We start from the raw sequence: 57671 nt of genomic DNA on the forward strand, positions 1-57671 counted from the left end.
GGAGGACCGTCCGCCCCTGCTCCCGCCGCTCGCGGAGGCACGTCCGGAGGACGGCTCGGGCCGCTCCGTCCATCGCGGCACCGGCGCCGTCCAGCAGCAGCAGCTCCGGGTCGGCTGCCAGCGCCGCGATCGTGGTGGCCTTCTGCTGTTCGGCCGCGGAGTAGGTGCGCGCTTTGCGCCGGGGGTCGAGGCCGAAGCGTCCGATCAGCTCGTCGCGCCGTCCGGTGTGCGGTACCGCGCCCCGGAGCCGCAGGAGCAGGTCGATGGCCTCCCCGCCGGACAGGTTGGGCCAGAGCCGGACGATGTGCGGCGCATACGCCAGGCGCCTGTGCAGCCGGACCCGGTCCCGCCAGGGATCGGCCCCCAGGACCTCGACTGCGCCCGAGTCCTGCCGGGTCAGCCCCAGCAGGAGGCGGAACACCGAAGTCTTGCCGGCCCCCTCGGCACCCACCAGGCCGTGCACCTCTCCCGAGCGGACGTTCAGGTCCAGACCCGCCAGCCCCCGTGAGTCTCCATACGCCTTCACCGCGTCTGCGACGCGAACCGCCTCCGACACCGCCTCGCCCCTTCGTCGCGCTCTGCCGATCCGCGGGCCGGGTGGCCCCCCGCAGACATGCCGGGGCGGCCATCCGGCTCACGCCCGCACGGCACCCTCAGCGATGCTGTGCCGCGTACCCGCGCTGACGGAGGTGACTCCGGTCAGTTCGAGGCCCGCCGTACGGAACAGCTCCCCGATGTCCTCGGGGGAGCGCTCGCGGCCCCCGGTGAGCACCATCATGTTCAGGTCGCTCAGGACCGCGTTGGCGTCGTACCCCGAGTCCCCCTCGGCCGACTGCGACGGCTCGACCACGAGAATCGTGTCGCCGGGCCCCATGGCCTGGGCGCAGGTCTTCAGAATCCGGACGCTGCGCTCGTCGTCCCAGTCGTGGAGGACGCTCTTGAGCACGTACAAGTCGCCGTCCTCGGGGACCGAGGTGAAGAAGTCACCCGTCCGAACGGTGCAGCGGTCGGCGACGCCGGCGTCGGCGAGGGTCGGCGCGGCCCTCCCGGCCCCCTGCTCCGTGTCGAAGAGCGTGCCGCGCAGCGCGGGCTCGGCGGACAGGATGGCGGCGATCAGCGTCCCGCTGCCCCCTCCGACGTCGACCACGCTGCGGAACCGGGAGAAGTCGTACTCGGCGACAATCCGCTTGGTGACGTCGCCCGTGAGGGCGCCCATCGCCGCGTTGAAGATCTCGGCGGGCCGGGGGTTCCGGTCGAGGTAGCTGAAGTAGTCCGTCCCGTACTGCCGCTCGAAGGCGCCGCCGCCGGTCCGTACGCTCTCCTCGATGCCGCCCCAGCTCTGCCAGAGCGCCTCTCCCCCGATATGCATGGCGAGTGAGCGCAGCGAGTCCGGCGCATCCGAGCGGAGCGGACCGCCCATCGGACCCAGCGCAAAGGTGTCCGGCTCCGTCTCGATGAGCACTCCGAAGCAGGTGAGCGCCTGCAGCAGCCGTCGCAGGGCGGCCGGATCGGCACCCACTGCGCCGGCCAGCTCGGCGGTCGTCCGTGCACCGTCCGCCACCTGGTCCGGGAGGCCCAGCCACGCGGCCGTGTGAATGAGCCGCGACGGCATGAAGCCGAAAATCAACTGCTTGAGGGGGCCGGCGGCATCCATGCCGCCGCTGCCGCCGGATCGTGGCCCTTGCATACGAGTCTCCTCATCAGTCGTGGTGGGATTGCGACGGAACTTCCCGGTCAGGGGTCGTCCTCTGGGGGGAGTTCGGGCCGCCGCACCAGAGGGCGACCGCGGCACGGACCTCGTCCGGGCCGGGGGCGCGGTGGCGCCAGGCCAGATAGCCGTCCGGCCGGAGGAGCATGACCGCCGACCGGCGCTCGGGTGCCTGCCCCGGCGCGTGCACCGCGCTGACCCGGTCCGCCCGGTCGGCGACGGCTTCGGCCGCCGCGCCCTCCTCGGAGAAGTCCACAAGAAGGAGGCGCCCGGGCTCGATCAGGCGGTACAGGTGCACCCGCCGGCCGTCGACCATCAGCTCGCGGTCGTCCACGCGCTCTCCTCCGGGAGCGCTGCGGGCCGCACCGGGAGGCTGCGGATAGGAGATGTTCATCCCCGCGATCGTCCGCCGCAGGAACCGGGTGATGGCCGGGACCGCGAGCACGCCGCGGGCCGCGAAGGGCCGGATGAGATGGACAGCCGGCGGGGCCACGGCGGACTTCAGCAGCAGGTCGCTGATCCTCAGCGCGGTTCGCCCGACAGGGTGGCGTTCGCGCTGGTAGGAGTCGAGCAGCCACTCGGGGGCCCAGCCCCGGTGCACCGCCGTGAGCTTCCACGCCAGATTGGCCGCGTCCTGGATGCCGGTGTTCATACCGAGCGACCCCATCGGCGAGTTCACGTGGGCGGCGTCCCCGGCGAGGAAGATCCGGCCTACCCGGTAGCGCTCGGCCTGGCGGCGCTCGGTCACAAACCGCGTGGACCAGCGCATGTCCTGGATATCGATATCGGTTCCGCTGATGCGCCGGATCGATTCATAGACGTCGTCCACGCCCAGCGGCGCTTCCTGCGGCACGTTCTGGTGGGCCCGGTCCCAGATCACTGCGCGATACCAGCCGTCTCCGAAGGAGGGGAACAGGATCGCGCCGTCCCGCCCCATCAGTCCGTTGATGCCCGTCTGCATTCGGGCGCTCGTCCGGATATCGGCCAGCAGGAGCGTGGTCGCATAGGTGCGGCCGCTGAAGCCCACGTCGAGGAGGGAGCGGACCCGGCTGTGCGCGCCGTCGCAGCCGACTGCGTAATCGGCGCGGAGCTCCGGACCTCCGCTCACGTCGACGGAGACGCCCTCGCTGTCTTGGCGGATACCGCGCACCTCCGCTCCGGTCCGGATCTCGGCGCCCAGCTCCTCGGCGCGGCTGCGCAGCAGCGACTCGGTCCGCGCCTGCGGAACGATCAGAACGAACGGGAACCGGCTCTCCGGGTGGCGGAAGCTCAGGCTGAGCTGACCGCGGCCCATGTGCGGCCGGAACATCCCCACCGGATAACCCTGCGGCACCAGCGCATCGGCGCATCCGCGCATGTCCAGGATCTCGAGCGTGCGGGCGTGCACCCCGAAGGCGCGTGTCAGATTGGATTCGAGGGCGCGCTTCTCCAGCACGGTGACGGGCACTCCGCTCGCGGCGAGGTCGCCGGCAAGCATCAGCCCGGTCGGGCCCGCCCCGACAACGATCACGCTCATGGCACTCTCCCGTAGGACTTCCTCGGCGGCTTCGCGCCACCGATCCTCGCCGGAGCGGCTTGAAGCGCGCTGGAGGCGAAATGGAGGCGCCCGGCGCGGGTCAGCCTGCGCGGTCCGACGGAGGTGAAAGGATCTCCAGTACCGCCGCTGACCACGAGAACCCCTGACCGACGCCGGCGACGAGGCACCGGTGCCCCGGGCGGAGCGCACCCGAGTCGGCCATCAACCCGAGCAGGGCGACCTGGTCGCCGGCGCCGAGGTGCCCCATCTCCCGGCCGAGCGCCCACGTCGTCCGCTCGACGTCGATGCCGAAGGGGTCCAGGAAGTGCGCCTTCAGCCGGCTGCGCCCCAGGCTGGGGAGGATAAAGCGGTCGATGTCGCCCATCTTGGCACCGGCCTCGTCCAGCACCTGGTCGACCACCTCGCGCTGGCCCTGGTCGATGGCGCGCAGGACCGCGTCGATCCCCGCCCCGCCGACGAACGACCGGCGCCCTGCATCGAGGTCGACCCGGGGGCGGTGGCTGAACGGAGCGGGCCCGAACGGGTCGTCGCCACGGGACATCTGCTCCAGACTGGAGTCGCACCGCGTGGCGAGGCTGCGGATCCGGGCGAACCCGGAGCCGCGGGAGAGCACAGCCGCGGTGCCGCCGTCCCCGCAGATCGTCCCCGGATCGCTGCGCCATCGGTCGTAGCCGGGCGGACAGAAGCGGTCACCGGTGGTGACCAGGGCCTGGCGGCGCCCCGCGTCCGCCGAGAGATAGCCCGCGGCAAGCTCCAAGGCTGCCATCCCCCCGTTCGACATCTGGCTCACGTCAATGGCCGGGCACCGGTTGCCGAGGGCGGCGTGCTGCACGAAGGAGGCGGCGGGCCACAGGTCGTGCCCCTGGTAGTAGACGCTGGCATGCAGGACGAGATCGATCTCGCCAGGCCGGCAGCCGGCGCGCCGCACCGCGCGGCGCGCCGCCTCAGCGGCCATCTCCGGCGCCGACTCCCCCGCCGAGATGCAGACGGACGCCACGTCGGTACGCCAGAGGGTCCCGGCGTCGCACATGCCGTCGCGCTCGGCCTCTGCAAGGGTCACCTTCTCCGGCAAGCGGCTAGCGGCCGCAGCGATGCGGAGGTCGTCGTACCGCACTGGGTCTCCTCTACGCGTCGTCGAGGTCCATCTCCTGCAGCAGGGCAGTGGTGTGCTTGGCATGCCGGAACCGCGGATCGGCGACCACCCTGCGGAGGAGCCCCGAGGTGGTGTGCACGCCGGGGCCGTCGATCGCGAATTCGCCGAGGGCCCGGTCCATGCGGGCGATGGCCTCGTCCCGGTCCCGCCCCCAGGCGATCACTTTCGCCACCAGGGGGTCGTAATCGGACGGGATCCGGTACCCCTGGTACGCGTCGGTGTCCACGCGCACAAAAGGACCGCCGGGCGGATGGAACCGGGTCAGAGTGCCCGGTGCGGGCAGGAAGCCGCGCTCGGTGTCCTCGGCGTTGATGCGGCACTCGATCGCCGCGCCGTACCGGTCCACCTCGTGCTGCCCGAAGCCGAGCGGTTGTCCAGCGGCGACCCTGATCTGCTCGCGCACCAGGTCGCGGCCGACGACCATCTCGGTCACCGGGTGCTCCACCTGGATGCGGGTATTGATCTCCATGAAGTAGAACTCATCGCCGTCGAGCAGGAACTCGAAGGTCCCCACTCCGGTGAAACCGCAGCTCAGGGCAGCCTTGACCGCCGTCTCGCACATGCGGTCCAGAAGCGCCCGGCCGCAGCCCGCCGCCGGGCTCTCCTCCACGAGCTTCTGGTTCCTGCGCTGCACCGAGCAGTCGCGTTCGCCGAGGTGCACGCCGTTGCCGTACTGGTCGCACAGCACCTGGACCTCGATGTGCCGTGCTGATTCCACGAGGCGTTCGAGATAGACCCTGCCGTCGCCGAACAGGGAGCGGGCTGCCGCCTGCGTCTCCCGGAACACCCGGACGAACTCGCGCGGTCCGCGCACCGGCGCCATGCCCCGGCCTCCGCCGCCGGCCGCTGCTTTGACCATCAAGGGATAGCCGAGTTCGCCGGCACGGCGCTTGGCATCGGCCGCGCTGCCCTCGATGGCCTCGGTCCCGGGCGGCACGGGCAGGCCCGCCGCAGCCATGATCCGGCGGGCTTCGGCCTTGTCTCCCAGGCGTGCCATCACGTCGAGCGGCGGGCCGATGAAGGCCAGGCCCCGGGCCGCGCACACTTCCGCGAAGTCGGGGTCCTCAGAGAGGAACCCGTAGCCGGGATGGATCGCTTCGGCGCCGGACTGCAGTGCCGCCTCGACCAGCGCGGGGATACTCAGGTAGCTGCGTCTGGGCTGGGCGGGGCCGATGCGGACCACCTGGTCGGCAACCCGGGCGACGGCCGCTTCCTCGTCGGCCGCCGACAGCACCGCCACCGTGCGGATGCCCATCTCCCGGCACGTTCTGGCGATTCTGAGTGCGATCTCACCGCGGTTGGCGATGAGTACTGTGCTGAACATGGTGCTCCTCACTGGATCCGGCCGGGCCCCAGTCCCCGCCGGAGGTGAGCGCGATGAGCGGTTGCCCGAACTCGACCCCGGCCCCGTCGGGTACCAGCACCTCCACGACGCGGCCCGCCTGGTCGGCTTCGACGGCGTTCATCAGTTTCATCGCCTCGACGATCCCGACCTGCTGGCCCGGCTCAACGGTGTCGCCGGGGCGCACGAACGGGGGCTCACCCGGTCCAGCCGCGGCGTAAAAGGTTCCGACCAGCGGTGCAGATATGTGCTCGTGCGCGTCGGAGGGCGCGAGGGCGGCGTCGGAGTCCGCGTCGCCGTGGAGCCCGGCCGCACCCTTCGCCGGGGCTTCTCCGGTGTCCGCCCATTCGAGCTCCACGGTCACGTCGGGGGTCTGCACCCTGACCCGGAGCAAGGGCCGGGCCGGTTCCCCCGAGAGCGCCGCAGCGCGGCGGAAGACCTCTTCGATGGTGGTCGCTTCGTTCACCTGGCCCCACGTTCCTCTCCGCTCGCCGCAGCGGCATTGAATCGGCGGAAGCGCCGCCGGCGGCGGCGCAGCAGTTCGCCGGCCGGCAGTGGGGCGAGCTCGTCGAATGCTGCGCCGACTGCCCTCTCCAGCAGCACGGCAGCCCCGATGAGATCGCTCTGCACCCCCGCGTCGGGTTCGGGCACGATCGCGTCGACCGCTCCGACGCGGAGCTGCTCGCCGGCGTCGAGGCCCAATGCGGCAGCGGCTGCCGGCGCCTTGCCGCGGTCCCGCCACAGGATGGCCGCGCACCCCTCCGGACTGATGACGGAGTAGATCGAGGAGGGGAAGCACAGCACGCGGTCGGCGACCCCCAGGGCGAGGGCGCCGCCGCTGCCGCCCTCGCCGGTGACGACTGCGACGATGGGGACCGGAAGCCGCGACATCAGCCGGAGGTTGTCGGCGATCGCGAACGCCTGGCCCATCCTTTCCCCCTCGACCCCGGGATGGGCGCCCGGCGTATCGATGAGCGTCAGGACAGGCAGGCCCAGCTTCGCGGCCAGCCGGAGGAGGCGCGCGGCCTTCCGGTATCCGTCCGGGGTCGGCATCCCGAAGTCGCGGGCGATGAGTTCGGCGGTGCCGTGGCCCTTCTGGTGGCCGATCACCATCACCGCCCGGCCGCCGACCCGGGCCATCCCCCCGACAATCGCGGGGCTGTCCCCGGAGGCGCGGTCGCCGTGCAACTCCACGAAGTCCTCGCCGACTACCGAAATGTAGTCCAGCGTGGTCGGCCTCTCGGCGCTGCGGGCCTGCCCCACCCGCTCCCACGGATCGCTGGCGGCCAGGCTCTCGGGGTTTCGCTCGAACACGTCGGCCAATGCAGCGCCCGGACCGCCGCCAGCCGCCGGGGCGGGTGCCGAGAGCGAGAGGAGCTGGCCGAGGGTCGAGCGCAGGTCGGATCGCGGACGGATCGCGTCGATCAGTCCGTGGCGGATGAGCGCTTCGGCGGTCTGGAAGCCCTCCGGGAGGCGCTCGCCGATGGTCTGCTCGATCACCCGTGGGCCCGTGAACCCCATCCGGGCTCCGGGCTCGGCGATGATAATGTCGCTCAGCGTGGCGAACGACGCCGCCACGCCCGCGTAGGTCGGATCGGTGACCACGGAGACGGTGAGCACACCGGCCTCGTCGAGCTCGGCGAGCGCACCGCTCGTGGCCGCCATCTGCATGAGGGCGAGGATGCCCTCCTGCATCCGCGCTCCTCCGGAGGCTGTGACCAGGACCAAGGGGGTGCGGTCGGCTAGGGCCGTGTCCGCGGCGTGGGTGATCCTCCTCCCCACGGCGGTCCCGAGACTGCCGCCGAGGAAGCGGAAGTCCATGGCGGCCGCCACGACCGGGAAGCCGCGGATCACGCCGCGCGCACAGACCACCGCCTCGTCCAGCCCGGTCGCGCGCCGCGCCTCTTCGAGCCGGTCCCGGTAGGGGACGGTATCGACGAAACCGAGCGGGTCGTCGGGGGTGGGCGGCGGCGCCAGCGGCGCGGTACTCCCCTCGTCCAGCAGTTGCGCCAAGCGCCCCATCGCGCCGACCGGCGCATGGTCGCCGCACTCGGGGCATACGAGGAGCTCGCGCTGGAACCGCTTGCCGTAGACCAGTGCCCTGCACCGGCGGCAGGCGACCCACTCGGGGATCGGCGGGCTTCCGGTCATCAGCAGGCTCCCCAGGTCGCGAGAACGTCTGACCCGAGGCTGGCACCGGAATCTCAGGGATGGTTCGAGCTTCGATCCAGCGGTCGCACGCCCCCACCGCGTCCAGCCGTCCTCTATCCGTCTTTGAGATCGCGCGGCGACGATCCCATGGCGCCGTCCAGGCGAGCCGTACCGAACGACAGGGGCATGGCACCATGGCGAACCCGCACGACAACCCCGGGCGCCCCGTCGCTCTGCTGTTTCCCGGCCAGGGGGCCCAGCAGGTGCTGATGGGAGCGGGGCTCTACGGCCACGTACCGGTCTTCACCGAGGTGATGGACTCCGCCTTCGCGCTCTGGGGCGACGAGGGGGCACGGATCAGGGGGCATTGGCTCTCCGGCGGTGCACCCGAGCTCCTCGACGACGGGCGGCGCTCCCAGCCCCTGCTCTACGCCATCGACTACGCACTCGGGCGGACGGTGCTGAACTGGGGGGTGCGCCCCGCGGCGCTGCTCGGCCATAGCGTGGGCGAGCTGGCCGCCGCCGCGCTCGCCGGCGTGTTCGACTTCGAGGACGGGGCCCGCCTCATCCTCGAACGGATCCGGCACCTCGCCGACACACCGGACGGGGGGATGCTCGCGGTCGCCGCCTCGGTAGAGGACGTCGGCCCCTACCTCTCCGAGGGAGTGGCGGTCGGTGCGGTCAACGCTCCGCGCCAGCTTCTGCTTGCAGGCCTCGACCGGCCGCTCGCCGACACCGCGCGCCGGCTCCGCGCAGACGGCTTCACCTGCCGACGCGCGCGGGCGCGGCAGGCGTTCCACAGCCCCGCCATGGCGGAGGCGACGGCCCGCTCGGCCCACGTCTGGCGCGGCCTGGATCTCAGGTGCCCCGACCCGGGAACCACCGTGTTCTCCGCCTATCTCGGTGGACCGCTTCCCGACTCGGTGGCGCGGAACCCGGATTTCTGGGCCTCCCAACCGGCCGATCCCGTGTACTTCGGCCCGACCCTCCAGCGGATGCTCCGCGAGCGCGACTATCTCCTGGTGGAAGCGGGCCCCGGCAGAGGCCTCGGTGCGCTGGCACTCCGCCGGCCGGAGGCCGCCGCCGGCCGCACCGCTGTCACCGGGCTGCTGCCGGCGAAGTCGGGCGACGCCGCGGCCGATCGGGCGGCGCTCCGCGACGCGGCGGCCCGCATCGCAGCCGAAGGGCACGCCATCGACCGCGGGGCGGTGCCGCGGCCGCCGGGGGCGCCCGGCAGCACGCCGACGGAAGCGACCCTGGGAGGGCGGCACCCGTGAACGATCCGATCGCAGTCATCGGCATGGCATGTCGGCTGCCGTCCGCGGCGGACCCGGCGGAATTCTGGACCCTTCTGCGCGACGGCATCGACGCGGTCGGCCCGCCGCCGGAGGACCGGCGCGGGCTCAGCGGACTCCGCGGCGGCTATCTGGACGGGGTCGAGGCGTTCGATGCCGACTTCTTCGGCATCTCTCCCCGCGAAGCCGCGGCGATGGACCCCCGGCAGCGGCTCATGCTGGAGCTGAGCTGGGAAGCGGTCGAGGAGGCACGTCTCGATCCGGCGGCGCTGCGCGGGAGCCGCACTGCGGTGTTCGCCGGGACGGCCTGGGACGACTACGCCGCACGCACCTACGGGCTCGGAGACTGCGCCGTCACCGGCCACACCATGACCGGGGTGCACCGGTCCATGATCGCCAACCGGGTCTCCTACGCCCTGGGCCTGAACGGTCCGAGCATGGTGGTGGACACCGGGCAATCATCGTCGCTGGTCAGCGTCCACCTCGCGATCGAGAGCCTGCGGCGCGGCGAGTCCGACCTGGCGATCGCGGGCGGCGTCAGCCTGATCCTCGCCCCGGAGAGCACGGAGAGTTCGCGCGCCTTCGGTGCCTTGTCCCCGGCGGGCCGCTGCGCCGTGTTCGATGCGCAGGCCGACGGCTACGTCCGCGGGGAGGGCGGCGGAGCCGTGCTCCTCAAACCGCTGTCCCGCGCCCTCGCAGACGGGGACCGCATCCACTGCGTCATCCGCGGCGGAGCCACGAACAGCGACGGCGCCACGGAGGGATTGACGGTTCCCGGGCGCGGCGCCCAGGAGCGGCTGCTCACCGAGGCCTGGCGCGACGCAGGTGTCGACCCGGCCGATGTCCAGTACGTCGAACTGCACGGAACCGGGACCCCGGTCGGCGATCCGGTCGAAGCGGCCGCACTGGGGGACGCGCTCGGTGCGCGGCAGGGGCGGCGCCCGCTAGGGGTCGGGTCGGCGAAGACCAACGTGGGACACCTCGAAGGGGCCGCCGGGATCGTCGGCCTCCTGAAGGCCACGCTCAGCATCCGCCACAGGGAGATCCCCGCCAGTCTGCACTTCACCCGGCCGAACCCCCGCATCCCCCTGCGCAAGCTGGGCCTGGAGGTGCGATCCCGGACAGGCCCCTGGCCTGCGCCAGAGCAGGAGCTCATCGCCGGTGTCTCCTCCTTCGGGATGGGCGGCACCAACTGCCACCTGGTACTGGGTGCGCCCCCGCCCGAGGCGGACGTGCGGGCGGGGGCAGAAGGGCCGCCGCTCTGGGTCGTGTCCGGCCGGTCCGACCGGGCCGTGCGCTCCCAGGCGGACCGGCTCCAGCAGGTTGCCGAGGGCACGTGCAGGACCGGCGATACCGGCTTCTCCCTGGCGACCACCCGGTCCGGCTTCGAACACCGGGCCGCGGTCGTCGGCGCAGACCGCGCCGACCTCGCCGACGGACTGCGGGCCCTGGCGGAGGGGCGTCCCCAGCGGTCAGTGCTCCGCGGCCGCACGGTGCCGGGGGACCTTGCGTTCCTGTTCTCCGGCCAGGGGTTCCAGCAGCCGGGCATGGGATGCCTGCTGTACGACCGGTTCCCCGCGTTCTCCGACGCCGCCGACGCCGTCCGGAGCGAACTCGATCCGCTGCTCGAACGCCCGATCGGCACCGTCCTCCGGGGCGCCCCCGGCTCTCCTGAGGCGGCGCTGCTGAACCGCACGGACTTCACCCAGGCCGCCCTGTTCACGGTCGAGGTCGCGCTGTACCGGCTTTTCGAGAGTTGGGGGGCGTGCCCCGACTTCGTCGCGGGCCATTCGGTCGGTGAGATCGCCGCCGCGCATATCGCCGGCGTCTTCTCCCTGCCGGACGCCTGCGCACTGATCGCCGCGCGCGGGCGCCTTATGGCCGAACTCCCCGCGGAAGGGGCGATGTTCGCCCTGCAGGCTTCCGAGTCCGAGGTCCGCTCCTGGCTCGACGGGGCCGACGGGCAGCTCGGTCTGGCCGCGGTCAACGGTCCCCGCTCCACGGTGGTCGCCGGGGAGGAGGTGGCGGCCGCCGCCGTGGCCGACAGCTTCGCCGCGCTCGGGCGCACCACCCGGCGCCTCAAGGTCAGCCACGCCTTCCACTCCCCGCTGATGGACCCGGTCGTCGAGGACATGCGCGCGGTCGCGAGCGGGCTCTCCTTGCGGCCTCCCCGGGGGCCCCGGCTGATCTCCACGGTGACGGGGCGCCTTGCGACGGAGGACGAAGTGCGCTCCCCGGAGTACTGGGCCTCCCACGTGCGCCGACCAGTCCGCTACGGCGCGGCGGTCGCGGCCCTGCAGGAGCTCGGAGCCCGCCATTTCCTGGAGCTGGGCCCCGGCCACGGGCTTACGGTGATGGGCCAGGAGAACGTCGCCGGAACCGCGTGCGGCTTCGCCGCCGCCATGGACGCCGGCGGTTCCGGTGGCGCGGAGGGGGCGGACGAAGGGCGGTCGGTCGCCTCCGCGCTGGGGTGGCTGCACGTACGCGGCGCCGACATCGACTGGCGCGCGGTCTTCGGTCCCGACGCGCGCACGGTTGACCTGCCCACCTACGCATTCCAGCGCAGCCCGCACTGGCTGCCGGCGGACGCGGCGGAAGCTGCGGGCAGCGGCCGTGAGCAGGCCGACTCGGGGACGCCGCCGGCGGCGCAGGAGAGCGCGGCACAACCGGCATCCGCGGAGGGCACCGGGCCGCGCATGCACCGGGCCGTGCATTCCGCCCTGGCATCGGTGCTCGGCTACGCGGACCCGTCCGGCATCGACGCGCAGCGCCCGTTCACGGACCTCGGGCTGGACTCCCGCATGGCGGTCGAGCTGCGCACCCTGCTCCAGGAGGAGGTCGGCGTCCCGCTTCCTACAGCGCTGGTGTACAGCCATCCGACTCCGGTCGCCCTCATCGACTACTTGGCCAACACGGTTGACGCCCCCGAGGACCGACCGAACGGCGATGGCGCCCCCTTCGCGCCCGCCGGCGGGGACCCGGTCGCGATCGTAGGTATGGGGTGCCGGTACCCGGGCGACGTGCACACCCCTGACGACCTGTGGCGGCTGGTCAGCGAAGGGCGCGACGCGACCTCCGGCTTCCCCCGGAACCGGGGATGGGATCTCGGCAGGCTCTACGACCCCGCCGGTGAACGCCCCGGTACCTCATTGGCGCAACGGGGCGGGTTCCTCCACGACGCCGATGAATTCGACGCCGCGTTCTTCGGCATCAACCCGCGCGAGGCCACCGCCATGGACCCCCAGCAGCGCCTGCTGCTGGAGGTTGCCCACGAGGCGCTCGAACGCTCCGGGCTCGATCCCCGCAGGCTGGCGGGGCACAGCGTCGGCGTCTACGTAGGCGCCACCGCCCAGGACTACGGCCCTCGGCTGGGCGAGCACGCCGACGAACAGGGCATCAGCGGGTATCTGCTGACCGGTGGGACGTCGAGCGTCGCCTCCGGACGGCTCGCCTATGCGTACGGCTTCCGGGGGCCGGCCCTCACCGTGGACACAGCGTGCTCCTCCTCTCTCGTCGCGATCCACATGGCGGCACGTGCGGTACAGCGCGGCGAATGCGGACTCGCCCTCGCAGGCGGGGCCGCGGTCATGGCGACACCCGGAATGTTCGTGGAGTTCAGCCGGCAGCGCGGACTCGCCCCGGACGGGCGCTGCAAGCCGTTCGGCGCGGACGCCGACGGAACGGCCTGGTCGGAGGGTGTGGGCCTCGTACTGCTGGAGCGGCTGTCCGAGGCGCGGCGCCGGGGCCACCCGGTGCTCGCGGTCGTCCGCGGCAGCGCCGTCAACCAGGACGGGGCCAGCAACGGGCTCACCTCCCCCAGCGGCCCGGCGCAGGAGCAGGTCATCCGGGCCGCCCTCGCCGACGCCGGCCTGCAGGCCGGCGAAGTCGACGCGATCGAAGGGCACGGAACGGGGACGTCCCTCGGAGACCCCATTGAGGCCGAGGCGCTGCTGGCCACCTATGGGCAGGGCCGCTCCCCCGGCGCTCCGGCGCGGCTCGGATCCTTCAAGTCGAACATCGGCCACGCCCAGGCCGCGGCGGGTGTGGGCGGCCTGATCAAGATGGTCCAGGCCATGCGGCACGGGACCCTCCCGCCGACCCTGTACGCCGAGGAGCCGAGCCGCCATGTGGACTGGTCCGCGGGACACGTGTCGCTGCTGCGCGAAGCGGTGGAGTGGCGGCGCGGGGACCGGCCGCGGCGGGCGGCGGTGTCGTCCTTCGGGATCAGCGGGACCAACTCCCACCTCATCGTGGAGGAGCCCGCCGAGGAAGATGCGTGCGGGCTCCGGGCCGTCCGTCCCCCCAGCACGGACGGCCCGAGGGATGCGCCCGGACCGGCTCTCTGGCCCCTCTCCGCGCACAGCAGTGCGGCCCTCGCCGCGCAGGCGGCCCGGCTGCACGAATTCGCCGCAGACCGCCCCGAGCTGGATGACGCGGGAATCGCCCGCTCTCTGGCGGCCTCCCGAAGCGGCTACGAGCACCGTGCCGTGGTCCTGGGGTCGGACCGGGCCGCTCTGCTCGACGGCCTGGACGGACTCGCCCGCGAAGAGCCGCGGCCCAACGTACTCGCTGGCTCGGCGGCCCGCGGCGGCACGGTCTTCGTCTTTCCCGGCCAGGGTGCGCAGTGGGCGGGGATGGGCGCGGGAATGCTCGGCGCCTCCCGCGTCTTCCGCGAGGCCATCGAGCAGTGCGCCGACGCCCTCGACCCGCTCACCGGATGGCCGCTCGTCGACGTGCTGCGCGGAGCCGCCGGCACACCACCCCTGTCCAGGGCGGACGTGGTCCAGCCCGCCCTGTTCGCGATGATGGTCGGGCTGGCCGCCGAGTGGCGCTCGCACGGGGTCACTCCGGACGCCGTCGTCGGCCACTCCCAGGGGGAGATTGCGGCGGCATGCGTCGCCGGCGGGCTGACCCTCGCGGACGGCGCAGCGGTTGTCGCGGCACGCAGCCGGGCCATCATGGCGCTGGCCGGGACCGGCGGGATGGCCTCGGTGCCGCTGCCCGCCGCTGAAGTGGAGCGCCGCATCGGGCCCTGGGCGGGACGCCTGCACGTGGCGGCGCTCAACGGTCCGCGGTCAACCGCCGTGGCGGGCTCCGCCCAGGCACTGGCTGAGTTCCTCCATGCCTGCCGGAACGACGCAGTGGACGCCCGGCGCATCGACGTCGACTACGCCTCGCATACCCCGGACGTATCCGACGTGGAACAGCGGCTGCTCGGCAGCCTCGCCGGCATTGCGCCGCGCACGTCGGCCATCCCCTTCTACTCCACGCTCACCGGCGGTCCCCTCGACACGTCGGCGCTGGACCCCGCGTACTGGTATTCGAACCTGCGGAACCCGGTCCGCTTCGCGCCGGCAGTGGGCGCACTGCTCGAATCCGGCCACCGCCTCTTCCTCGAGGCCAGCCCGCACCCCGTGCTCACCACCGGTGTCCAGAGCAGCTGCGACGAGTACGGCGGGGGCGGCGCGGCCGTCGGAACGCTGCGCCGTGAGCGGGGCGGCCGGAGCGAGTTCGCGGCGGCGGCCGCCCAGGCCTACACGCACGGCGCCGCAGTGGACTGGAATGCGGTGCTCCCCGACGCCGACCACGTCGAACTCCCCACCTACGCCTTCCAGCGCCGGCGCTACTGGGCCGCTCCCGAGCGCGCCGCAGCGGCGCCCGGCGCGGCCGGCATCACCGCGCCGGAGCACCCCCTGCTCGACGCCGAAGTCGAACTGCCGCCGGACGGCGTACTCTTCACCGGGACGCTCTCCGCACACTCCGAAGCCTGGCTGGCGGACCACGGAGTAGTGGGCACAACCCTCGTCCCGGGCACCGCCCTGCTCGATATCGTCGCTGCCGCGGGCCGCCGGACGGGCGCCGAGCGCATCGAAGAGCTCCGGCTCGAACAGCCGCTGCGCCTCCCCGCAAGCGGAAGCGCGGCGATCCGGGTCCTGGTGGAGGGGCCAGACCAGAGCGGACGCCGGCGGGTCGGCGTGCACAGCCGGGCGGACAGTGCGCCGAACGGTCCGTGGACGAGGCACGCCGAGGGCGTGCTTGAACGCGGTGGGCCCTCGGCGGAGGATCCAGCGAGCGCTGCCGATGCCGGAGAGAGCGCGTGGCCGCCGCCGGGAGCCGAACCGGTCGACATCGGCGGCGTCTACGGCGAGCTCGCCGCGCGGGGGTACGAATACGGCCCGGCCTTCCGCGGACTGAACGCGGTCTGGCGGCGCGGCGGCGAGCTCTTCGCCGAGATGGCCCTGCCCGGCGCCGCCAGCCTGACCGCCGACGGGTACGGCGTCCACCCCGCTCTCCTGGACTGCGCACTGCATGCCTGGCTCCGCTTCGGCCCGTCCGCAGTTGCGGGGCAGGACGGCCGTCTGCTGCTGCCGTTCGCCTGGACCGGCGTCCAACTGCACCGGTCCGGTGCAGACGCGCTGCGGGTGAGCATGGTGCCGACCGCAGACGGAATGGCACTCGAATGCGCCGATTCCGCCGGGGCCCGCGTCTGCTCGATCGGCGGTTTGGAGCTGCGCGCCGCGGCACCTGAACGGCTGCGTCCGGGGCGGCGCCCCGCTGCCGACCTCTACCGCACGGAGTGGCGCGAGGTCGCCGGCGCCCGCCCCGGGGCGGCGCCGTCCTGGGCCCTGGTGGATGCGGAGGGCGCGGACGGGACGCTGGGCGCCCGCCACCCGGGCGTCCCCGTATTCACCGACCTGGCAGAGCTCGCCGCCTCCGTGGCGCAGGGAGCGGAGCCTCCAGGGTCCGTCATTGCCGCAATCCCGACCCTGCCCGCCGCCGACCGGCCCGTGCCCGAGCGCGCCCGCGCCGCCGCCGAGACCGCACTCCGGCTGGTGCAGGAGTGGACGGGCGACGCGCGGTTCTCCGCGTCGCGCCTGTTCCTCCTCACCCGCGGAGCGGTCGGCGTCGCCGGCGGCGGCAGCGAAGCGGTCCGGCCGGACCACGCCGCTGTATGGGGGCTGGTGCGGTCGGCCCAGTCGGAGCATCCGGACCGGCTGGTGCTCGTCGACACCGACGACAGCGATGCCTCGCGGACCGCGCTTCCCGCGGTCGCCTCGGCGGCCGCCGCCGGCGAAGCGCAACTGGCACTCCGCGGCGGGACGGTCCACACGCCGCGGTTGGCCGAAGCCGGCGCCGGCGCGGAACTCATGCCACCGGACACCGGGGACTGGCGGTTGAGCACCGAGCGCCCCGGCACCCTGGACCACCTCGCGCTGGTCCCGTGCCCGGAGGCATCCCGCCAGCTCGGTCCGGACGAGGTCCGGATCGCGGTGCGGGCGGCCGGCGTCAATTTCCGGGATGTGCTCCTCGCCCTGGACGTCGTCGCCCCGGACGACATGGGCTTCGAAGGGGCGGGGACCGTCCTCGAAGTCGGGGACGGCGTCTCCGGCCTCGCCCCCGGGGACCCGGTCCTGGGCCTCTTCCCCCGGGCCTTCGGGCCGGTCGCCATAGCGGACCGGCGGAAGGTCGCACGCAAGCCCCCGGAGTGGTCCTATCCGGAAGCGGCCTCGATGCCGGTCGTCTTCCTGACCGCCTACCTCTGCCTCGTCGAGGTCGCGGACCTGCGCCCGGGCGAGTCAGTGCTGGTCCATGCCGCCACCGGCGGGGTCGGAATGGCCGCTGTCCAGCTCGCCCGCCATCTCGGGGCCCGCGTGCTCGGCACGGCGAGCCCGGACAAGCACGAGACGCTCCGCGAGCTCGGCGTGGAGGGCCACTGCGCTGCCTCCTCCCGATCGCTGGACTTCGAGGCGCGGTTCGCCGCTGCCGGCGGGGCCGACGTGGTGCTGAATTCGCTCGCGCGGGACTACGTGGACGCTTCCCTCCGGCTTCTCTCCCCGGGCGGCCGGTTCGTCGAATTGGGCAAGACCGACATCCGCGACGCCCAGGACGTCACGGCGCGCCATCCGGGCGTGCGGTACGAGGTGTTCGACCTGATGCAGGTCGCCCCGGAGCAGATCCGCCCCGCATTGGACGCGGTCCTCTCGCTATTCGAACGGGGGGTGCTGCAGCCGCTCCCGACCCGCACCTGGGACGTCCGCAGCGCACCCGATGCGTTCCACCACCTGAGGAACGCCCGGCATGTCGGCAAGGTGGCGCTCACCCTGCCGCGCCGCCTGGATCCGAGGGGCACCGTGCTGGTCACCGGCGGAACGGGTTCGCTCGGGGCGCGCATAGCGCGACACCTCGTGCAGGAGCACGGAGTCCGGCACCTCGTCCTGACCAGCCGCAGGGGAGGCGGCGCACCCGGCGCAGACGCCCTCGTCCGCGAGCTCGGCCAGGCAGGGGCCGCAGTGGCGGTGGCCGCCTGCGACGTGTCCGACCGATCCGAGCTTGAGGCGGTGGTGGCCGCGGTGCCCGACGCGCATCCGCTCACCGCCGTCGTCCACGCCGCGGGGGTCCTGGACGACACGGTGACCTCCTCCTTGACCCCCGAGCGGCTCCGGAAGGTGCTGCGCCCCAAGGTGGACGCCGCCTGGCACCTGCACGAGCTCACCGCGGACCTGGATGTGGCCGCCTTCGTCCTGTTCTCCTCGGCGGCCGGCGTCCTCGGCGAACCGGGGCAGGCCAATTACGCGGCGGCCAACGCCTTCCTGGACGCACTGGCGCAATTCCGCGCCGGCCGCGGAGCACCGGCATGCTCCCTGGCATGGGGCCTGTGGGCGGAGCGCACCGGGATGACCAGGCACCTGGAGGAGTCCGACATCGACCGGATGCGCCGCTCCGGGATGGGCACGCTGCCGACCGCCGCCGCGCTGGCCCTCTTCGACACCGCCCTCACCCGCGACGATCCAACGCCAGTGCCGATGCGGGTCGACACGGCGGTTCTGCGCGACAGCGGCCTTGTCCCCCCGATCCTCCGGGAAGTCGCCAGCGCCGCCGTACCGGATGGCACCCGCGCGGGCGGTACTGCACCGCGGACGGAGCCGGACACGGCGCAGGCCCCGCTGGTCCGGCGGCTCAGCGGCGCGGACGCGGCCGACCGGGAGCAGGTCGTCCTGGACGCGGTGCGCGCACACGCCGCCACGGCCCTCGGACAGTCCTCTCCGGACGCCGTGGAACCCGGACGCCCCTTCAAGGAGCTCGGGTTCGACTCGCTCACCTCGGTGGAGCTCCGCAACCGGCTGGGGGCAGCGACCGGGCTGCGCCTCAGCACCGACCTGACGACCGATTTCCCGACACCGCACCTTCTGGCGCAGCACGTCCTTTCCGCCCTCGGCCCGAGCGCAGGCGGAGGCGTAGCGCAGCGCTGAGCCGCAGCGGCGGGCGGCCACTCGTCGGGCGCCCCGCGCACACCGCGGCTGTCGGCGCCGCAGAAGGACGGCACGGCGCTGCTCGTCGACGCTAGTCGACGTGGGAGAAGGGCGGCGGGTGGGGCGCGTCCTCCGGATCGCCCCTGCCCCGAGGAGAGCGGCGGCCCCCCTGCTCGCCCTCGAACACCCATCTCAGACCGATGCGCTGCACTCGGAGGGTGCGGTAGACCTTCGTGAGGTGCTGCTCGACGGTACTCACCGTGATGTGCAGCTTCTCCGATATCTCCCGATTGGTGTGCCCCGCCGCGGCGAGAGTCGCGACGCGGCGCTGGGCAGCGCTCAGCCCGTCGAGCACAGGATTGTCCTGGATCGCCCCGCCCGCACCCGCTTCCCCCGCGGCGCTGGCGTGGGAGTAGGACCGCCAGACCGCTCCACCGCTCTGGCTCGCCAGGACATCGGCGCGAAATCTGAGGGCGTCGGCCCGCTGCTCATCCCCGCTCGCACGGGAGCACACGCTGAGGTCGGCCGTCACCAGCGCAAGGCCGAAGCGGTCCCGCGCCTCCTCCATTTCCTCAGCGGCCCCGGCCAGCAGGAGGGGGTCCCCGCCGCGCGCCTTCGCGAGAATGCGCAGCGCATGGCCGCGTAGCCGGTGGTGGTGGGACGAGGCCGCGGCGAGTTCCTCCTGCAGGTAGCGCTCGGCTTCGGCAGGGTCGCCCAGCCTGAGGTGCGCGCAGGCGGCGCCGAGGCGCCACGCTTCGAAGTTCGGAAACGACAGCCCCCACTCGCGCATCCGCCGGCCGCACAGGGCGAACCCGTGGAGAGCCGACTGCGTTCCGCCGACTGCAAGGTAGTACCAGCTGCGCGCGTAGATGTAGTGCAGTCCGCACGGCGTGCTGAACATCGCGTCGGGAACGCGTATGTCGAGCAGGCGCCCGGCTTCGGCCAGGTCGCCCCGCGCCACGGCGGACAGGAGCGCCGCAGACAGGGGCAGGCCGACGGCGACGCCCCAGCTCGGTACCGGCAGGATGTCGAACGCGCGGTCGGCAAGCTCAGCGGCCATCACAAGGTCGCCCTGGCGGACGCAGATCATTGCCCGCGTCGCCGCGAACAGGGCCTGCCATGTGGCGCTGTTCTTGGCCTCGGCCTGCTCCATCAGCGCGTCGCACCAGTCGGCGGCTCCGTCCAGGCGCTCCATGTACATGAGGATGGCCAGCGCGGAGGTGAGCGGCATGAAGCTGTCGTCGGCCAGCCGGGTGCGCTCCAGGACGGCGCACGCCGACGCGCCGACTGAGGCGTCGTCCTCGACCTCTCCTCCGGGGCCCGCCATCGTCCGCCGGATCTGGACGTTCACCGCAGCCGCGAGCGAGTAGTCGCAGTCGGCCGCGTCGCCGTAGACCGGCGCGGGGATTCCGGTGAGCAGCCCGGGATGGAAGTAGGAGAACCAGCAGCCGAGCTGCCGGGTCATGGACGGCGGGACCGCGCTGGCCGAGTAGTCGCACAGGCGGGCGACCAGTTGGCTCGCCTCGTCGTCCCTTCCGTGCCAGAGCAGATACGAGATCAGCGAATGGGCGTCGCCGAAGGTGAGCCGGCCTTCGCGGGCTGCGGCGGTGAGCTCAGGCAGGAGGGGCAGGAGCCCCGCCGGGTCAAGGCGCCATTCGGCCCGCGCGAGCCCCGCGAGGATCGACGACGCCTCCTTGTGCCCGCCCCCGTTCTGCCGGCGGGCGAGCCGCAGGTAGCGGAGCGCGAGGTGCGGGTCGTCCTCGTCCAGGGCGCGCACGGCGGCCTCGCCCAGGACTGGGACGACCCACGGTTCCTCAACCGAGCCGGCGGCGATGATGTGCCGTGAGACGGCGGCAGGCGGCGCGCCGTTCTCACGCAGGAGCTCAGCCGCGCGGCGGTGCCACTCGGCTCCGACGTCCGGGGGGAGGCTGTTCCTGACGGCCTCCCGGACGGCTGCGTGCCGGAACTGCCCTCGGCAGATCAGGCCGATCTCGCTGAGCGCGCGCAACCCCTGCTCGGTGGAGGCTGGGTCGAGGCCGGCGAGTCGGCCGAGTACGGCTGATGAGATGTCGTCATCCACCACCGCGACGGCACGCGCCAGATCCATCACCGAAGGGCCGTGGCGGGAGAGCAGCCCGAGCGCGGCCCCGCCGAACGCCTCTCCGGTGCGGATCCGGCCGACTGCCCGGCACTCGGCGTCATCCGAATCGGCGAGGACGGCGCCGACGAGCCCGGGAAGTCCGGAACTCACCTGGTGGACCGCCGACGCGATGCGGCGGGCCTCGTCGCAGCTGCGGTAGTGGGAGACCAGTTGCGCGACGCGCGCGACATCGAGGCCGCGCAACTGGATGCGGCGGGTGCCGGGCTGGCCGAGCGCCTCGCTCAGCAGCGGAGCAGGAGGTTGCTGCAGCTGCCGGTTCTCACTGAACACGCTGAACAGTGGTGCGGAGTCGAGGCGCCGCATGAGGTACAGCAGGGAGCGCTGGGACTCCGCGTCGGCGAAGTGGACGTCGTCAATGCAGATGACGACGGGGAGGTCCGCAGTCAGATCGTGCAGGATCCGCCACAGCCGGCGTAGGAGCGCCGAGTTTATCCCGTCGGCCCCGCGCTCGGTGTTCCCGGCCCCGTGTCCGGCCTCGTCGCGGTGCCGCCCCCACACCGCGTCCGCCGTGGTCCCGTAGTCGCGAAACACCTGTTCCAGTAGTCCCTGCCGGACGTTCCGCTCCGACCACACCGCCGAAGCAGCGAGGACGACCGCGCCGGACTCGGAGGCCGAATTCGCGAATTCGTTGAGCAGTAAACTTTTTCCGGTTGCCGGACGGCCGCTGACGACTACCGTCCTGCGACACCCGCTCCGACTCTCAGAAAAGGATTCTCTGAGAACCTCGAGCTCGGAATCCCTGCCCACAAGTCGCACTCCGACCTCCGCGTTTCACTACTCCCGGCTGGACGACTGGATATGATCGACATGATCAGTATTATTTTTACCTCAAACTACAGCATGGTCGCAGTAGGCACCAAAAAGGTCAAATTACGGTGCGCAATGGACCCAACACAGCATGACGCCGATCACGAGGGGCCCACGAGAACAATAGCGATTTGATCTTGAATGCCTCGCAAATACAAACGCGAGAAGAACTCTCGTCTCAACTTCGGGAACCATTAACCGGCACCTCATGCCTGGCGAGGAGCCCTTCGAAAGGCCCGCGCCGGCCGAGGCAGGGGGCCAGCACTCCCACGTTCCGATCGGCGCCCACGGTCCGCCAAGACCTACCCAATGGCCAGATTCGGCCGCACTGCCCGACTGCCGGCGGCCAGGTCCGACGGGTACAGGTGGGCCCCGCAGGGCGATCGCCTCAACCCGCGGAATCAGCAGTGAGCCATTCTGACGGCGGGCTGCCGTGGGTCAGGGTGCCCGCTCGACTCGGTGCACGGCGTCACAGCGGCCCGGATCTTCCGCATCGCCGAGCGGATCGCGGCCGCGGGCCTGTTCGGCCTGGGACAAGGGCTCTGCCGGCGTGCCGCCGGCGGCGGTGTGCCCCCTTCAGGGGGAGGAACGAGCCGGAGCGGAAGAAGCAGGCCGACCGGATCCACGCCCGACTGCCTGGCCCTGGTGGGCGGGCGAGCGCCCAACTGAAGATCTGGGCCGCCCTAGAACAACTGCGCTGCTGCCCTATCGGGCCGGAAAGATCGCCCGGGCGACGCTAGTCTCACAGGCCCGCGAATCACGATGAAAATGGATCAGCAAAGAACGACATGCGCATTGAATTATCCCAATGTTCACCCGGAACCGGAGGAGCATCGAGCACAATTCCGAAGTAGCGCTCGTAGGCGGCGATGATATCCGCGCCGTCATTGATCGTCTCGGTGCGGCGCCCCTCTCTCCCGATGACCGTGAGGGTGCTCCCGGTCAGTGTAACCCGGCCGTCCTCCGTCGGCAGCGAGCAGAACAGGTTTCTCAGGAACGGTGATTCCGGGGACGTCCGGTACCACCACAGGTGCTGGCTGAAGTCGGCGAGCTTGACCGGATCGCCATAGAAGCGGTACTGGGGGACACCGCTTCGATGCACCTCCCACGCGTGCTCCGACGGGACCCTGCGCACCTCGAAACGGCCCTGGGGGTCATGCTGACTGCCCAGCTCCCCCAACGCGAGGGGGAGTCTGCTGTTCTTTCCGAACCCGACGTCGACGAGCCATTCCTCACCCGCGACTTCGGCGACCATGACAACATGGTTGTACGGTGCGCTGAGGCTCCCGCCGATCCACACGCGGCATTGGTGCAGCGTCACGCGGAACCCCAGCGACGCCAGCAGCAGATAGAACGACGTGTTGATCTCGTAGCAACCGCCGCCGCGGCCTCTCCGCACTACTTTGTCGGCGACCCGCTCGTCCATGAAGATCTCGTCGCCCGAATGGTAATCCAAGTTCTCGAAGGGCACCGAGAGGACGTGGCGCTCCTGGAGGTGGAACAGCGCGCCCCGGTCCAGGGGCGCGACCCGGTCCGGCGAGGCGCGGATGCGGTCCAGATACGCGCCGACGGTCTCCTCATCGAACATGGCGCCATCCCCTCGTGTGCTCGGGAGGCCGGCCGCGAGAGGGGCGGCCCGCCATCACGTACCGTCCTCGTACGACATCTTCATGGACGCGTCCAGGTAGCGGCTGGGCTCGGGAAGCCGGTCCAGCTCGATTCCGAAATGCTCGGAATAGGCCCGGAGGATCTCGCTCTCTTCGGTCAGCTTCTCGACCCTCCGCTCCCGTCCGTCGGTGACCACCAGAGTGGTGCCGCGCCGCGTCGTCTTCATGAACGCCCATCCCCCGGCCGTGGGGCGGGAGCACGAGAGGTTCTGGAGAAACGGCGACATCGGGTGGGTCCGGTACCACCAGAGCACCTGGCTGCCGTCCTCCGCAGCGACCGGCTCGTCGGAGAACCGGTACAGGAGGTCGCGGTCCCGGTAGACGTCGTGCGTCCCGGGCTCGCCCGGGACGGACCGAATGGTGAACTCGCCGTGCGGGTCCTGCTGCGGCTCCTCTGTTCCCAACCGCAGCGGGAACCTGTTGCACTTTCCGAACCCGACGTCAGCGAGCCAGCGCGCGTCCGCGGTCTGGACGCTGGTGATCGCGTGGTTGAAGGGCGGCGTGAAGCCGCCGGCGATGCGCACGCGCGCCTGGTGGAGAGCAACGCGGAAGCCGAGCGCCTCCAGCAGCAGGTGGAACCCGACGGCGATCTCGCTGCATCCACCGCCGCGCCCGGAGCCGACGATCTTGTCCACGACCCGCTCGTCCATGTGGATGTCGGCACCAAGGTGGTAGTCGACAGTCTCAAAGGGGACCGAGAGCAGATGGCGTTCGTGCAGGTGCCGCAGGGCCTCGGCGTCGAGGGCCCCGGGGCGCTCCGCACCGATCCGCTCCAGATAGCGGTCGACCTGGTCAGTATCGAGCGTCACCGCTCAGCCTTTCTTCGCGGAGAGTCGCGGAAAGAGCGCTTCGGCGTTGAGGGCGTTCAACCGCCGTCCGCCGTCCGCGCCGGCGAGGCGCGCGACGTGCCGTCCGTTCTCTCCGCAGAAGGACTCGGACATGAAGGGGAAATCGGTCCCGACGAGCAACCTGCCGGCGGGGGCGAACCGCTGGAGCGCGGGGAAGGCGAACTCGTCGCCGACCATGGCGACGTCGAAGTAGAAGCGCTGCAGCGCGGCAACGGGGTCCACCGCGATGCGGTCCGCCAGAGCGGAATTGATCAGCGGACCGTACGTGAGCCGCCTGGCGTAGTAGGCGATCCCCCCGCCGCCGTGCGGCAGGATCACTCGGAGCCCCGGGTAGTCCTCCAGGATTCCGGAGTAGAGGAACTGGGCGGCCACCCGAACGGTCTCGAAGGGGAACTCGCAGACCGGCGCGGGGAGCCCGAACATCGGCTGCCCGGTGGACGGCGGAAGCCCGGGATGCACGAACAGCGGGGTATTCCTCCGGTGCGCCTCCGCGAAGAGCGGACGGAACCGCGCGTCGCCCGCGTAGGCGCCGCCGTAGTTGCTGACCATCCCGATCCCGTCGAGCCCGAGGACGTCGATGGCGTGCGTGAACTCCGCCATGACCCGGTCGACGTGGGGGAACGGGAGCACGGCGAACGCTCCGAACCGCTGCGGGCTGTCCGCTACAACCTTCGCCAGGTACTCGTTGACCGAGCGGGCGAGGGCTGCCGCGGCTCCGGGCGCCATCTCCGGTACGCCCGGCCAGACATTGAGAACGGCCGATCGGATCCCTTGCCGGTCCATCATGGCGAGACTGGACTCCGCACTCCACGCCGGAGGGTCGACCCCTGGAAGAACGGCTCTGGATCCCGACTTCTTCAGTTCTTCGATATAGAACCCGGGTATCGCGTGGTGATGTACGTCGATCGCACCGCTCCAGGCGGGCTCCGGCTCACCCGGTAAATTCATCGACACCTCCCTGAGGCTCATTCCGGGAGCCCCGTGAAATGGCGCTGAGCAAGCAGATCGACATCCCTGCACACTTCCACCGCGAGGACCCCCGCGAAGTCGAGGCATTGCGCGGAAGCGGCACGGCGCAACCGGGCGCGGCGCAGCGGGTCCGTGCCCGCTGCCCGGTGCCGGTGGCCCAGCAGCGCGGTCAGCAGCGCCAGCTGCTGCGTCGCTTCGTGCGCCAGTGCCCGCGCACCTGCGCGCGGCGGCGTGTGGACACCGAGCCCTTCGGTGATGCGCACGCAGCAGTGCACCGCGAGAGTCGCGACCGCCGCGACGTCGCTGGTAATACGGCCGCAGATGGGGTCTGGCGCCCCGCGGGCGCCCCCTCCGGCACGGTCCGGCGCCAAGAAGCCGGCAAGCGTGTAGGAGCCCTCTTCCCCGGGGAACGCGGACGGGGCCGCTGCCAGATCGGGCGCCTCCAGTCGACCTGCCGCGGTGTAGACGTCGCTGGGCGGGTCGGTGATGCGGCCCGCATCGGCCTCGCACTCCCCGCGCCCGGAGAGCGGTCCGAGGGGCACCCGGTCGGCGACCTGCTCGATCGGGCGCACGACGGCCGCGATGTCGGCGGCCCAGGCGCGGGCGTCGTCGGCGAGCGCCCCGGAGTCCGCGGCCGCCCCGACCTTGCGCAGAAGGCCCCCGGCTCTCTGCAGGTCGGCGCGGACACGGGCCAGCTCGGTTCCGATTCGTTCACAGCGCTCGACTGACTCGGCCGCGCGCGCCGCACACTCCATACGCCTTGCGCCCCTCTCTGGAAACACCTCACCGCGCCTCGGGATTCCGACTCCTACCCTTTTATCGAACGGGTTTCAGGGGTTCAATGATTTCGAGAACACTACGTCAGGTCGCTCCGCGGGCGCCCGCATGCGAAATTATCCGGGGTGCGGATAAAGGTTCCTCAAACTGCCTCCGGATCCGGGAACTTGACGGACTCGGAAGGCTCCGCTTGCTCCCTTATTTTCCGAGCCGGAGGATGTCCCCGCGGCTTCGGCTGCGAATTCGAAAAGACGGGCCCGATATTCGGACACCAAGCGTGCCACGCAATCATGCGGCCCGCGGCAACCCCTGCCGGTACCGGATGGGCTGCGGCACGCATTTCTCGGCCGTTCCCAGAGGAGGAAACGGTGCACACCCGCCTCGACATCGGTGCGCAACCGGCGCGCCATCAACCCCGCTGGGACGATGCGGGAGAAGTACGCCGCGTACGGCGGGAGCTCGCCCGCCGTGCGCCGCTCGTCCGCGCCGAGGACGTGCTGCGGCTGAGCCGCGCCCTGGCATGCGTGGCACGCGGCGAGGCGCATGTCCTCCAGGCAGGCGACTGCGCAGAGGACCCGGCGGAGCGGACCGCGCACTGCGTCGCCCGCAAGACGGGGCTGCTGGAGAAGCTGGCCGGCGTGCTCACCGCCGGCACCGGGAAACCGGTCGTGCGCGTCGGCAGGATCGCCGGGCAGTTCGGCAAGCCCCGCTCGCGCCCGGTCGAGCGGATCGGGCACCGAACGCTTCCCGTGTACCAGGGGCACATGGTCAACGGACCGGAGTTCGACCCCGCCAGCAGGCGCCCCGATCCCCGGCGCCTCATCGGCGGCTACGAGGCGGCGGGCGAGATCATGCGGCGGCTTCCCCGCCCCTCCCGCAGCGGTACGAGCGGATCCCAGGCGCCAGTCTGGAGCAGCCACGAGGCGCTGCTGCTCGACTACGAGCTCCCCCTCGTCCGCGACACCGCAGGCGGCCGGCTCCTGCTGTCCTCCACGCACTGGCCGTGGGTCGGCGAGCGCACCCGGCAGGTGGACGGGGCCCACGTGGCCCTGCTCGCGTCCGTGACAAACCCGGTGGCCTGCAAGATCGGTCCGCAGACGACCACCGCTGAGCTCCGGGCGCTGTGTGCGCGGCTCGACCCCGAGCGCGTTCCCGGCCGGCTCACCCTGATCGCGCGCATGGGCGCGAAGGCCGTGTCGGACCGCCTCCCCCCGCTGGTGGAGGCCGCGCGCGTCGAAGGGCATCCGGTCATTTGGCTGACCGACCCGATGCACGCGAACACCGGGGCCACCCCGGGCGGCTCCAAGACCCGCTCCGTGCGGGACATCGTCCAGGAGCTGCAGGAGTTCCAGTCCGCCGTCTCCGCGGCCGGCGGGGTCGCAGGCGGCCTCCATCTGGAGACCACCCCGGACGACGTGCGGGAATGCATCTGGGAACCCGGCGAGCCCGCCCTACCCGGATCGGGCTACACCAGCCTCTGCGACCCGCGGCTCAACCCCCGTCAGGCGATCGCGGTGGTATCGGCATGGACCGCAGAAACCGCCGGTTCGACGCCGGCCCGTCGAGGAGGCACGAGCACATGACCAGGAGCGTCGCCCTCGTCACCGGAGCCGCCGGAGGCATCGGAGCCGCCGTGGCACGGGCACTGGCTGCGCAGGGGACCGCCGTGGCGGCAGTCGACCGCGACGCCGAAGGGCTGCGCGCGGTCGTTGCCGCTCTGACCAGCAGCGGAGCCGCGGCACGCGCGTTCCCCTGCGACATCACCGATCCGGGCCAAGTCGAGGACGCGGTCGCCTCGATCGAGACGCGGATGGGGGAACTCGACCGGCTTGTCAACGCGGCGGGCATCCTCCGCGCGGGGTCAGCGCGCGAGCTCTCCGAGAAGGAGTGGTCGGAGACGCTCGCGGTGAACACCACTGGTGTCTTCCTGGTCTCACGTGCCGCCGTCGGCGCGATGGTCCCCCGCGGCCGCGGAGCAGTGGTCACGGTCGCCTCCAACGCGGCCGGCACTGCGCGCACCGGGATGTCGGCCTACTCCGCCTCCAAGGCGGCGGCCGCAATGTTCACCAAGTGCTTGGGGCTCGAAGTCGCCGAGCACGGGATCCGCTGCAACGTAGTCGCGCCGGGATCCACCGACACGCCCATGCTGCGCGACCTCTATGGTGACGGCGGCCCTGGGCGCGAGGCAGTCGCCGGCAAGCCCGAGGCGTTCCGGGTGGGCATTCCGCTCGGGCGGCTGGCGCAGCCAGCCGACATTGCCGCGGCCGTCGCCTTCCTGCTCTCCGAGGGAGCGGCCCACATCACCATGCACAGCCTCACCGTGGACGGAGGTGCCACGCTCGGGCTCTAGCAGCGGCGCGACTCGCCGGCACCTCCTCAGCGGAAGGGAGAGCACGGCCGCTCCCGGCCGCTCCGGCGGGCCGCATCCCGGTCCGGCCGCACCGTGACCGCGGCGGGTGCAGAGCGGAGCAGCTCCGCAACCACCACGACGCCACCGCAGAGAGAGAAAGAGGACCCCATGGGCGGCATCCCTCCCATCGCGCCCTACCCGATGCCGGGCTCCGGCCAGCTCCCCGGGAACCGCGCCTCGTGGACCGTGCGTTCCGACCGGGCCGTGCTGCTCATCCACGACATGCAGCGCTATTTCCTCCAGCCGTTCGGCGAGGCCTTCCGCACGCGGCTGGTCCAGACGACGGCTGCACTCCGACGCCGCTGCGCGAGCCGGGGCATCCCGATCGCGTATACCGCGCAACCCGGTGGCATGTCCGCTGCGCAGCGCGGACTCCTCCAGGAATTCTGGGGACCCGGTATGCGGACCGATCCCGATGACCGGGCCATCGTGGACCCGCTGGCGCCCGGTGCATCCGATTGGCTTTTCACCAAGTGGCGCTACAGCGCCTTCTTCGGTTCCGGCCTGCTCGAGAGGATGCGCGAGCACGGGCGCGATCAGCTGGTCCTCTGCGGCGTCTATGCCCACATCGGTGTCCTGATGACCGCGGTCGACGCCTTCAGCAACGACATCGAGACGTTCCTGGTGGCCGATGCAGTCGCCGACTTCACTGCGGAGAACCACCGGTCGGCCATCGACTACGCGGCGCGGTGCTGCGCGGTGGTCGCCACGGCCGAGGAAGTCGTCGCATGAACGGCGATCTCCTCTTCCGCATACTCAGCCCGGACCCGCCTCCCTTCGCCCTCCTCCACCGCCCGCACACCGGCGGCTCCACGGTGGACGTCGTCGTCGGCGAGGCCTCGGTCGCGGACAGCACGTCCGGGATTCCGCTTCCGGCCCCCTCCCCCGTAGGAGGCCCCCCGCGCCATGATGCGGTTGCGCTGCTTCCCTTCCGCCAGATCGGCGAGCGCGGCCATTCGTGCGTCGACGACGGCGCTCCGCTCGTGGTGATCACCGTCGGCGCGCAGGACTCGGTTCCGCTGGCCGACGTGCTGCGCCGCCTTCCGGACACGCCGACACAGGTCACGGGCGGGCATTTCGACCCCGACGACGCGGCGTACGAGGCCATCGTGCGGCGGGTCGTCGACGGGGAGATCGGCACGGGCGAAGGGGCCAACTTCGTCATCAAGCGCTCCTACCGGGCCGAGATCCGCGACTACACGCTGGACAGCGCGCTCGCAGTTTTCGGCCGGCTGCTCCGGACGGAGTCCGGCGCGTACTGGACCCACATCGTGCATACGGGAGACCGCACGCTCGTGGGGGCCTCCCCCGAGCGCCACATCAGCCGGACCGGCGGCGCCGCGGTGATGAACCCGATCAGCGGGACATACCGCTATCCGCCTACCGGAGCCTCGCTGGACGGCGCCCTGGGCTTCCTCTCCGATCGCAAGGAGACCGAGGAGCTCTACATGGTGCTCGACGAAGAGCTGAAGATGATGGCCCGAGTGTGCCCGGACGGCGGCGGCCGCGTCCGGGGACCGTATCTGCGGGAGATGTCCCGGCTGGCGCACACGGAGTACTTCATCGACGGGACGAGCGCCGGCGACCCCCGCGACCTCCTGCACGCGACTCTGCTGGCGCCCACCGTGACCGGTAGCCCGCTGGAGAACGCATTCCGGGTCATCCGCCGCCACGAGCCGCAGGGCCGCGGCTACTACAGCGGAGTCCTCGCGCTGATCGGCCAGGACGGGCGGGGGGAGCGGACACTCGATTCCTCGATTCTGATCCGCACCGCGGAGATCGATGCACAGGGCCGGATCGACATCGGCGTGGGCGCCAGCCTGGTGCGCGCGTCGGTCCCCGAACTGGAGGCCGCCGAGACCAGGGCGAAGGCCGCGGGCCTGCTCGCCGCCATCGAGGGGGCTCCTGCGGCGCTCCCTTCCGCGGGCGCGCCCGCTCCGGGCGCGGACACCCGGGTGCAGCTTGCCGACGACGCCCGCATCCAAGCCGCGCTCAGCGAGCGGAACAGTGCGATCGCCGCCTACTGGATGGCCGGCCGGCGCCCGCGCGCACTCCCGCGGCCCCGCCCGCGGACCGGGCGAAAGGTACTGGTCATCGACGCTGAAGACGACTTCACTGCAATGCTCAGGCATCAGCTGAGCGACCTGGGGTGCGCGGTGACCGTCCAGCGGTACGACGAGCCCCTCCCACTCAACGCGTACGACGCAGTGGTGCTGGGGCCCGGGCCCGGCGATCCCCGTGCGCTGGACCAGCCCCGAATCGCCGCCCTCGACGCGCGGGCGGCGGCGCTGCTGGCCCGCCGCCACCCCTTCCTGGCCGTCTGCCTCAGCCACCAGGTGCTCAGCAGGCGCCTGGGGCTCCCCCTGGAGCGCCGCCTGAGCCCCAACCAGGGGGTCCAGCGCGCGATCGACCTGTTCGGCGCCAGCGAGCGGGCCGGCTTCTACAACACCTACGCCGCGCACTCCCCGAAAGACAAGATCACTTGCCAGGAGGCCGGCGCGGTCGAGGTGAGCCGCGACCCCGTCGACGGTGAAGTCCACGCCTTGCGCGGAAACCGCTTCGCGTCCCTGCAGTTCCATCCGGAGTCGGTGCTCACCCCGGACGGAGTGCGCATCGTCGACCGCATGCTGCGCCATGCAGTGGGCGGATGACCGCCGCGCCGAGGATCATCGCCCGATGTGCAGCGCCTCTTTCATGAACATCTGCACGAACGAGGGCGTCCCGTCCGTGGTGATCAACTGGACGGCAGCACGGACATGGGTATCGTCGACCGCCTCCCGCAGCATGGCGTGCGCGAGGTCGGCCCGCGAGGTGTAGCGGCCGACGAGCGGCCCCGTGGACACCTCGTAGTCCGTGACCTCGGTCGCGTCGAAAAGCCCCTGCGGCCGGAGGATCGTCCAGTCAAGGTCCGACTTCTGAACGATCTCCTCCATGCGCCGCAGGTCCTCATAGACCGTGCGCCCCAACCGGAAGAGGATCGGCGCAAGCACCTTGCGGGCGAAGAAGGACTCTTCGGGAGGGATCTCGTCGGAGACTCCGGGCGAGCTGACACAGACCAGCCGGCTGATTCCTGCCTTCTCCATCGCCTGCACAACGGCGGCAGTACCGCGGGAGAAGATGGTCACGGGCTCTTTGGTGTAGGGGACTCCGAGGCTCGACAGCACGGCGTCGTGGCCTTCCACTGCACGCTCCACCGCGTCGGACTCGGTGGCATCCACCTGGACCACGTCCAGGCGCTCGTGCTGGAGAGGGAATTCGGCCGGCCGTCGCACCGCGGCGGTCACCTGGTGGCCTTCGCTGAGGGCCATCTCGGTTGCCAGCCGGCCGGTTGGGCCGTTCGCACCGAAAACGATCAGTTTCACGTCGACATCTCCTCCGGGTTGCGGGCGCGCCGCCGGATAAGCGGCGATTCGTCATACCGGTCGCCCAGCGCAGGGCGGGGGAACTGCGGACTCCGGGCATCCTCTGCCGGCCGCCGCCGGGGGCAACCCGAAGGAACACTAGAACACCGGTCCCATCCATAGATCAATGCAGGAGCCGAGCCCTCGGCTCTCCGGCCCCAGCCGGCCTGATCAGCTCGGAGGCGGCGGGGCCGCGGCGGTTCGCCCGCGCCTCCGGACAGTCCTATGGCGGCTGCGGGCCCTCGTTCGCGGACCCGCCGCCGAGGGCTGTACGGCGCTGGTTCCCCTCGTCCGCCCCGGCGCACGGCGGCCGGTCGAGATCCGGGCGCAGGACGAGGCGCCTTCCGCGCAGCCCCCTCCGCTCCACTCTCCGGTGCGCGGCAGCTGCAGCGCTCAGCGGCAGGGCCTCGATCCCCCGCGCGCGGAGCGTTCCCGCGGACAGCATGCGGTTGAGCGCACCTGCTGCCTCGGCGAGCTCCCGCACGGTCGCCCGTGAGATGGCGAAGCCGATGACCGAGCAGTCCTTGGTATAGAGGGGACCCACCGGCAGTTCGGGACGGCTCTGCGGCCCCGCAATCAGGACAATCCGTCCCCGGAGCGCCAGCAGATCGACGGAGCCCGCCAGGTCGTTCACCCCCGCCGTGTCCAGAAAGAGGTCGGCACCGCGCGGGCACGCAGCGTGCAGGCGCGCGAACAGCCGCGGTGCAGCGGAGTCGCAGAACTCCGATGCGCCCGCCAACCCGCAGTAGCCGGCGTCGCGGGCGGCGGCCACGGCGACCACTCGGGCGCCGGCATCGGCCGCGGTGCGCACCAGGGCGCCGCCCACGCTGCCGCCGGCGCCCACGACGACGACGGTCTCCCCGGGGCGGAGCCGGCCGTGCCGGAAGAGCGCGAGCTGCGCCGTGGCGCCCGGATGGGCGAGAGCTGCCATCTCGGCGGGAGACACGGCTTCCGGGAGGCGGTAGAGCCGGTCCACGGGTACAACCGCCTGCTCTGCCGCCGCTCCTTGCCGTCCGCCGTGCCCGAGGCTGTTGCACCAGACCGCATCCCCGACCGCGAAGCCTCGGACACCGGACCCGACCGCGGAGACCGTCCCGGCGAGGTCGCGTCCGATGACGAAGGGGAAGGGCACGGGCGTACGGAAGGCACCGGAGCGGACGAGCGTATCCACCGGGTTGACGGCGGTGGCGGTGACGTCGACCAGGACGGCGTGCCGGCCGGGCACGGGGGCGTCCAGTCGGCCGTAGCGGATGGATTCGGCGGAACCGAGCCGTTCGATGTAGGCGGCGTGCACGCGCTGGTCTCCGTCCTATCGAGAGGGGCCCGCACCTGGCCGGCGGCGGCCGGTCCCAGCCCGCACCGGGTACGTGGCGGGGCATCAGTGGCCCATCCCCAACCCGCCGCTGACCGGGACGACCGCACCGGTGACGTACCGCGCTTCCTCGGATCCGAGGAAGCCGACGACGCTGGCGACGTCCTCCGGTGTGCCGGCGTGGCCAAGCGGCGTGGCTCCGAGCAGGTGGTCGCGCCGCGCGCCGGACAGGGCGTGGGACATTTCCGTCTCGATCAGGCCGGGGCACACCACGTTCGCCGTGACACCTCGCGGCCCGAGCTCCCAGGCCAGTGAGCGCGCCATGCCGACCATGCCGGCCTTGGCGGCCGCGTAGTTGGCCTGCCCGGGCGCGCCGAGATGGCCGCTCACCGAGGAAATGAAGATGAGGCGGCCCCAGCGGCGCTTCGCCATCGCCGCGCTCACCCGGCGGGCCAACCGGAAGGCGCCCGTGAGATTGGTGTCCAGCACCCGCTCGAACGCCGCGTCGGGCATGCGGAGGATCAGCCCGTCCTGCGTGATCCCCGCGTTCGCGACGAGGATCTCCACCGAGCCGAAGCGCTCTTCGAACGTGCGGAGTGCGCCTTCGACGGCGCCCTCTTCCGTCACGTCGCAGGGGATTGCGGCAAGGCCGTCCGGCGGAGGGCCGCTCCTGTATGTGACGGCCACCACTTCGCCCGCACCGGCGAAGCGCCGGGCGATCGCCAGGCCGATCCCCCGGTTGCCACCGGAGACCAGGACACGCCGGGCCATCGGGCCTCCTCTCTGTCTCTGGGTGTCTGCGCGTTCAGAACTCGACGGTCGCGGCACCGCAGGAGAACCCGGCACCGAAGGACGCCATGAGCAGGCGCGTGCCGGGAGTGAGGCGCCCTGCCTCCCAGGCGAGGGAGAGGTCGACGATCAGGCCGGCCGGGCCCAGGTTGCCCTGCCGGGGCAGCGAGGTGGTGAGAATGTCGGAAGAAAACCCCAGCCGGGTGCGGACGGCTTCGAGCATCGCCGCGTTCAGCGGGTGGTGGACGAGCACCTCGACGTCACCCAGCTCCCAGCCCGCCTGCTCCAGCGCCGCGCCGACCACCCGCGGCAGGATCTGGTCAGCCTCCCGGACCAGCGGCTTTTCACGCACCGTGTAGAAGTCCGCCGCCATCTCGATCCCGTGGGTGGTCTTCTGCCACCGGTGGAGCTCGGCCTCCTCCAGCCGCCAGTGCTGGGGGTGCGTCTCCCACCGCATACCGCGGATGAGCACCTCGGGGTATCCCACAGTGTCGCGCGACAGCACCAGGGCGGCGGCACCGGCGCCGAACAGCCCCGCGGTCGCGGGATCCTGGGGGTCGACGTAGGCCACCAGGTCCGCCGCGGACGACACGATGGCCCTCTCGCAGGCACCCGACCTGAGCAGGGACACGGCGGTCTCCACCGCCGCGATCGGTTCCGCCCCCATTCCCTCCCAGCTGAGTACGCGGACCCCCTGCAGACCGAGCTGGCCGCTGAGCACGACTCCGGGCGAGGGGGTGAGATGCGTGCGCGCACTCTGGATGTGGAGCAGGAGGGTCTCTTCGCCGAGGTCGCGGAGGTCGACTTTCGCGTTGTCGGCGGCGTGCTCCACGGCCCGTGCCGCCAGCGACACCACGTCCTCGCCTGGGCCGCAGACCCGGCGCGACAGGACCCCGGTGCGCTCCACGAGCCAGTCGGCGTCCCTGCCGAGGGACACCGCAATGTCGCTGTTGCGCACCGCGGTCGACCCCACTGCGTGGCCGATGCCGGCGAATCCGACGCTAGTGTCCATTGGCGCTCCCCATCCCCGAGCCGGAATACGTCCTCTGGTGCGGCCCGCCTACGAGGGCCCCGTGCATCCACGCCACGTAGTCGTGCATCTCCTCTGCGGAGAGCGAGGACAGGGCGGCATTGCGTGCGCGTGCGGCCTCGCCCGCGGGATGCCACAGCTTCGTGCTGGCGCGGGCCGCGCGGGTGATCGCCGCGGTGCGCTCCCGCCGCGCGGCGCCGAACCCCTCGAACGCCGCTGCGAACCGCGCCGGAGGGACGTCGAGCATCCCTCCGAGGACGACGGCGTCCTCCAGCGCCTGGCACGCCCCTTGCGCGGCATAGTGCAGCATCGGGTGGGCAGCGTCGCCGAGCAGCACTACCCGCCCGTCGCTCCAGCGGCCCACCGGATCGCGGTCGACCAGGGACCACGACCGCCACTCGGAGCCGAGCGCGAGCAGCCGCCGCGGTGTCTCCGCGAACGCGGAGAACGCACCGCGCACCTCGTCCGCTTCCACGCTCTCCCCAGCGATGTCCCGGGTGGTGCTGTTCTCCACGCTCGGGGCGAGGTTCAGATAGGCGCCCCCGGCTATCGCGTAGTGCACGAAATGGCGCCCGGGACCGGCCCACCAGGTCACCGCGTTGCGCCGCAGTTCCTCGGGCACCCGCTCCATCGGCACGATGGTCCGGAACACGGTGATGCCCGCGGGCGTGGGCGGGCCGTCGGCCACCAACTGCCCGCGTACGGCCGAATGGAGGCCGTCGGCACCCACAACGGCATCGCCGCGAATCTCCGTGCCGGAGCGCAGCAGGGCCGAGGCGCTCTCGCTGTCCTGCCGGTACCCCACCACTTCTCGGCCAGCGCGGAGCGTGACGGCCGGCTCGGCACGGCACGCTTCCACGAGCATCCGGTACAGCTCTCCGCGGTGCACCACCACGTACGGATTGCCGAAGCGGCGGCGGTACCTGCCCGTCAGGGGCATGCTCGCCACGTGCCGGCCGTCGGTTCCATCCATGAACCGGAGCTCATCGATGTGCACCCCTGCCGCGGCGACCGCGTCCCCCAGCCCGAGCCTGCCCAGTGCGTGGACGCCGTTGGGGGCGATCTGGATCCCGGCCCCCATCTCGGCGAAGCGGCGGCTGCGTTCAAGGACGAGGGCCTGGTGGCCCCGCTGGGTGATGCTCAGCGCCGCTGCCAGGCCGCCGATACCGCCCCCGACGATCACGATCCTCGCCATCAGCGGCTGCCCGGCCCGGTCGCGGACAGCTGCTGGGCGAGCTCGATCCGCTTGATCTTCAAAGTCGCGGTCTGCGGCAGGTCCTCGAAGCGGCGGTGCACGGGATCGGCCATGGGGGGAAGACCGGCTGCGGCGTTCTGCCACGCCACGGGGTCTAGCGGGGCGTCGTCCCTCGTGCAGACGACGGGGACCGCCGTTCCGCCGGGCCCGGGCACGACGACGACTTCGGTCAGCTCTTCGATCCCGGACAGCAGGACGTCCTCGGCCGCCAGCGTGCTGCCGAAGCCGTCGATCAGGTCGACTTCGCGGTCGAGCAGGTGAAGGCACCCCCACCGCGTCTTGTAGCCGACGTCCCCCATGCGCCACCATCCGTTGTCCACCTGGCGGTCGAAGCGCTCCTGCTCCCCGAGGTACGTCGCGACGCGCCCGTCCGTGTGGACCTCGATGTGGCCGGGGTGCAGCTCTGACGGCGGGTGGCCGTCCCTGCTCACCACGCGGACGCGGGTCATCCCGGGGAAGGCGAATCCGACGCACCGCCCGACCGCCTCCTTCGCATGCCGGCGCGCAAACGCCCGCACCACGACCGGGCCGACCTCGCTCTGTCCGTAGAGCTGGCCGAACAGCGGCGCGCGGCGCCGGGAGGCACCCAGCAGCCGGTGCACCGTCCGCGGATGGAGCGCGTCGAACGTGCTGCTGAAGAGCTTCACGTTGCTGAAGGGGGCACGCGGATCGTCGGCCAGCTCCTCCCACTGCAGGAACGAGTTGGGGTGGGCCTCGATGATCCCCGGCCGCAGCCGCGCGAAGATCCCGGCGGTCGCCGCCGGGTCGGAGTCGGCGAGGACCGCGACGGGGAACCCGCGCGACAGGGAGATCCCGAGAGCCGTGAAGAGGCGGGAGTGGACGAAGGACACGTGGATCGCAACGACTTCCCTGCGGTGCGCGATCGCGGCGAGCGAGGCGTACTGGGGGTAGTAGCGCGCCTGCAGGGAGAGGCCGGTGTGCACCGCGAGCTTGGGAAGCCCCGTGGTCCCCGACGTGTGGGTGATCAGCGCGGGGTGCCCCGGGGGCAGCGCGACCGGGGGGACGCGCTCGGCTCCACCGAGGCTGTCCAGGGCAGTGGCCCCCTCGCGGCTCCCCGAGGTGAGCAGGACGCTCCGGGCCTCCGCGAGGACCGGCTCCGGCAGGTCCCCGTCGATCGTTCTCTGGTCGGTCACCAGGTGCGGACGGCCGATTCGGCGCACCAGCTCCGCGGCAGTGGCGCCATCCAGTTTCGGCGAAAGGAGCACCGGCACCGCTCCGATCCGGGCGGCCGCGAAGGCGAACAGCGTGATGTCGAAGCCGTTGGTCTTGTACACGGCGACCCGTTCACCGATCCCGACTCCGGCTGCTCGCAGCCGGGCGGCGTAATCGGCGACCAGATCGGCGATCTCAGCCACAGTCGCCCTACGGCCCAGATGCGGCGCCAGGTCGAGGTCGTGATCCAGGATCATCACATTCTCGGGGTGGCGCGCGGCTGCCCGGTCGAACAGCGTTCCCAGACCGATCCCGCGCCTTCCGATGCGCTGCAAGAACATCCTTCACCACCTCGCGTAAACGACACGGCTACCCGGCAGCCGTCCGCACGGAGCGGACGTCCGGAGTTCCTCGGCTATTGAAAGTATTCTCTGATCCGCTGCACAGAGGACCGCATTTCCGTATCGATTTTCTCCGACCATTCAGAGACGAACCGAACCCGCTCGGCGGCAGTCATTTCAGCCGTGATCCCCCGGATTCCTTCGGTGGGCTCCCCCATCCAGAACCGGTGGACAAGCAGGGTGCCCGGGGATTCCGCTTGCAAGGCGAACGACCACACGCTCTGCTGGCGCCTGCCTGAGCCGTCGCGCATTGCCCAGCCGAATTCACGCCCGGGGTCAGCCGCGACCACTTCGGCTTCCGTCACCCATTCACCGCGGACCACCGGCGCCCAGCCGACCACCTCGGACTTCCGGAAATTCCTTCCCTTGAAGACCGATCCAACGGCCGCGGGCACACCGTGCACCCATTCCCCGCCCAGGCACTCCTGGCTCCACACCCCGCTTCGCGAGAGGTCACTGACCAGGGAGTACACGTCCGCCGCCCCTGCCGGGACCCAAGTCTGCGCCGCTACGCGGAACAGCGTGCCCGCACCTCCGCCGGGATCCGAGGACACAGCGATCACTCCGCTCCGGCACGGCCGGTGCCGGCGGGGTTGCTGATGACGCAGCGCCAGACCCCGTCCGCTCCGCGCTTCGCGACATCGGCTGCAGTCCCTTCGAAGCGGACGTGCCGGCCGTCGGCACCGCGCCCTTCGTGGACATAGTCGTTAATAAGGAGGGCGGTGTCACCGGCGAAATACACGTGGCGTACCGAGACCCTGATCGGCGGCATGCTCGCCAACTCCGTCCGGTTCCTTCGGATCCGGGCCTCTCCGGAAACCTGCTTTCCCGGCTCAAGCACGAGTGCGGCATCCGCGTCGAAGAGTTTTTCGAGTTCATCGGCGTCGGCAGAGTTGAATGCCTCTTCAAACCTCTCCATGAGGTCCCTTATTTTCCTGGCTTCCAATTCGCGGTCGGACTCGGATTCAGGCATGGTGCCATGTTCGGCGCGCCGGTTCAGCCGGTCAACGATAGCGGGGCCGGTATGTCAGGTCCCGCGATGCGGACCCGCCATCTGACGAACTCTGCACGCAGCGCTTCGCCCTTTCTGCGCCATCGGCGACCATGAACGCACCGCAGAGTCCGCACGGTCCTGGACCCGCAATGGGGATCTCAATATGAATGGGAGAGACATGGTCAAGGTCGCGATCGTTTTTCACTCAAGGAGTGGAAATGTCTACCAGATGGCCGCTGCCGCTGCTGCGGCCGCGGACAAAGCCGGCGCAGAGGCGCAGTTGTACACGGTCCCGCGCCTTGAGAACCCGATGATCCTGGACAAGAAGGCCTACGCAGAGCTCGACGAAAAGACCGGGGGGCTCCCGGAGATCACGCTCGAAGCACTGGTCGAGGCCGACGCCGTCATGATCGGGACTCCGGTGCACTTCGGCCTGCCCGCACCCGAGATCATGAACTTCATCGACCACTCCGGGCCAGTGGCGATCCCCGGGGAACTGGTGAACAAGGCGGTCTCGGTGTTCGCCTCCGGGTCCATGCCGCATGCCGGGCAGCAGGCAGCGATCCTCGCCCTGCACAACTCCATGTGCCACTGGGGCTCTCTGATCGTTCCCAACGGATCAAGCGTCGAAGTACTCGGACGGCCGGAGAACGGTGCGCCGTACGGCTCGTGCAGCGTCTCGCGGCACGAGGCGAGCAACGTGCACGAGGACAATCTGGCGGCCGTCGAATACCAGGCGGTGCGGCTGGTCGAAGTCGCTAAGGCGTACACGATCGGGTTGGCGCAGACCACGTCGTCGATCGACTACATCGGCAAGGGCTTCCTCAAGCGCTTCGATCTCTGACCGGGACGCCGGAGCGGCAACGAGCGGCCGCCCCGGGCCGCGCACCCGCGCGGGCCGGGGCCGGTTCGGGTCCGCCGACGGCGCCGGCACGGCCGGCCCCTGCACGGAAGGGCGAGGCAGAGAAGCCCGCCTTCGCATCCGCCAGCGGCCGAGCAGCGTCAGTGCCCCCAGGCCGCTCCCGTGCGTGCCCGGCCGTGCGCCGAGACCGCCTCGGCCGACTCCTTCAGCGCGATCACTGCGTGGGCCACCGACGAGAGGGTGACGTGCCGGTGCCACCCCGCGAACGACCGCCCCATGTAGTCGCCGATCCCCACCCCTTGGGAGATGTCCCGGTAATCGCGCGCCACGCGGCCGAGGAGCCCGCCGAGCTCCAGTAGTACGGACGGATCGGCCCGAGCCATGTTGGTCAGCCACAGCTCCCGGCAGCCGGTCCGCCCGTCGACGACACCGAGCAGCAGCAGGTCGCCAGGGGGCCGGGCGGAGAGGCCGTGTCCGCCGGTGCGCGGCAGACCGACTCGGACCGCGGCAGCACGGCGGGGCGGTCCGTTGCTCCTCCCGAGTGCGGCCTGCTGAGCCGGCTCCCTCCTCCCCTGCGTCGCCCGGACGATCTGGCCGGCCGCCACGGGGGCCGCGCTGCGGTACCCCGGCAGCGTGGAATCCGCGACCAGGAGCGGGACCTCGCCCTCGATACGTGCAATAAACGCCGTTCCGGCCCGGTCCAAGCCCGTGGCAATCCTTCCGGCGTCGCAGGCGCGCGCGTCCAGAACGGCGGGGCGGGCGGGAAGCGCCCAGTCGCGCAGTGCACGTGCGCAGGAGAAGACCGCCCGGTCGCCGGCAGCCTCCGCGCCAAGGCTGTCGGGGATACCGACGCGCGTGCGCCGGCCTCCGTCTTCCAGCCACTCCCGAGAGAACTGGATCCGCCAATTGATCGGGCTGCTCCATTCGCGCGATGCTGCCCAGACACCGACCGACTCCTGGACGTTGACTACGCGCCCCGCCATCGGAACGAACTTCTTCTCCACGCCGACAGAATGGGTACCCGCCTTCTGGGTGACCATCCTCTGGATCACCCATGCCTCCACCGGGCGCCGTTCGGCCAGGTACCACGACAGCGCGCGCCGAACCCTGGACCAGTCCCACGTGGAACCGCTGATGAAGTGATGCAGGCTCTGGTCGGAGGCGCGACCCCCGATAAATCCGGCGATGTTTCTTATCGACTTCTTCCCCGGAACCTCGAGAAGCCCGCGGAGATAATCGAACCCCTTTCGCCGCTGGTCAGACCGCGGAAGCGAAAATAGTACAGAATCCGATATCTCCGCAAGATCCTCCTGATCGTAATCCATCGACTCCTCGATCCTCTGCACATGAATGCGAAATCGCGACACCGATCAACCCGATCACAGAACTTCTCAATCAGTCTTCCAGCGATCCTTCAAGGAGTTCATGATCAGTAACTGCGGGCCCCCGACCGCCATCCGGAAGTTCTTTTCCTTCCAGGACAACGCTCCGCCGGTTACGTTATTCAAGACCCGTTGCAGAACACTCAAGTATTCCTTGAGATCCGCTTGAAAAAGTCTCAACCCGGGATCCGGGCACAGCGAACGGAAACCCGTCCCCCCTTTTCTCGCACTTCTTTCGCGAATCGGGGCTCCACGGGAATGCGGCTGCGTCCCTCAGCGGCGTCCAGAAGGGGTCAACGCAGTGCAGCGGCGGATCCCGGCGGGCCGACCGCCGCGCAGAAGGGCACACCATGGCGGCGGTCGCCAACGACCGAGCCGCCACCGGCCAGGGGCTGGACCCGCGCACGCCGCCACGCCTGCCCGCAACGGCGGGTAGAGCGCCGCCGCAGCGGCGCTCTACCCGGACGTGCTGGCCGCGATCGAGGAGGTACAGGGCAACGGATAGGCGGCCTGGTCCGCGTTCCCCAGCCTGGGACGGCGCGCTGACCAGGCTCTCCGCCGCGCGCATCCGCCTCGCAGACCGTCTACTCCCCCGGTGCCGACGGGATCGCCGGCCACGCCATGAACCCCTGCGTCACCTGTCCGGAGAGGTGGCCCGCTGACCATACGCCACGGGCCGGCGCACCGCTCCGTTCCGCGGCGCCGGGGCGTGCCTGCCGCTCAGTCCAGCGCGGCGGCCTCGATCACCGCGTAGGGGTACATGGCGTTGCGGATCGGGGTGTGCCGCACGCGGCGGAGGCCCGCCTTCTCCAGGAGGGTGTCGTACTCGGCGAGGCTGCGCTCGCGGCCCGCGGTGACCATCAGCATGTTCAGGTCCATCAGCGCCGCTCCGAGGCCCGGGTCCTCCGTGCCGCCCACGGTGATCTCCACGATGCAGACGCGCCCGCCGGGCTTCATCGCCCGCCGGCAGTTGCGCAGGATCTGCACGCCCTGCTCGTCGTCCCAGTCGTGCAGGATGAACTTCAGCAGATACAGGTCGGCAGCGGGAACCTCATCGAAGAAGTCGCCGCCGACGGCCGCGACCCGGTCCCCCAGGCCGGCTGCCCGTGCCGCCTCCGCGGCACCCGGCGCCGCGGCCGGCGTCTCCAGGACGGTCCCGGACAGCGCCGGGTTGTGCGCGAGGAGCTCGTGCAGGAAGGCTCCGTTGGCGCCGCCGACGTCGACGGCGGTCTCCGTGCCGGCGGTGTCGATGGCCGCGGCCGCGTCGGTGCCGATGGACAGGGTCAGATCGGTCATCGCCGCGGAGAACAGGGCCCCCTCGTCCGGGTTGGCGGAGAAGTAGTCGAAGAGCGGCCCGCCCAGGGCCTCGGGGACCCGGCTGCCGCCGGTGCGGACCGCCTCCGTCGCGGCCCCCCAGCCGCTCCAGTGGCCGGGGGCCGTCTGCACCATGGCCCAGTGCGCCAGGGTGCCGGGGACGTCCCGGCGCAGCGCGCTGAGCAGGCGGGTCGCGGAGAACCGGCCGGACCCGGCGTCGTAGGCGGCGAGGTCCAGCGCCACCGCGGCGCGCAGGAGGCGGTGCACCGCGTCGCCGTCGGCCGCTTCGGCCGCGGCAATCTCCTGCGCGGTCCTCGGTCCCGCGTGCAGGTGCTCGGGCACCGACAGGGCCGCCACTGTGCGCACCACCTGGCTCACCCACATGCCCTGGGTGTAGGCCATCATCTTCTGCGCGTCGGCGGGGAGGACGCCGTCACTGCCGCTCATGGTTGTGCTCCTTCACCTCGACAGGGGTCATCGGGCGCAGGGCCGCCCGCAGGGAGCCCTCGCCGGGAACACGCGGGGGCGGGCGGCGCTGCCGCAGGCCCAGTGGACACTACGACGCTGCGGCACAGTCAAGCCACCGGCAGCGCCCCCGCAGCCCGCTCGGCCCTCCCCCGGACGGCGCTCCCGGGCACGGGGCAGGGCCGCCCCCGCGGGTGAGGGGGCGGCCCTCGTCGGCGGCGCTGCCGGTCAGGCGCCGGAGCGCGGCGGCCCACCCGGCCGCCGGGGCCCCGCCGTGCGCCGCTCGGGCGGTCACTCGCAGTTGGACGGCGCCTCGCGGCCGGCGAAGCGGTCGGCGATCCACGGCAGGAAGTCCTCCGACGCCGAGTCGACCATGCCGTCGTGGTCGCCGGAGAACTCCGCGTACTCCACGTCGGTGCCCTGCGCACACTGCTTCCGGGCCTCCGCCTCGATCACCGGGGCGTGCACGGTGACGTCGTCGGAGCCGGTGGCGGCGAACAGCGGCGCCGCCAGCGGCCGGTCGCTGTAGACGTTGCCCTCGTTGTACCGCTGGACCACCGGGTTGTCCTGGAAGCCCTCCTTGAAGTACTCGGCGGGAGTCGCCTCGCCGGAGACCGCGACCGCGAGGGCGAGGCAGTCGTTCCGGGTGATCTCCTCGTACTTCTCCATCGCGGCGCTGGTGAGGATGTCGGCCGGCTCGAACTCGTCCGGGTACTGCAGCGCCAGCGAAGAGGCGACGTAGGGCGCGTAGGAGCCCGTGCCCGGAGCGTCCTTCACCTCGTCCAGGCCGGAGCCGAGCGGTGGCGACGGCGCGAGCGACACGGCGCCCGCCAGTTCGCCCACCGGGTCGTCGGCCTGCTGGCGGGCGGCCCCCCACGCGGCCTGGCCGCCCTGGGAGTGCCCCATGGCCACCCAGCGCTCGCCGAGGCCCTCCACCGCCGACTGCGCGGCCGCCACCGAGTAGCGGACGTCGTTGGCGTTGGCGGCGAGCGTGTTGTACTCGTGGCCGTCGCCTGCGCCGAGCCCGGAGTAGTCGGTGGCGACGACGGCGTAGCCCTCGTCGACCAGCGCCTGGATGAGGTCGCCGTAGTAGAGGTCCTTCATCAGGCTCGGCGCACACTGCGGCGCGACGCCGCTGGTGCCGTGCGCCCACGCCACCACCGGCCAGCCCCCGTCGGGAGGTGCTCCGTCCGGGGTGGCGATGGCGGCCGAAGCGACCGCCGGACCGCCGGCGGCCGACTGCGTCCGGTACACCATGCGGGTGGCGGCCGTGCTGTCGGCGAGCGCCTCCCAGCCGCCGAACTCCTCGGAGCGCACCAGCGAGCCGGGCTCCCCCGGCTGGGCATCGGCGGTGTAGAACTCGTCCCGCGGCAGCGCGTTGGCCTCCTGCGCGGCACGCGCGTCCGCCACCGCACCGCCTGCGGCCCCGCCCGGCGACCGCTGTGCATCCACGCTCGCTGCCTGCTCTGCGCCGCATGCGGAGACCGCGGTGAGCGCCCCTGCCGCCAGTACGGCGGCGCCCGCGGCCCAGCGTGTGCCCTCTCCCCGGCCCCAGCCCATGCGCCCTCCTCCCCGCCGCTGCACTGCCAGCGCAGCGGCACAGCAGACCGATTGACCACGCCCTGCCCAGTGGACACCAGGCCCGGTAAACACCGGTACCCGGATGCGGAAGACTCCGGTAAGGGCGGCGCTCAGCGCGGGCCGGCCCCGTGCGGAGCTGCTGCGGCGCGGTCCGCCTCCGCCGCGGCCTCCTCCTCGGCGCGGGCGCGGAACCAGTCCAGGGCGAAGCGGTGGGCTGCGAGCCCGTAGTCCAGCGTGCGGAGCTGATAGGCGAGGACCTCGCGGTGGCGGTCGGGGACCTCGAGGCCCTCGATGCGGTGCGCGACAGCGGTGAGGCGGTCGAGGTCCGCCTCGAACCGGGCGGTCGCGGCCTGCAGAACCGGGGCGCGCTCCCCCGGTTCAAGCAGCCCGAGGAAGAACAGCCGCGGAAGCGCCGCCGCCTCGGCGTCGGGTCCGGCGGGCTCGCCGAGCATCCACTCCCGGAACTCCGCCCGGCCGGCATCGGTGGCGCGGTAGACCTTCCGGCGGCGCGCCCCCGGCTCCTCCCGCTCCACCTCGATGGCACCGCGCTCCAGCAGGGCGTCGAGCGCCCGCTTGATGCTTCCGGAGCTCGCGCTGTAGAAGAGCGAGACCCCTGACTCGAAGGACTTGACCAGGTCGTAGAGGGACTGCGGCGCAATCAGCAGCAGTCCGAGGATCGCGTGGGCCATGGCGGGATTCTAGGGCCTTGACTCTCACAGATAGGTCTATTAGACCTATCTCTGAGAGATGTCAGTTCCCTCCCCCGACAAGGCGGTTCTCCATGCCCTCCCCGACCCTCCGCCTGGACACCGGATTCCGTCGGCTCCGCACCGAGCTGGATCGCATTGCGCGGCGCCGCAGCCGCAGCGGCCTGCCGCCGCCGCAGGTGCTCGTCCGGACACCCGCCGCCGGCTTCGCCTACGGCAGCCCGTCCCGGATCGCCCACCCGGCCAGCACGGGGAAGCTGTTCACCGCGACCCTCGTCGCCGCACTGGTCGAGCGGCGCCTTCTCGACTTCGATTCGCCGATCGGCCGGCTCCTGCCCGCCGCCGACACCGCGGGGCTGCCGGCGGTACCGGGCACCGATCCCGCGGCGGAGGTGACCGTCGAGCACCTGCTCGCGCACACCTCCGGGCTCCCGGACTACTCCCTGCCGCCCCGCGGATTCGACACGGAGTGCTCCGAGCGCGGCGTCGCCCGCGACCGCGACCGCGTCTGGCGCCCGGCGGACCTGCTCGAGCAGACGCGGCGGCTGCCCGCCACCGGCCGCCCGGGCGGCCGGATGCACTACGCCGACACCAATTACGTGCTGCTGGGCCGGATCGCCGAGGAGGCCGCCGGCGAGCGTCTCGGCGACCTGCTGCGGACGGTGGTGTTCGCGCCTGCCGGGATGGCGTCAGCGACCTCTCCGTTCGACCCGGCGGTGCGGCCGCAGGGCCCGGCCGGCCTCGGTATGGAGCCGTTCTGGATGCGCGGCGCCGAACTGAGCACCGCGCGCAGCATGAGCGCGGACTGGGGGTGCGGCGGCGTCGCGGCGGCGCCGGCCGACCTCGTCCGCTTCCAGCAGGCCCTGCACGGAGGAGAACTGATCTCCCGCGCCAACCTGGAGTTCCTGCTGCGCCCGCGGAACCGGATGCGCCGCGGCATCCACTACGGCGCGGGCGCGATGACGGTCCGCTTCGGCGAGTTCGCCCCGCCGCTCCTGCGCGGCCTGCCCGAACCGGTCGGCCACAGCGGCATCTGGGCGGCGCACCTCTACTACTACCCGCGCCAGGACGCCCACGTCTTCGTGAACTTCCACTCCACCCGGCAGATGGGCGCCAGCTTCCTCCTGCACGCCCGCATCGCCCGGCTGCTGGCCGCGGCGCCCTGACCCGCGCCGCGGTGCCGGCGCGGGTCTGACCGCACACAGGACCGCCGCCCGCACCCCCGGCCGGGTGCGGGCGGCGGCGGTGGGCACGCGGTCAGGGACGGGCCGAGGCGGCGCGTTCGGCGTCGGCGACGAGGGCGGTCTGGCGGGCCCAGGCGCCCGGCCGGTCGGAGCGGGGCAGGCGCTTGAGGGCCTTGCGGCGGCCGTGCCTGCGCCCCAGAGCGCGGGCTTCGCGCCGGTCGAGGCCGTGCCGGGCGCCCTCGGACTCCAGGGCCCGCAGGACCCGCGTGCGGTAGCCGTGGCGGACCGTGAAGTAGACGGCGAGCGCCGCGGCGAACACAGTCAGCACCTTGATGGCGATGCCGATGAAGCCCCAGGACTCCATCAGCGGCGAGTCGAACAGCCCGTGCACCGACATCGCGGCGAGCACCAGCAGGGCCGCGCCCAGTGCGGTGCCGGCCCTCGGGCGCCAGCGGGCCGCAGCCAGGAGGCCGACCGCGGTGCCCGCGACGGCCGACATCGCCCAGTGCGAGCCGAGCCCGGTGAGGATGACGCGGATGAACGTGGTGGACAGCACCGGTTCGAGCTCGGCAACGGCGCCGGCCTGGATGATGGCGTTGAGCGCGTAGGTGAGGTTCTCCACGAGTTCGAAGCCGAGGCCGACCAGGGACCCGACGACGAACCCGTCGACCGGGCCGCGGACTGCGCTCGGCCAGGCCACCGCGATGACGACGACTCCGGCGAGCTTGAGCAGCTCCTCACTGACCGGGGCGGACAGCGCCGCACCCCAGGCAGTGCCGGCCTGCAGGCCCAGCGCGGTGTTCCAGACGGTGCCGAGCCCGCTGTTGGCGATCATGGCGCCGCCCGTCGCGGCGAGGCCGCCCCAGGCGACGGCGATCAGTGCGGTGCGCCGGGACGGCGGGCGCACCGGCCGAATGCGGCGCAGCAGCCAGAAGGCGACGACGCCCACGACGAGCAGAGCGAGCGCCGCCACGGCAGCGCCCGCCACGAACTCGCGGAACCGGCCGAGGTAGCTCACCCCGATGAACAGCCCGCCCGCGGCGCAGGCGGCGATCAGCACCGCCACCGCGGCCTTCGAGGCCCCCGGCGCGACGGTGTCGTCGTGCGGCACGTCATCGGCTGCATGCGCCGCGGTCGCGCCGGCATGGGCCGCCCCGGCAGGGGCGCCGCGGGAAGGCGGAGCCGCCCCGTCGGCCGGCCGTCCCGGCGCGGGCACGGCCGCACCACCGGCGGCCGGCGGGTGTGCGCGGGCGTCGGCCCTGCCGGCCTCCGCAGCTGCCGCGTCGGCGGCGTCCCCGGCGGTGCCGGTGTTCGGCTCCGCCGTGCCGCCGCTGGCGGCCGGGCGGGGTTCGGGTGCCGTGTAGCTCATGCTCCGCCTCCCTGGTTCGGGGTGAACGCGACCGCTTCCAGGGCCCGGCCGGCTGCGCGCAGCTCCGGTGCGCCGGTCCCGTCGGGCGCGGTGAGCTGCATCTCCACCGCGAAGTCGCGGTCGGGCGAGGGGAGCACCGCCGCCCGGCCGGTGTGGCTGTCCGATTCCAGCGGGCCGGCCAGCCCCGGCGCGCCTCCGGCGGCGGTGAGCGGCGCCGGCTCGCCCAGCCGCGCGGAGGCGTCGCCGGAGCGCACGATCCGGCCCAGGCCGTGCCAGTAGGCCTGCGCATCGGACGCGGCCTGCGTCACCACGTTGCTGATCTGGAGCGTCACCGGGCCGCGGGTCAGCACGTACTCCTGGTCGGCCTGGCTGCTCCCGAGGCTGATGTCCCAGCCGCCGCCGAGCGTGATCTCCGCGGTGTGCCCGTCACCCGCGCCGATCGGCAGCGGCTGTCCGGCGGGCACCGGCCGCACGTCGTCGATGACCCGCCCGGCCAGCGCCAATCCGCCGACGAGCAGCACCGCGACTGCGACCACCGCGGCAAGCGGCCACCAGCCGCGACTGCCCTGCTTCGCCGCCCGGGGCACTGCCCGGGCCGTCCCCTCTGCCATCGGCCCCCCGCATCTCCGCACTTCAGCGGATCGGTCTGCGCCATCCGAACCATCTGCGCATTGGCGGACAGAAGATCACGAAGAGGCCATTTGCGACATGCCGCAGTGGGAGCCGCGACGGGACTTTTCCGATGAATTGGCCGATTCATGGCCGGCAGCGGCCGAGCGCCGCAGAGCGGGTCCGCGGAAGGCAGGCGCGGTCCGAGGCCCGCGGGGCGGTCAGCCGGCGCGCAGGAAGCGCCGCTTCCACCCCGGCGGCAGCGGGAAGAAGCCCGGCGTTGCGGCGGCGTAGGCGTCCCAGCCCGGCCTGCCGCGCATCCGCTCCTCCAGCAGGCGCTTCCCCGATCCGCGGGTAAGCAGGTAGGTCATCAGGAGCGGCGAGACCGCGGTGAGCACGCCCGGCCAGGCGTCGGCGGCGATGAGGAACAGCCCCCACCACACGCACGCGTCGCCGAAGTAGTTGGGATGCCGCGTCCACGCCCACAGCCCCCGGGTCATCAGGGCGCCCCGGTTGGCCGGATCAGCCTTGAAGCGGGCCAGTTGCGCGTCGCCCACCGCCTCGAAGAACAGCCCGACCGCCCAGATCCCGGCCCCTGCCGCGGCGAGCGGGCCCGCCGGACCCGGCGCGAACGCGGCCACCTGCACGGGCAGCGCCACCACCAGCACGATGGCGCCCTGCAGCAGGTAGACCGTGCGCAGGGCGTAGGCGTCGCGGCTGCCGGGGGCGCGGGAGAGCAGGGCCTCGTAGCGCGGGTCCTCGCCCTGGCCGTGGTCGCGCCGCGCGATGTGCACCGCCAGCCGCAGCCCCCAGACCGCAGCGAGCCCGCAGGCCAGACCGGTGCGCAGCGGGTCGCCGTCGCCGATGGAGGCGATCGCGGTGACCGCCGCCACCGCGGCGAAGGACGCGCCCCAGGCGACGTCCACCACCGAGTGGCGGCCGAGCCGCCGCGCGGCGGCGAACGCGGCCAGCATGACCGACGCCACCGCCAGCGCCGCGGCACCGAACCCCGCCCCGAACGCCCCGAGGGGGAACTCCCCGCCGCTCACCCGTGCTCCTCTCCCGTGCCGTGCCCGCCGGCGCAGCGCGCCCGCTCCCTGCAGTTCCCCTGCTCCGCGGCGCTACGCCTCCCCGGAGCGCTCCGCCACGATCTGGTCCACGCCCATCCGGCCCTGTTCGAAGGCGAGCGACCCGCCGGCGAGGTAGAGCCGCCAGATGCGCACGCCTTCGGCGCCGATCATCGCCTCGGCCTGCTCGCGTTCGGCCTCCAGGGTGCGCGCCCAGGCGCGGGCGGTGCGGACGTAGTGCTCGCGCAGCGACTCCACGCCGCGCACCTCCAGCCCGGCGTCCTCCAGCGCGCCGACGGTGGCGCCGACCGGCTGCATGTGCATGCCGGGGGCGATGTAGGACTCGATGAAGGGCCCGCCGCCCGGGTGCGCGCCGCGGCGGGACATCTGCTGGACGAGGACGCGCCCGCCGGGGGCGGTGAGCTGGGCCAGCCGGGCGGCGAAGGCCCGGTAGCGGCCGCGTCCGACGTGCTCGCCCATCTCCACGGTCGCCACGGCCGGGAACGGTCCGGCATCCGCCTCGGCCTCGGCCCAGTGCTGCTGGCGCACCTCGATCCGATCGGCCAGCCCGCACTCGGCGGCCCGCGCGCGGACGTAGGCGGCCTGCTCGGCGGAGAGCGTCACGGCGCGCACCTGCGCGCCGTACTCCCGGGCCGCGTGCACCGCCAGCGACCCCCACCCGCAGCCCAGGTCGAGCAGGCGCGGCGCGGCGGCGGTGTCCAGGCCGAGCTTGGTGCAGACCAGGTCGAGCTTGGCGCGCTGGGCTCCGGCAAGCTCCTGGTCCGGGTCGTCCGGATCCCAGTAGGCGCAGGAGTAGGCCATGCTCGGGTCCAGCAGCAGCCGGTAGAAGTCGGCGGTCACGTCGTAGTGGTGGGCGATGGCCGCCCGGTCGCGCTCCCGGCTGCGGGGTCCGCGCATCCGCGCCTCCCCCGGCGGCGGCTCCGGTGCCGGGCCGACCGCCCCGAGCAGCACCGCCGCGTAGGCGGCCCGGAGCAGCGCCGCCGGCGAGGGGCGCGGCCCGGAGGGGGCGGCGAAGACGCGGCGCAGCCCGTCCAGCAGGTCGCCCTCGACGTCCAGGTCCCCGGCCACGTAGGCGCGGGCGGCGCCCAGCTCGCCGGGGCGGGCGAGGATGCGGCGCAGCGCATCGGGGTGGCGCAGGACGGCGACGGGCGCGTCCGCCGGTCCGGCCTCGCTGCCGTCCCAGGCCCGGATGCGGACCGGGAGGCCGCCGCCGGACAGTCCGCTGAGCGCCGCGGAGAGGACCCCGGCCGCACCGCCGGCGGCGGGCCTGCCGCCGTCTCCGGCGGCCGGGCTCGGGGCGGTGGGGTGCGGGGTCATCGGCCCTCCTTGTGCAGCGTGATCTGCTCGACGTCGATCATTCCGGCGCGGAAGCCGGCTTCGCAGTAGGCCAGGTAGAAGCTCCACATCCGGCGGAAGACCGCGTCGAAGCCGAGCTCTGCGACCTCGTCCGCGGCCGCCTCGAAGGCGCGCCGCCACAGGTGCAGCGTCCGCGCGTAGTCGCCGCCGAACGCGGTCCGGTCGGCGACCGTGAAGGCGGTGCGCGCGCTGATCTCGCGCTGCAGCGCCTCGACCGAGGGGATGAGTCCGCCCGGGAAGATGTACTTGTGCATCCAGGTGTAGCCAGTGCGCGAGGCCCGCATGAGGGCGTCGTCCATGGTGATGGTCTGCAGCGCCACCCGCCCTCCGGGCACGGTCACCCGGTCCAGCACGGTGCAGAAGACCGGCCAGTACCGCTCGCCGACGGCCTCCACCATCTCCACGCTGACCACGGCGTCGAACCGCCCGCGCACCTCCCGGTAGTCGCGGAGCTGCACGTCGACGGAGCCGGAGACGCCTGCCGCGGCGGCCCTGCGCCGGGCGAGGTCGCGCTGCTCGGCGGAGAGGGTGACCGTGGTGACGTCGGCGCCGCGCTCAGCGGCCCGCACGGCCAGCGCCCCCCAACCGGTGCCGATCTCCAGCAGCCGGGTGCCGGGGCCGGCTCCGGCCTGGTCGAGGATGCGGTCGGTCTTGCGCACCTGGGCGCGGGCGAGGTCATCCGCGCTCTCCGCGGGCCCGCCCTCGAACAGCGCGCTGGAGTAGGTCAGCGTGGGGTCGAGGAAGAGGGCGAACAGCTCGTTGGAGAGGTCGTAGTGGTGGGCGATGTTGCGCCGCGCCCCGGCGGCGCTGACCGCGCCCCGGGACAGCCGCGGGAGCGCGGCGTGCCGCAGCGGCCGCAGGGGGGCGGGGATGAGGCCGTCGTAGTGCTCGGCGAAGACCGCAAGGAGTGCGACCGGGTCCGGCGAGTCCCATTCGCCCGCCATGTAGGACTCGCCGAACCCGATCAGTCCCGACGTGCCGAGGCGTGCCAGGAACGCACCGGGGGCGTTCAGCCGCAGCAGGGGTGTGTCGGGGCCGCCGCACCCGCGCAGCCGCCCGTCCGGGGCGGAAACCCGGATCGGCAGGCGGTGCAGCGCCCGCGCCACCAGGTGACGGGCGACTGCGCGGCGGAGGACCGCGGCCGGGACGCGGGCGACGTCCGGCCAGCGGTCGGGGTCGATGTCCGGGCCGTGCGAGGGCGCGGCACCGGGGCGGGACAGGTCGATCATCGGTCACCTTCTCGGCGGGGGCAGGGCTGCGGCGGCGCGGTCGGACTCCGCCGCCCGCCGCGGGGGCGCGGCACCAGTGGCAGGCCGCGGAGGTAGAGCCGGATGCCCTGCTCGCGGATGCGGGCCGCGCCGAGGAGCGGTGCGGCGGGCCGGGCGGCGGCCAGCCGCAGCAGCATCCGCGGGGTGGCCGGCAGGCGGGCGCCGCGGACGCCGGCGGTGAACGGCGGCTCCCCCGTGCGGTGCAGGGCCACCTGGAGGGCGAGGCGGCGGCCCGGCTCGGGCAGCGACATCCGGTAGTCGCCGTCGACGCCGTTGAACGGCGACACGTACAGCTCCTTGGCGGTCGTGCAGCGGCCGCGGCCGTCCGGGCGGAGCAGGTAGCGGTGCCGGTCGCCGTAGGTGTTGCAGACCTCGGCCACCACGCACGCCGGGGCACCGCCGGCGAAGCGGCACCAGTAGACGGTGAGGGGGTTGAAGACGTAGCCGAGCACCCGGGCGTGGGCCAGCATGGTGATCCGCCCGCCGCCGAGGTCGACGCCGTGCCCGGCGAGGAAGCGGTCCACCGGGGCGCGGAGCGGCTCGCCCGGCGCGCCGCCGTGGTCCTCGGCCCGGAACCGGGCCAGCGGCCGCACGGCGCGCGGGAGCCGCGGCGGCGCGTCGGTGTCGATCAGCCAGTAGTACGTGCGGTGGGCGAAGGAGTTGCGGACCGGCGCGGTGCGCGCGTGGCGGACCGTGGCCGCGTACAGCGCGGGCGGCCCCGCGGGCTCCGGTTCCGTCCGGGAGGCGCCGGCGCTGCCCGTCACCACTGCGCCCCCAGCTTCGCGGCGGCCTGCGCGCCGGAGCGGCAGCCGTCCTCGTGGAAGCCCCAGCCGTGGTAGGCGCCGGCGAAGACCAGCGGGCCGTCGTCGGCCTCGCGGAGGCGGCGCTGCGCAGCGAGGGAGGCGCGGGTGTAGACCGGATGGGCGTAGACCGCCGACGCCTCGGTCCGCTCGGCCGGGATCCGTCCGGGAGCGGCGTTGAGCGTGACGAAGTGCTGCCGGTCGCCGCCGAGCCGCTGGAGCCGGTTCATGTGGTAGCTGACCTGCACCGCGCCGTCCTCCGGTGCGCACGACGGCAGCCGGTGGTTCCAGGAGGCCCAGGCCCGGGTGTCGGCGGGCATGACTCCCGGGTCGGTGTGCACCGTCGCGGTGTTGCGCTGGTAGCGGATCGCGCCGAGGATCTCCTGCTGCTCGGGCGTCGGTGCGTCCAGTATCGCCAGCGCCTGGTCCGAGTGGGCGGCCACGACCGCCGCGGCGAACTCCTCAGTACCGGAAGCGGTGCGGATCGCGACTCCGCCGCCGGTGCGCGCCACGCCGGTGACCGGGGCCTGGGTCCGGACCTCGCTGAGCCGCGCGGCGGCGGCCGCCACGTAGGAGGCCGAGCCGCCCTCCACGGTGCGCCACCGGGGCGCGCCGAACAGCGCGAGCATGCCGTGCCGGCGCAGGAAGGTGAGCAGCGAGCGCACCGGGTAGCGCAGCGCAGTCCCGGGCGGGCAGGACCACACTGCCGACACCAGGGGCACGACGTAGTGGGCGGTGAAGTACGGGGAGAGCCCGGCCGCGCGGACGAAGCCGCCCAGGGTCGGCTCGGGGCCCCCGGGCGGCGGGGCGGAGTCCAGCAGCGCGCGGGCGGCGCGGTGGAAGGCCGGGATCTCGGTGAGCATCCGGGCGAAGGGCCGCCGCGCCGGTCCGCGCAGCCCCGGCAGCAGGCCGGCCGCTCCGCGGGCTCCGGCGTACTCCAGGCCGCACCCCGCGCAGTGCACCGACATGCTCATCTCCGAGGCGCGGGTGGCGGTGCCCAGTTCGGCGAAGAGGCGGAGCAGGTGCGGGTAGGTGCGCCGGTTGTGCACGATGAAGCCGCTGTCGACACTGACGGTGCCGCCGCTGCCGTCACTGCCGCCAGCGGGCAGCAGGTGGGTGTGCGCGTGGCCGCCGAGCCGCGAATCGGCTTCGAAGAGCGTCACCCGGCGGCCGCGGGCCTGCAGCACGTGTGCGGCGGTGAGGCCGGCCACGCCGGAGCCGACCACCGCGACGGGCGCGCCGGCGGTGGTGCCGTGCTCGGATCGGGTCATCGCTGTCCTGGTTCTCCTGCTCCGCTCGGGGGCCGGTGGCCCGGGCCGCTTCCTGTAGGTGATTCGGGCCCCGCGGCCCCGGGGATTGGTCCGCGTTCGGCCGCGGCGGCGATGTTGCGCGCCATGGCGCCGAAGACGATGCCGTGGAAGGGCGCGAGGCCCCACCAGTAGAGGCGCCCGGCCAGCCCGCGCGGCTGGAAGAGGGCGCGCTGGTGCAGGACGGTGCGCCCGCGCTCGTCGGTGCCGGCGGACAGTTCGAGGACGGCTCGGCCGGGCAGCCGCATTTCGGCGCGCAGCCGCAGCAGCCGCCCGGGGCGGATCTCCTCCACCCGCCAGAAGTCGACGGTGTCGCCGATCCGCAGGCGGGCCGGGTCGCGCCGGCCGCGGCGCAGTCCGGCGCCGCCCAGCGCGCGGTCGGCCGCCCCGCGCAGGAACCAGGCGAGCGGCCACGAGTACCAGCCGCTCTCGCCGCCGATCCCCTCGATCACCCGCCACAGCGCAGCCGGGCCGGCGGCCGTGGCGGCGGTGCGCTCGTCCCGGCACAGGGCGCCGCCGGTCCAGTCCGGGTCGCTGGGCAGCGCGGCGGACGGATCCGCGGGCCAGGACGCGGAGGACCACCGGGTGGCGACGTCGGCCTCGGCGACGCGGCGCAGCGCCAGCCGCAGGGCCTCGTCGACACCGGTCCGCCCGCTGTCGCCGAGCAGCGCGGACAGGTCGTCCTCCCGGCAGACCACCTCGTTGCGCAGGGAGTCGACCAGCGGCCGCGCCAGCGCGCCGGGGACGGGGGTGACGAGGCCCACCCAGAGCCCGGGCAGCCGCGGGGTGAGCAGCGGCACCGGCACGATCAGGCGGCGCCGCACGCCGGCGGCGCGGGCGTAGCGGTGGATCAGGTCGGCGTAGGTGAGCACCTCGGGACCGCCGACGTCGAACGCCCGGTCGAAGGCGCCCGCCGGAGCATCGGGCGCGGCCGCCGCGGGGTCCGCGCACTCGGTGAGCAGCCGGAGGACGTCGCGCACCGCGATCGGCTGCACCCGGGTGCGCACCCAGCGCGGCGCCACCATGACCGGCAGGCGCTCGGTGAGGTGGCGGAGCATCTCGAAGGAGGCCGAGCCCGAGCCGAGGACGACCGCAGCCTGCAGCACCGTCGCCGGGACGGGCCCGTCGAGGAAGGCCTTGCCGACTTCGCGCCGCGAGGCGAGGTGGCCGGAGAGGCGGGCGGCGCCGCTGGGCGCCATACCGCCGAGGTAGACGATGCGGCCGACGCCCTCCGCCGCGGCCGCGGCGGCGAAGCCCTGCGCGGCGCGCGCATCCCGCTCGGCGAAGTCCGGGCCCGAGCCCAGTGCGTGCACCAGGTAGTAGGCGGTGTCGACGCCCTGCAGGGCGGGGCGGAGGCTGCCCGGGTCGGCGGCATCGCCGCGCACCGCTTCCACCCGCTCTCGCCACGGGTGGTCGCGGAGCCGCTCGGGTGCACGGGCCATGCAGCGCACCTCGTGGCCGGCGGCAAGAAGCCCGGGCACGAGGCGCCCGCCGATGTAGCCGGTTCCGCCGGTGACCAGGACGCGCACGTCAGCGCCCTGCCGCGGCGCGGCGGATCCGGTGCCGGCGGAACGGGTTGTCCTCCGGCAGCCCGCCGGCGAACCGGCCGTAGGCTCCGGTGAACAGCAGTGCGAGCCCCGCGGCCAGCGCGAAGAACACGTTGGGCATCGCCATCGCCAGCGGATTGAACTCCGTGGTGAACAGGACGAGGTGCCCGAGACCGGCCAGCACGAAGCCGGCGCCGACCGCGAGTTCGACCGTGGAGGCGAACGGGCCGCCCAGCACGGCGGCGCCGAGCAGGAGCGCGCCGAACGCGACGGCGGTGAAGCCCAGTGCGGCGTCGGTGGAGATGCCGGGCAGCAGCAGGCCCCGGGTGGCGAACGGGGCGAGCAGCCCGGCGATGCCGAGCACTCCGAGCGCGATCAGCGCCGTGCCGGCGATCCCCGCGCCGGCCCGGTAGACGTTGTCGAGCGTGCGGTCAGCGGTGCGTGTGCGTTCGAACTTCACGGTGCCCCCCCCGATTCGAACGGTTCTTCTCTCCTGCCCCAAACGGTGCTCCGCACCGCCCGTGCAGGACAACTCGCATCGCTTGTGCATCGCTTTGCCTGGCGCACGGAAGACTGGGTGGAGCGGTACGGCGGGCACCCGGCGGAGGGAGAGCGGCATGGCCGAGGGACGCAGCCCGGATGCGGCCGGAGGCGCGGCAGGCAGCGGTGGACAGGCCCGCGCCGCCGCCCCGCTCACCCCGGGGGCGGCGGCGCGGGCCCTGGGCGTCGCCCCGGCGACGCTGCGCAGCTGGGACCGGCGCTACGGCATCGGCCCGCAGGGGCGCTCCGGCGGCGGCCACCGCCGCTACACGGCCGCCGACATGCAGCGGCTGGTGCTGATGTGCCGTCTTGTCGGCGAGGGGACCGCCCCGGCCGACGCGGCACGGCTCGCCGGCGCGGAGCCGGCGAGCGCCCCGGCCCCGCCGGACGTGCCGCGCCCGGCGGGGCCGGGCGGCGCAGTGCTGCCGTCGGGCCGCGATGCCGACCCTGCGCTGCAGGGGCTCGCCCGGGCGGCCATGCGGCTGGACGCCGAGCAGATGGACGCGCTGCTGGAGCGCGCCCTGCGGGAGCGGGGGGTGGTGGCGGCGTGGGAGGAGATCATGCGTCCGCTGCTGTACGGCATGGGCGCGAAGTGGAGCGCCGCGCGCAGCCACGTCGAGGTGGAGCACCTGCTCTCCTGGTCGGTGTCGAGCGCGCTGCGCCGGGTGGGGCGCGCAGCAGGCCGTCCGCTGCGGGGTACGCTCCTCGCCTGCTCGCCCAACGAGCAGCACACGCTGCCGCTGGAGGCGCTGGCGGCCGCCCTCGCCGAGCAGGGCCGGCCGTTCCGGATGCTCGGCGCCTCGGCCCCGGCGGATGCGGTGGCGGCCGCGGTCCAGCGCACCGCGCCCGCCGCGGTCGTGCTGTGGAGCCAGACCGCCGCCACCGCCGACACGGCCGCGCTGGGATCGGTCCGGGCCTGCGCCGCCCGGCTGCGCCAGACGACCGCGGTGCACACCGCCGGCCCCGGCTGGTCCAGGAGCGGCCCCCGCGGGCCGCTGCTCTCGCTCCCGGCCGCCCTGCACGCCCTGGCTCCGGCCGGAAGGGCCGCCCTCGCCCGCCCGTGACCAGACCGCCCCCGCCCCGCCGCGCCCGGCCCGGCCGGCGGCGCAGCCGGCGGATGTGACCTGTCCGCGGGCCGGGGTGACCGGACTGACGTGCCCGCGGCGGGGCAGGGCGCATAGGCTCGGGGCGTGACCGAGACCGAGACGACCTACGGCACGGCAGACGGCGCCCCGCGCGGGCAGGCCGCAGTTCAGCCCGCCCGGCACCCCGCCGATGCTGCGGCGGAGCTCGCCGCGGTGCTCGGGGACGGACCGGTCGCGGTGATCACCGGCGCCGGGCTGTCGACCGAATCGGGCATCCCCGACTACCGCGGCCCGGACTCACCGCCGCGCACCCCGATGACCTACCAGCAGTTCACCGGCGACCCCGCGTTCCGCCGCCACTACTGGGCGCGCAACCACGTCGGCTGGCACCACATGGACGCCACCCGCCCCAACGGCGGCCACCGCGCCCTCGCCGCGCTGGAGGCGCGCGGCACCGTCTCCGGCGTCATCACCCAGAACGTGGACACGCTGCACGAGGCCGCCGGCAGCAGCAACGTCATCGACCTGCACGGCCGGTACGACCGCGTGGTCTGCCTGTCCTGCCGGCGCACGGTCAGCCGTGCGGAGCTGGCCGACCGGCTGGACGCGCTCAACCCCGGCTTCGGCCTCGACGACGTCGGCGACATCGAGATCGCGCCGGACGCCGACGCGGTGCTCTCCTCGACCGAGGGCTTCCAGGTCGCCGACTGCTCCTACTGCGGCGGCATGCTCAAGCCGGACATCGTCTACTTCGGCGAGAACGTGCCGAAGGAGCG

The 57671-nt window shown here is 72.8% G+C and carries 43 protein-coding genes (2 of these 43 cut by a window edge); 10 read left to right on the forward strand and 33 right to left on the reverse strand.

All coding sequences use genetic code 11. The annotated features are described in order from the left end of the window. The 7 genes from ACYVGT_RS12225 to accD form a co-directional block, all read right to left on the reverse strand. On the reverse strand, positions 1 to 556 hold the 5' portion of the coding sequence (locus ACYVGT_RS12225; protein WP_460857299.1) for an ATP-binding cassette domain-containing protein. Its footprint begins 173 nt before the window's first position; the window shows 556 of its 729 coding nt (coding positions 1–556); the start codon lies at positions 554 to 556; its stop codon lies off the left edge, out of view. 78 nt (positions 557 to 634) lie between these two features. After that, a complete protein-coding gene (locus tag ACYVGT_RS12230) occupies positions 635 to 1687 on the reverse strand; it encodes a methyltransferase (protein ID WP_460857302.1) in 1053 nt (350 codons plus the stop codon). 13 nt (positions 1688 to 1700) lie between these two features. Next, the gene (locus ACYVGT_RS12235; protein ID WP_460857304.1) at positions 1701 to 3224 is read right to left on the reverse strand and encodes an FAD-dependent monooxygenase; all 1524 of its coding nucleotides are present in this window, start codon (positions 3222 to 3224) and stop codon (positions 1701 to 1703) included. A 100-nt stretch (positions 3225 to 3324) separates the two neighbouring features. Continuing rightward, positions 3325 to 4359, reverse strand: coding sequence for a ketoacyl-ACP synthase III family protein (locus tag ACYVGT_RS12240; protein WP_460857306.1), 1035 nt, complete (start codon positions 4357 to 4359; stop codon positions 3325 to 3327). Between the two features lie 10 nt (positions 4360 to 4369). Continuing rightward, positions 4370 to 5722: an acetyl-CoA carboxylase biotin carboxylase subunit gene (locus tag ACYVGT_RS12245; protein WP_460857308.1), complete on the reverse strand. Its 1353-nt coding sequence runs from the start codon at positions 5720 to 5722 to the stop codon at positions 4370 to 4372. Then, positions 5688 to 6206 (reverse strand): acetyl-CoA carboxylase biotin carboxyl carrier protein, encoded by a 519-nt coding sequence (locus ACYVGT_RS12250; RefSeq protein ID WP_460857311.1) that lies wholly within the window; start codon positions 6204 to 6206, stop codon positions 5688 to 5690. Before ACYVGT_RS12250 ends, ACYVGT_RS12245 begins: the two co-directional genes overlap by 35 nt. Continuing rightward, positions 6203 to 7891: an acetyl-CoA carboxylase, carboxyltransferase subunit beta gene (gene accD, locus ACYVGT_RS12255; RefSeq protein ID WP_460857312.1), complete on the reverse strand. Its 1689-nt coding sequence runs from the start codon at positions 7889 to 7891 to the stop codon at positions 6203 to 6205. Before accD ends, ACYVGT_RS12250 begins: the two co-directional genes overlap by 4 nt. A gap of 194 nt (positions 7892 to 8085) precedes the next feature. Between accD and ACYVGT_RS12260 the strand changes: the two genes are divergently transcribed. Both ACYVGT_RS12260 and ACYVGT_RS12265 read left to right on the forward strand, forming a co-directional pair. Beyond that, complete coding sequence (locus ACYVGT_RS12260) at positions 8086 to 9168, forward strand: acyltransferase domain-containing protein (RefSeq protein ID WP_460857313.1); 1083 nt, start codon at positions 8086 to 8088, stop codon at positions 9166 to 9168. Then, positions 9165 to 18437, forward strand: a complete 9273-nt coding sequence (locus tag ACYVGT_RS12265) for a type I polyketide synthase (protein WP_460857315.1) — start codon at positions 9165 to 9167, stop codon at positions 18435 to 18437. Before ACYVGT_RS12260 ends, ACYVGT_RS12265 begins: the two co-directional genes overlap by 4 nt. Positions 18438 to 18528: 91 nt before the next feature. On the opposite strand, the gene ACYVGT_RS12270 is transcribed toward ACYVGT_RS12265, so the two are convergent. The 5 genes from ACYVGT_RS12270 to ACYVGT_RS12290 all read right to left on the reverse strand — a co-directional run bounded on the left by ACYVGT_RS12270 (position 18529) and on the right by ACYVGT_RS12290 (position 25644). Then, positions 18529 to 21354 carry a helix-turn-helix transcriptional regulator gene (locus tag ACYVGT_RS12270; RefSeq protein ID WP_460857317.1) on the reverse strand — a complete coding sequence of 942 codons (2826 nt, stop codon included), beginning with the start codon at positions 21352 to 21354 and terminating at the stop codon, positions 18529 to 18531. Between the two features lie 808 nt (positions 21355 to 22162). Then, positions 22163 to 22993: an arylamine N-acetyltransferase family protein gene (locus ACYVGT_RS12275; RefSeq protein ID WP_460857319.1), complete on the reverse strand. Its 831-nt coding sequence runs from the start codon at positions 22991 to 22993 to the stop codon at positions 22163 to 22165. 54 nt (positions 22994 to 23047) lie between these two features. Next, on the reverse strand, positions 23048 to 23881 hold the full coding sequence (locus ACYVGT_RS12280; RefSeq protein ID WP_460857321.1) for an arylamine N-acetyltransferase family protein: 834 nt from the start codon (positions 23879 to 23881) through the stop codon (positions 23048 to 23050). A gap of 3 nt (positions 23882 to 23884) precedes the next feature. Beyond that, positions 23885 to 24868 (reverse strand): amidohydrolase family protein, encoded by a 984-nt coding sequence (locus tag ACYVGT_RS12285; RefSeq protein WP_460857323.1) that lies wholly within the window; start codon positions 24866 to 24868, stop codon positions 23885 to 23887. A 17-nt stretch (positions 24869 to 24885) separates the two neighbouring features. Continuing rightward, positions 24886 to 25644: a hypothetical protein gene (locus ACYVGT_RS12290; RefSeq protein WP_460857325.1), complete on the reverse strand. Its 759-nt coding sequence runs from the start codon at positions 25642 to 25644 to the stop codon at positions 24886 to 24888. Positions 25645 to 26034: 390 nt separating this feature from the next. Here ACYVGT_RS12290 and ACYVGT_RS12295 point away from each other — a divergent pair, with 390 nt between their 5' ends. The 4 genes from ACYVGT_RS12295 to ACYVGT_RS12310 all read left to right on the forward strand — a co-directional run bounded on the left by ACYVGT_RS12295 (position 26035) and on the right by ACYVGT_RS12310 (position 30727). Further along, positions 26035 to 27249, forward strand: coding sequence for a 3-deoxy-7-phosphoheptulonate synthase (locus ACYVGT_RS12295; RefSeq protein ID WP_460857328.1), 1215 nt, complete (start codon positions 26035 to 26037; stop codon positions 27247 to 27249). Continuing rightward, on the forward strand, positions 27246 to 28016 hold the full coding sequence (locus ACYVGT_RS12300) for a 2,3-dihydro-2,3-dihydroxybenzoate dehydrogenase (protein WP_460857332.1): 771 nt from the start codon (positions 27246 to 27248) through the stop codon (positions 28014 to 28016). The genes ACYVGT_RS12295 and ACYVGT_RS12300 overlap by 4 nt, the downstream gene beginning before the upstream one ends. Positions 28017 to 28184: 168 nt before the next feature. Continuing rightward, positions 28185 to 28808 carry an isochorismatase family protein gene (locus ACYVGT_RS12305; RefSeq protein ID WP_460857336.1) on the forward strand — a complete coding sequence of 208 codons (624 nt, stop codon included), beginning with the start codon at positions 28185 to 28187 and terminating at the stop codon, positions 28806 to 28808. After that, the gene (locus ACYVGT_RS12310; RefSeq protein WP_460857338.1) at positions 28805 to 30727 is read left to right on the forward strand and encodes an anthranilate synthase family protein; all 1923 of its coding nucleotides are present in this window, start codon (positions 28805 to 28807) and stop codon (positions 30725 to 30727) included. Before ACYVGT_RS12305 ends, ACYVGT_RS12310 begins: the two co-directional genes overlap by 4 nt. A gap of 15 nt (positions 30728 to 30742) precedes the next feature. On the opposite strand, the gene ACYVGT_RS12315 is transcribed toward ACYVGT_RS12310, so the two are convergent. From ACYVGT_RS12315 to ACYVGT_RS12350, 8 genes are all read right to left on the reverse strand, one after another. Next, the gene (locus ACYVGT_RS12315; protein ID WP_460857340.1) at positions 30743 to 31438 is read right to left on the reverse strand and encodes an NAD(P)-dependent oxidoreductase; all 696 of its coding nucleotides are present in this window, start codon (positions 31436 to 31438) and stop codon (positions 30743 to 30745) included. A 262-nt stretch (positions 31439 to 31700) separates the two neighbouring features. Continuing rightward, the gene (locus tag ACYVGT_RS12320; protein WP_460857342.1) at positions 31701 to 32771 is read right to left on the reverse strand and encodes an alcohol dehydrogenase catalytic domain-containing protein; all 1071 of its coding nucleotides are present in this window, start codon (positions 32769 to 32771) and stop codon (positions 31701 to 31703) included. 84 nt (positions 32772 to 32855) lie between these two features. Further along, complete coding sequence (gene fabG / locus ACYVGT_RS12325) at positions 32856 to 33560, reverse strand: 3-oxoacyl-ACP reductase FabG (protein WP_460857344.1); 705 nt, start codon at positions 33558 to 33560, stop codon at positions 32856 to 32858. A gap of 34 nt (positions 33561 to 33594) precedes the next feature. Continuing rightward, positions 33595 to 34590 (reverse strand): 3-oxoacyl-ACP synthase III family protein, encoded by a 996-nt coding sequence (locus tag ACYVGT_RS12330; protein WP_460857346.1) that lies wholly within the window; start codon positions 34588 to 34590, stop codon positions 33595 to 33597. Further along, positions 34580 to 35803, reverse strand: coding sequence for an FAD-dependent monooxygenase (locus tag ACYVGT_RS12335; RefSeq protein WP_460857349.1), 1224 nt, complete (start codon positions 35801 to 35803; stop codon positions 34580 to 34582). Before ACYVGT_RS12335 ends, ACYVGT_RS12330 begins: the two co-directional genes overlap by 11 nt. Then, on the reverse strand, positions 35803 to 37377 hold the full coding sequence (locus tag ACYVGT_RS12340; RefSeq protein WP_460857350.1) for a class I adenylate-forming enzyme family protein: 1575 nt from the start codon (positions 37375 to 37377) through the stop codon (positions 35803 to 35805). The genes ACYVGT_RS12335 and ACYVGT_RS12340 overlap by 1 nt, the downstream gene beginning before the upstream one ends. Before the next feature lie 74 nt (positions 37378 to 37451). Further along, entirely contained in the window at positions 37452 to 37910 is a 459-nt protein-coding gene (locus tag ACYVGT_RS12345) for an SRPBCC family protein (RefSeq protein ID WP_460857352.1), read from the reverse strand. Positions 37911 to 37996: 86 nt separating this feature from the next. Next, positions 37997 to 38410: a YybH family protein gene (locus ACYVGT_RS12350; protein ID WP_460857354.1), complete on the reverse strand. Its 414-nt coding sequence runs from the start codon at positions 38408 to 38410 to the stop codon at positions 37997 to 37999. 184 nt (positions 38411 to 38594) lie between these two features. On the opposite strand from ACYVGT_RS12350, the gene ACYVGT_RS12355 reads away from it, so the two are divergent. Next, on the forward strand, positions 38595 to 39275 hold the full coding sequence (locus ACYVGT_RS12355; RefSeq protein WP_460857356.1) for an NAD(P)H-dependent oxidoreductase: 681 nt from the start codon (positions 38595 to 38597) through the stop codon (positions 39273 to 39275). 158 nt (positions 39276 to 39433) lie between these two features. Here the strand turns inward: ACYVGT_RS12355 and ACYVGT_RS12360 are convergent, their stop codons facing one another. From ACYVGT_RS12360 to ACYVGT_RS12375, 4 genes are all read right to left on the reverse strand, one after another. After that, the gene (locus tag ACYVGT_RS12360; RefSeq protein ID WP_460857359.1) at positions 39434 to 40618 is read right to left on the reverse strand and encodes an IS701 family transposase; all 1185 of its coding nucleotides are present in this window, start codon (positions 40616 to 40618) and stop codon (positions 39434 to 39436) included. A 777-nt stretch (positions 40619 to 41395) separates the two neighbouring features. Continuing rightward, positions 41396 to 42436, reverse strand: a complete 1041-nt coding sequence (locus ACYVGT_RS12365; RefSeq protein WP_460857361.1) for a methyltransferase — start codon at positions 42434 to 42436, stop codon at positions 41396 to 41398. Between the two features lie 309 nt (positions 42437 to 42745). After that, entirely contained in the window at positions 42746 to 44014 is a 1269-nt protein-coding gene (locus ACYVGT_RS12370) for an alpha/beta hydrolase (RefSeq protein WP_460857363.1), read from the reverse strand. 131 nt (positions 44015 to 44145) lie between these two features. Further along, entirely contained in the window at positions 44146 to 44724 is a 579-nt protein-coding gene (locus tag ACYVGT_RS12375) for a PadR family transcriptional regulator (RefSeq protein WP_460857365.1), read from the reverse strand. Between the two features lie 92 nt (positions 44725 to 44816). Here ACYVGT_RS12375 and ACYVGT_RS12380 point away from each other — a divergent pair, with 92 nt between their 5' ends. Then, a complete protein-coding gene (locus ACYVGT_RS12380) occupies positions 44817 to 45908 on the forward strand; it encodes a serine hydrolase domain-containing protein (RefSeq protein ID WP_460857367.1) in 1092 nt (363 codons plus the stop codon). Positions 45909 to 45999: 91 nt separating this feature from the next. Here ACYVGT_RS12380 and ACYVGT_RS12385 read toward each other — a convergent pair whose 3' ends face one another. From ACYVGT_RS12385 to ACYVGT_RS12425, 9 genes are all read right to left on the reverse strand, one after another. Then, positions 46000 to 47295 carry a PrsW family intramembrane metalloprotease gene (locus tag ACYVGT_RS12385; protein ID WP_460857369.1) on the reverse strand — a complete coding sequence of 432 codons (1296 nt, stop codon included), beginning with the start codon at positions 47293 to 47295 and terminating at the stop codon, positions 46000 to 46002. Then, on the reverse strand, positions 47292 to 47906 hold the full coding sequence (locus ACYVGT_RS12390) for a hypothetical protein (RefSeq protein ID WP_460857371.1): 615 nt from the start codon (positions 47904 to 47906) through the stop codon (positions 47292 to 47294). Before ACYVGT_RS12390 ends, ACYVGT_RS12385 begins: the two co-directional genes overlap by 4 nt. 219 nt (positions 47907 to 48125) lie before the next feature. Beyond that, a complete protein-coding gene (locus ACYVGT_RS12395; protein WP_460857405.1) occupies positions 48126 to 48878 on the reverse strand; it encodes a DUF1295 domain-containing protein in 753 nt (250 codons plus the stop codon). 147 nt (positions 48879 to 49025) lie between these two features. Continuing rightward, on the reverse strand, positions 49026 to 50309 hold the full coding sequence (locus ACYVGT_RS12400; protein WP_460857373.1) for a class I SAM-dependent methyltransferase: 1284 nt from the start codon (positions 50307 to 50309) through the stop codon (positions 49026 to 49028). Next, positions 50306 to 51577, reverse strand: a complete 1272-nt coding sequence (locus ACYVGT_RS12405) for a class I SAM-dependent methyltransferase (protein WP_460857375.1) — start codon at positions 51575 to 51577, stop codon at positions 50306 to 50308. The genes ACYVGT_RS12400 and ACYVGT_RS12405 overlap by 4 nt, the downstream gene beginning before the upstream one ends. After that, positions 51574 to 52383, reverse strand: a complete 810-nt coding sequence (locus tag ACYVGT_RS12410; protein WP_460857377.1) for a DUF1365 domain-containing protein — start codon at positions 52381 to 52383, stop codon at positions 51574 to 51576. Before ACYVGT_RS12410 ends, ACYVGT_RS12405 begins: the two co-directional genes overlap by 4 nt. Continuing rightward, the gene (locus ACYVGT_RS12415) at positions 52377 to 53687 is read right to left on the reverse strand and encodes an NAD(P)/FAD-dependent oxidoreductase (RefSeq protein WP_460857379.1); all 1311 of its coding nucleotides are present in this window, start codon (positions 53685 to 53687) and stop codon (positions 52377 to 52379) included. The genes ACYVGT_RS12410 and ACYVGT_RS12415 overlap by 7 nt, the downstream gene beginning before the upstream one ends. Beyond that, positions 53684 to 55252, reverse strand: a complete 1569-nt coding sequence (locus tag ACYVGT_RS12420) for an SDR family oxidoreductase (RefSeq protein ID WP_460857381.1) — start codon at positions 55250 to 55252, stop codon at positions 53684 to 53686. The genes ACYVGT_RS12415 and ACYVGT_RS12420 overlap by 4 nt, the downstream gene beginning before the upstream one ends. 1 nt (position 55253) lies before the next feature. Beyond that, the gene (locus tag ACYVGT_RS12425; RefSeq protein WP_460857384.1) at positions 55254 to 55730 is read right to left on the reverse strand and encodes a DUF4383 domain-containing protein; all 477 of its coding nucleotides are present in this window, start codon (positions 55728 to 55730) and stop codon (positions 55254 to 55256) included. A gap of 157 nt (positions 55731 to 55887) precedes the next feature. On the opposite strand from ACYVGT_RS12425, the gene ACYVGT_RS12430 reads away from it, so the two are divergent. Both ACYVGT_RS12430 and ACYVGT_RS12435 read left to right on the forward strand, forming a co-directional pair. Continuing rightward, entirely contained in the window at positions 55888 to 56874 is a 987-nt protein-coding gene (locus ACYVGT_RS12430) for a MerR family transcriptional regulator (RefSeq protein WP_460857386.1), read from the forward strand. A gap of 126 nt (positions 56875 to 57000) precedes the next feature. Further along, a protein-coding gene (locus tag ACYVGT_RS12435) for an NAD-dependent protein deacetylase (RefSeq protein ID WP_460857388.1) crosses the window boundary here: on the forward strand, positions 57001 to 57671 show its 5' portion. It continues 238 nt past the right edge of the window; 671 of the gene's 909 nt are visible here — the first part of the coding sequence; it begins with the start codon at positions 57001 to 57003; the stop codon falls past the right edge of the window.

The sequence above is a fragment of the Nocardiopsis coralliicola genome, assembly GCF_054779695.1.

Coding starts and splice junctions, on each gene's coding strand:
- ACYVGT_RS12230 (WP_460857302.1), bottom strand. CDS start 1,687: ATGCAAGGGCCACGATCCGGCGGCAGCGGCGGCATGGATGCCGCCGGC.
- ACYVGT_RS12235 (WP_460857304.1), bottom strand. CDS start 3,224: ATGAGCGTGATCGTTGTCGGGGCGGGCCCGACCGGGCTGATGCTTGCC.
- ACYVGT_RS12245 (WP_460857308.1), bottom strand. CDS start 5,722: ATGTTCAGCACAGTACTCATCGCCAACCGCGGTGAGATCGCACTCAGA.
- accD (WP_460857312.1), bottom strand. CDS start 7,891: ATGACCGGAAGCCCGCCGATCCCCGAGTGGGTCGCCTGCCGCCGGTGC.
- ACYVGT_RS12260 (WP_460857313.1), top strand. CDS start 8,086: ATGGCGAACCCGCACGACAACCCCGGGCGCCCCGTCGCTCTGCTGTTT.
- ACYVGT_RS12275 (WP_460857319.1), bottom strand. CDS start 22,993: ATGTTCGATGAGGAGACCGTCGGCGCGTATCTGGACCGCATCCGCGCC.
- ACYVGT_RS12285 (WP_460857323.1), bottom strand. CDS start 24,868: ATGAATTTACCGGGTGAGCCGGAGCCCGCCTGGAGCGGTGCGATCGAC.
- ACYVGT_RS12290 (WP_460857325.1), bottom strand. CDS start 25,644: ATGGAGTGTGCGGCGCGCGCGGCCGAGTCAGTCGAGCGCTGTGAACGA.
- ACYVGT_RS12300 (WP_460857332.1), top strand. CDS start 27,246: ATGACCAGGAGCGTCGCCCTCGTCACCGGAGCCGCCGGAGGCATCGGA.
- ACYVGT_RS12305 (WP_460857336.1), top strand. CDS start 28,185: ATGGGCGGCATCCCTCCCATCGCGCCCTACCCGATGCCGGGCTCCGGC.
- ACYVGT_RS12310 (WP_460857338.1), top strand. CDS start 28,805: ATGAACGGCGATCTCCTCTTCCGCATACTCAGCCCGGACCCGCCTCCC.
- fabG (WP_460857344.1), bottom strand. CDS start 33,560: ATGGCCCGGCGTGTCCTGGTCTCCGGTGGCAACCGGGGGATCGGCCTG.
- ACYVGT_RS12330 (WP_460857346.1), bottom strand. CDS start 34,590: ATGGACACTAGCGTCGGATTCGCCGGCATCGGCCACGCAGTGGGGTCG.
- ACYVGT_RS12335 (WP_460857349.1), bottom strand. CDS start 35,803: ATGGCGAGGATCGTGATCGTCGGGGGCGGTATCGGCGGCCTGGCAGCG.
- ACYVGT_RS12340 (WP_460857350.1), bottom strand. CDS start 37,377: ATGTTCTTGCAGCGCATCGGAAGGCGCGGGATCGGTCTGGGAACGCTG.
- ACYVGT_RS12350 (WP_460857354.1), bottom strand. CDS start 38,410: ATGCCTGAATCCGAGTCCGACCGCGAATTGGAAGCCAGGAAAATAAGG.
- ACYVGT_RS12355 (WP_460857356.1), top strand. CDS start 38,595: ATGAATGGGAGAGACATGGTCAAGGTCGCGATCGTTTTTCACTCAAGG.
- ACYVGT_RS12360 (WP_460857359.1), bottom strand. CDS start 40,618: ATGGATTACGATCAGGAGGATCTTGCGGAGATATCGGATTCTGTACTA.
- ACYVGT_RS12365 (WP_460857361.1), bottom strand. CDS start 42,436: ATGAGCGGCAGTGACGGCGTCCTCCCCGCCGACGCGCAGAAGATGATG.
- ACYVGT_RS12370 (WP_460857363.1), bottom strand. CDS start 44,014: ATGGGCTGGGGCCGGGGAGAGGGCACACGCTGGGCCGCGGGCGCCGCC.
- ACYVGT_RS12375 (WP_460857365.1), bottom strand. CDS start 44,724: ATGGCCCACGCGATCCTCGGACTGCTGCTGATTGCGCCGCAGTCCCTC.
- ACYVGT_RS12380 (WP_460857367.1), top strand. CDS start 44,817: ATGCCCTCCCCGACCCTCCGCCTGGACACCGGATTCCGTCGGCTCCGC.
- ACYVGT_RS12385 (WP_460857369.1), bottom strand. CDS start 47,295: ATGAGCTACACGGCACCCGAACCCCGCCCGGCCGCCAGCGGCGGCACG.
- ACYVGT_RS12390 (WP_460857371.1), bottom strand. CDS start 47,906: ATGGCAGAGGGGACGGCCCGGGCAGTGCCCCGGGCGGCGAAGCAGGGC.
- ACYVGT_RS12395 (WP_460857405.1), bottom strand. CDS start 48,878: ATGCTGGCCGCGTTCGCCGCCGCGCGGCGGCTCGGCCGCCACTCGGTG.
- ACYVGT_RS12400 (WP_460857373.1), bottom strand. CDS start 50,309: ATGACCCCGCACCCCACCGCCCCGAGCCCGGCCGCCGGAGACGGCGGC.
- ACYVGT_RS12405 (WP_460857375.1), bottom strand. CDS start 51,577: ATGATCGACCTGTCCCGCCCCGGTGCCGCGCCCTCGCACGGCCCGGAC.
- ACYVGT_RS12415 (WP_460857379.1), bottom strand. CDS start 53,687: ATGACCCGATCCGAGCACGGCACCACCGCCGGCGCGCCCGTCGCGGTG.
- ACYVGT_RS12430 (WP_460857386.1), top strand. CDS start 55,888: ATGGCCGAGGGACGCAGCCCGGATGCGGCCGGAGGCGCGGCAGGCAGC.